A 55807-nucleotide genomic window follows, 5' to 3' on the forward strand; every position below is an offset into this window, starting at 1 on the left:
CCAACATCCTGTTCATCTGCGGCGGTGCGTTCTCGGGCCTCGAGAAGATCATCTCCGCGCGCGGCCGCTCGACCTCGATCGGCTTCGCGGCTCAGGTGCTCGCGCCGGAAGACCGCCGCACCGGCGAGATCTTCCGTCACGTCGAGCCGGAGGATCTGCTGAAGTACGGCCTGATCCCGGAGTTCGTCGGCCGTCTGCCTGTCGTCGCGACGCTGGAAGACCTCGACGAGGCCTCGCTGAAGAAGATCCTGACCGATCCGAAGAACGCGCTGGTGAAGCAGTACCAGCGGCTGTTCGAGATGGAGAACATCGAGCTGACCTTCGCCGACGAGGCGCTTGGCGCGGTCGCCCGCAAGGCGATCGAGCGCAAGACCGGCGCGCGCGGCCTGCGGTCGATCCTCGAAGCGATCCTGCTCGAGACCATGTTCGATCTGCCGGGCCTGGAAGGTGTGGAAGAAGTCGTGATTTCGCGCGAAGTCGCGGAAGGCACGGCCCGTCCGCTCTACATTTTCGCGGACCGACCCGATCACAAACGTAGCGCTCGTGGGGCGTAGGGCGATCGAACGTAGAGTGAGCGGCTCATGTCGCCAAATGAATGGTGTAGAGAGCTTGAGAGGAGACGGAACATGGAAGAGTTCTTTCGGTTCATCCAGCAGTCCGGGCGCGAGCGCAGTCGCTTGGTGCGGGAAGCTCAGGCAACTTGTGACAGCGTGGTCCTGCCATTGCCGGGGGAAAAGCCGAGCAACAAAGGGGCGACGGCTCACACCATCGGCCATGCCATTGCGGCTCGCGACCTTGGGGCTCTCTCGTGATCAAGATCATCGCCGTCCTCTGCAGCCTGTCCTCTCCGGAAAATTGTCACGAGCAGACCGTCACCACCTCAGATTTCGCGGATGTCTCGGTGCAGTCATGCTTGATGGGGGCGCCGCAGCTTGCGGATTGGATGAGGCAGCATCCAGCCGAGCGCCTCGCAGCGTGGCGCTGTGTCATCGGCAAGCTGGGCAGGGGAGCCTAGGGTGGCTCCCCGCGGGCGGTCCTTAGCCTCCCGAAGGACCGGCCGCTCCATTAAGGCCCGACTCGAATTGGCGGCGGCCGTCTTCATAGAAGGGATTTTTCGATGATCGAGCGCAAGCTGGACGGAGATCGTTCTCTATGAACTATGATCATTTCTTTTCAGCCGCGCTTGCCCGCCTTCATGAGGAGCGGCGCTACCGCGTGTTTGCCGATATCGAGCGCATAGCAGGTCGTTTCCCGCACGCAATCTGGCATTCGCCGGACGGCCCGCGCCCGGTCGCGATCTGGTGCTCGAACGACTACCTCGGCATGGGTCAGCACCCAAAGGTGATCGGCGCCATGGTCGAAACCGCGACCCGCATGGGCGCCGGCGCGGGCGGCACCCGCAACATCTCCGGCACCAATCACCCGCTGGTCGAGTTGGAGCGCGAGCTCGCCGACCTGCACGGCAAGGAGGCTGCCCTGGTCTTCACCTCAGGGTACGTGTCCAACGAGACCGGCATCGCGACCATCGCCAAGCTGCTTCCGAACTGCGTGATCTTCGCGGACGCCTTGAACCACAATTCGATGATCGAGGGCGTACGGCGCGCCGGCGTAGAAAAGAAGATCTGGTGCCACAACGACGTGAATCATCTCGAAGATCTGCTGGCGGCGGCGCCGCCCGATCGCCCGAAGCTGATCGTGTTCGAGGCGCTCTACTCGATGGACGGCGACGTTGCACCGGTCAACCGCATCTGCGATCTCGCCGAGCGCTACGGCGCCATGACGTATATCGACGAGGTCCATTCGGCCGGCATGTACGGGCCACGCGGTGCCGGCATCGCCGCGCGGGACGGGGCCTTGCACCGCATCGACGTAGTCGAGGGGACACTGGCGAAGGCATTCGGCTGCCTCGGCGGCTACATCGCGGCGAATGCCGATATCATTGATGCGGTGCGCTCGTACGCGCCCGGGTTCATTTTCACCACCGCGCTGCCGCCGGCGGTCTGCGCCGCGGCGACCGCGGCGATCCGGCACCTCAAGACCTCGAAATGGGAGCGCCACCGCCATCAGGACCGTGCCGCGCGGGTCAAGGCTGTGCTCAATGCCGCCGGCCTGCCGGTCATGCCGAATGACACGCACATTGTGCCAGTGATGGTGGGTGATCCGGAGATGTGCAAGGAAGCGAGCGATCTCCTCCTCGCCGTGCATGGCATCTACGTCCAGCCGATCAACTATCCGACCGTTCAGCGCGGCACCGAACGGCTGCGCATCACGCCGACGCCGTATCACGATGACGCTCTCATCAATGCGTTCGCTGAGGCGCTGGTCCACGTCTGGGAGCATCTCGGTCTACCTCTCCGTTACGGCGCGCTCGCGGCAGAGTGAACATCAGGAGCATCGGTCGGGCGCATTAACCAAGCTCTACCGGTGTTGGCGCGCTCGGCATGGCCAAGATTTCAAACGATGTAATCCGGCTCTCGCATGTGCACGAGCAAAGGAGAGTGCAAGTGCTTGATCATATTCTGCGATTCATGACACTTGGCACCGTCATCGTTGGCAGTATTGCCATCTACGCTGCGCTTTACACCAACAATAGGCGTTTGGGAGCCGAGATATTTCTCAAATATTCTGATCGAATCTCTGACGTGAGGCGCGACCTCCCAATAACTGCTTTCGATGGGCGGGACGGGCCCGGTAACTTGGAGATGACGCCGGAAGAACGTCGAGCAGCACATGAAATCATCTACTCGATCTTCGAACTCTATGAGCTCAAAGTGCATGGCTACCTTCCATCGGAGGTCTGGAAGATCAGAGAGCCAGATATCAAAAGAACACTTTCTCTCCCGATTTTTCGACAAGAATTGGAAGCATTGGAGAGCAGATTTGGAGGGCACCCACGCTTTGTGAGCTGGCTCGAACAGGTCAAGCGGATATAGCCCCGCTTGCGACCTGAAAAACATTCGCGGAGGAGTAACTTCGGGGGGCTCGCATGAAGTGTCAACGCGAGCCCGATCCGGCGGTCGACGATCCGGCCGTGAAGCAAGTTCACTTCAGGTCAGGAGCCCTCGAACTTGAATGAGACGTTGAGTTTGGCGCGATAGACTTCGACTTTTCCCTGGGCGTCCAGTTGCATATCGAGTTTGACGACCTCTGCAACGCGAAGATCTCGCAGGGATTTTGCGGCTTGCTCCACCGCGTTGGCGGCGGCCTTTTCCCAGGATGTATCGCTGGTCCCGATGAGCTCAATGACCTTGTAGACGCTGTCAGCCATGTTGTCCTCCCGTTCGGTATGAAGCAGGAAGCAGGTAGTTCCTGCCGACGTCGAACCTAGCATCACGACGTCGGTGCTGAAAGCACGCGGCATCGTCGCAGCGCAGGTGAGCTGGACCGTGTTGCATCGCGGCAGATCCGAGTAAGCGCCGTTTGAAGGTCGGCTAGGCTCGGGCAGATCTAAGCTTAGGTTTGCTGTTGTTCGCCAATGTAAAGTACGCGATCGACCTCTGTGCAATGGTTTGGTTCTCCTTTCGTGGACTATGCTCGGGGCGTCAATTGTCCGATCTACCGTGGGCGACCGAGGAGTCACAGCGATGAGAATCTTGGATGCATGCGCATTGTCGGGTCTTGCTCGGAGGACGGCCGACACGGCCTCCAATTTCGCCTGTGTCGTTCGCAATCTGATTCTAGACGTGCGCGACAGCTACCGGCCCGAGCTGCACTACATGCGGGGTCCTGGTCCGAAATGGCGTGCCAAGTATCAGCCTTGGCTGCAATTCGATTCTCAAGCCGTACCGCCGACTGGGCAGCACCAGCCATCGTTGCTGCATGCACGCCGCCGCGATGCGACCAGCCCCGCTCGATAGTCAACTGAGGTTACGGTATCATGCCCCTATCGAGGGCCGGATCCCTGGATTGTCCCCGCAGCTCCGATCCAACCTCTGCTCGCGCTCCTTGGGTGGAAATCCGAGGTTGGATGCTGCTCGTTGGCGCCGCTCTTTGCATCGCATTGGTGGCCATGTTGACCAGTTCGGCGCATGCCGGCGTTGCGGTCGAAGGACGCAAATTGCCGTTGAAGTTCAGCTGGGTCGCTTGCCAGCCGAATTGCCGAGGCTGGATCAGTGCCGTCGGCGTCGTGACTGCCGATAGCCCAAGAGACTTCGATGAATTCGCGCGTGGCAGGCGGCTCAACGGCGTCACCATCGCGCTGGATTCCAGCGGCGGTTCGGTCAACGATGCGATTGCGCTTGGTCGACGCTGGCGCAATCTCGGGGTGCTGACCACCGTCGGCACCGGCGTTCAGGCTAACCCAGCGCAGAACGATCCCATCAATATGGCGCCTGCAGCTTATTGCGAATCCATGTGTGTGTTCCTGCTTCTGTCGGGGAAGACGCGTTACGTGCCCAAGACCGCCCATGTTCGTGTGCATCAGATATGGATGGGGGACCGTGCCAATGACGCCAGGGCCGCGACCTATAGCGCAGATGATCTGACGATCGTCGAGCGCGATATTGGGCGTCTCGCCAAATACACGTTCGACATGGGGGGCACCGGCGATTTGTTGTCGCTGTCGCTGAATGTGCCACCCTGGGAAGATCTGCACGAGCTGTCACAGGACGAATTGCGACTGACCAATCTCGTCAACATAGAAATGATTGATCAACCGGGCAGCCCCAACCCTGCGGTGGTCGAGCTCCCGCGCAAGCCAGTCCAGGGCGGCAGCTTCGTGGCCAGTGCCACTGCGAACGGGACATCTCTGGAGCCCGCGAAATCGGTCTAGTCAGCTGAAGCCGTGGGGCGGATGGGCGACCTGGGGACCACAGTGGCGGTGCCCGGACAAGAGTAGCAGATCAGAGGGTACCGGCAGGGCTTGAACCGCGCTATGGGCTCCTTCACGACGTTATGATCTTATCGGACGCCTGGAACCACAATTCGATGATCGAGGGGCGAGCGCCGCGCCGCTGTCGACAAGAAGATCTGGCCCCACAACGACGTCGGTCATCTCGAAGAACTGCTCGCGGCGGAGGCGCCCGAGCGACCGAAGCTGATCCTGTTCGAGGCGCTCTATTCGATGGACGGCGACGTTGCGCCGGTAGACGAGATTTGCGACCTAGCGGAGCGTTACGGTGCCATGACCTATATCGACGAGGTCCACTCGGCGGGCATGTACGGCCCTCGCGGCGGGCATTGCGGCGCGTGAAGGGGCGTTGCATCGTATCGACGTGATCGAGGGCACGCTGGCGAAGTCCTTCGGGGGCTTCACGGCTATATCGCGGCGAAAGCTAACGTCATCGATGCAGTGCGCTCTTACGCGCCAGGATTCATCTTCACCACCGCGCTGCCACCGGCCGTCTGCGCCGCTGCCACCGCAGCCATCCGGCACCTGAAAACCTCGCAACGGGAGTGCGACCGCCACCAGGAACGCGCGGCGCGGGCGAAGGCCGTGCTCAACGCAGCAAAGTTGCCGCTCATGCCTAGCGAGACGCACATCGTGCCCGTGATGGTTGGCGATCCCGAGGAAGTGCAAGAAAGCCAGCGATCTCCTGCTAACCGAGCACGGTATCTATGTTCAGCCAATTAACTATCCGACCGTCCCTCGCGGCACGGAGCGGTTGCGGATCACGCCGACGCCCTATCACGACGATCAATTGATGGACGCGCTTGCTGAAGCGCTGGTCGAGGTTTGGGGACGTCTCGGTTTGCAGCTAGGGCAGCAAGCGCTTGCGGCTGAGTGACCCGGCGAGTTGCGGGCTCGCGGGGATGCGGTTCGATGGGGTGGCCGAGTGCTACCATGACAATTTGGAGGAAATCCCCATTGCACAGCCTCGGAGTATTGAGGTCCCACTTTCTTCGCTCTCTAGCTCCTAGAAGCAACAAATCTGCAACACGGCGTCGCTAACCCATTGACGTAATTACTTCGGAAATAGTTTCCTAAGCCGTAGGTCGGGTGTATGCGGCTTCGTCGCAAGGGCCGCTATGGACTCACGCAAGGAAGACGATAGATGCTCAAGGTGGTTTGGACAGTTACCGCATCCATAGGACGATAGCAGCCAGAGTGACGACGGCTCGGTTATTTCTGGCTGTCTTTTCGAGGCGTGTTGCGACCCTGCGGAACTGCTTAAGCTTACTGAAGCAGCATTCGACCAGATGTCGCTGGGCATAGAGATGCTTGTCGAGCGGATGCTTGAGTGCACGTGACGGGTTGTTGGGGATGACAGCGAGCGCCCCCTTGGCTGCAATGGCCTGGCGCAAGTGATCCGCATCGTAGGCCGTATCGGCCATGACGACCTCGGCCGGCAGTCCCTCGATCAATGTGGCGGCTTGCGGTGCGTCGCCCTTCTGGCCTGCGGTGAGCGTAAACCGCACGGGACATCCCAAACCTATGTATCTTGGTGCTCAAGCCGCCGCGCGAGCGCCCGATCGCTTGATCTTCAGACCCCCTTTTTTCGCCCCAGCGGCGTGCTGATGCGGCGAACCTGCAAGAAAGCCGGCCCCGCTCCTCAGGCGACAGACACGATAAATTCCGCGGAAGCCGGTCGGAGGAACGAAGGTAGCCGATCTCCTGACTTGAACCCCGACGTGCCGAAGCCTTAAGCAATGCTGCTTCCACGAAGGCTGAAATTAGAGCGCAATTTCAACGACATACGAGTTCGTGGTTTTGTTCTGAATGGCGCGCCACTTCGGTACAGAGCTGGGCACGCCAAAACCCGCCGTTTTTGCGCTTGATGTGGCGACGAGCGTGCGAAGCAATACGCTTTTCGATCCCATGATGCGCAGCTCTTTCTGATCGACTTGCTGCCCAACCTTTCGGAACGGCGTTCAAAACATGAATAACCGCTTCGTCGGGCGGCGCAGCGGCCAGCCAAAGATACTGGTCCCGGCTATAGGTCATCTCGCGAACAATATGAGCAACGGTTTGCGCCATGGCCCACTTTAACCAATGAAACGCGTAAGTTGTAGCCAGCGAAGCCATTTCGCGGCCGCCGCGTCGAATACCTGCCCCGAGCTGACGGTTAGAAGGCTCCTCCACCCTCCACCGGCTTGGGTATCGGTTCCGAATACAGCAAAAGGGTGTTCCGGGGAGACCCGACATTGCCTTTCCGGGACCGCCGAAAGGCTATTCTTGTCCACGGCTGCTTTTGGCATGCCCACGAGAATTGCTCGATCAGCCGCGTGCCAAAGACACGGTCCGAATTCTGGCAAGCTAAGTTTGCCGCTAACCGTGAACGGGACGCCCGCTTGGAAGGACTGGCGCGCGAAGCCGGTTGGAAGTGCCTAGTCGTCTGGGAATGCGAGTTGGCGGACGAAAAACGGCTGGCAACCGAATTGAGGTCCTACTTAGGGCCAACTCGGGCAGGGAGGTCTGCAAATTGCAAGCAAGGCTCCTCGAGGCCTGAAGGCAATACAAAATCCAAGTACAAAAGTCGTCTTAGGCGCAATGGCCGGCGGTTGTAGATATGAAAGAGGCCGCAGATTGCTGCGGCCTCTCTTTTTCGATCAGGACGTCACCAATGGCGGTGATGATGGCGCCAACCGTAGTGATGGCCTCGGTGCCAGCCATAGTGACGGCCGCGGCCCCAACCGTAGTGATGGCCCCACCCGTGTCCATGTCCATGGCCGCAGCCCGAAAGCTTGGGTTGATCGAGGCGCCGGTGGTTGCTCTGCGTGGCCTGACTGAAGTTCAACGGCGACAGTTGGTACTCGCCGACAATCGTATCGCATTGAATGCCAGCTGGGATGCCGAAATGCTTAGTCTCGAACTGGCGGACCTTTCGGGGATAGGGGCTGATCTATCGACGCTTGGCTTTACGACCAAGGAATTGGCAAGGGCATCGTATCGCTTTTGGCCCGGTTTGTGCGAGCGTACTTTGCCAAATCGGCTTTAGGTCTGATTTGCAGCCGACTTGGAGCGGCTCAAAGTAAAGTTGGTGTGCCAGTTCAAGCGATGCAGAGTTCGGAGTGGATGCTTAGGTATGAGGTTTGGCGCATTTGAAGTTGGGCGGCAGCCGCTTGAAAGTCTTAGAACGTTTGCACTTCGGACAGTCGCACTCTCTTGCGACGACAGCTTCTCCCAATCTGCCCAAAACTGCCTCGCGGTCGACATGCTCCCTCCATCCCCCTGAGATCGCCGAATCGGAGCAGAGTGCCAGGGCTGGTGCCTTCCGACTTGCGATCTAGTCGCCGGCCGTTAAATCGCGATCCTGGGCCAATGCCCTGCTTCTTCCATAACGTCTCATCTGCGAACCCATCCCATCGCCCACAGTGCTTTAGCCCGGATGGCCGGTTGCGATGTGCGGTGCGGGCGCCTCCAGCTGCACGAAAGGCGTAAATTTGGAATTGCAAAACCTCCGCGATTGGGGCACCAATTCAATCATTGCGAGGGTTTGACCAATGCTTCTTGGATCCCTGGCGCTTGCTACCAGAGAACAAGATCGTTCTAACGAACGTCGTTCGTTCTTGGACCAACTTTTCCAGACCAGCCGAAAGGCTTTTCCGGAGGTTGAGACATTGGTCTATGAGGCCAGTCCCTCCTTCAACGCACAGGCATTTTGTATTGGACGGCAGAAGTTTGTTGCTTTGTTTGGGGGGCTCGCGTTCAACAGGCGCCTGGGTAAGGACGGGCTGCTGTTTGCGACTCTCCACGAGATCGGTCACCATCTTGCTCCAGGACCACGGTTGACAGCCACGAGCAATCTAAGCTGTGATTGCGCAGCCGACCGTTGGGCAGTAGGCGAGGGTCAAGACGTCATTTTATCGTGCGGCCTCGCTCTAGATATCAAATGCGCATTAGAGCAAATCGAGACAGCTGTATCTGAACTGGGCGGAGCATTGTCCGTCGTAGCCGACTGCCTGTGCTCCGACTGGGCCCGTCGCAAGGCCGCACTAACTTTACCGCTTCCGGGTCCGCTGAACCAATGCGAAAGAATATCGAATTTGTTTGGTAAACTTGAAGGAGAAAAGGATGGGCTCTCTGATTCCGAGCGGCGGTGATGATAATGTAATCGCGAAGCTCGATGCCCGGTTCTGCGGCCAGCCGCTGCAGAACTTACGAAATTTCATCAGCGGCACCGATGCTCATTTCTTTCATGCTCCACGACACTTGCGGCGCATTTCGTATCGATTGAAAATCTGGCCCGATGGTTTGAAAGGACGCTGGTTCTATTTTTTAAAACATCTGCTTCCCAATACTGCGCAAGATGACCCACAGGGGCGGCCGTCGACGGTTGCAGTCGTTATTCGCGATGCTTTGCGAGATTTCGTGGCGGATGCGAATTGCACTCAAGTCAGTTTTCACGTCCAGCCTGATGTGCACGGGACCCTGCCAAACGGTATCGACTATCGGGCTGATATTGATCCCGGTCCGGCGGCGCGCCCCGCTCATGCCTATCCCGCCAGCATCACTCTCGTCTGTCGTCAGGAAATTCCGCAAGGTGTGAATGAGCCCGACCCGACGGCGAAGGACACGGGAGAAAGCGGTCCTGATCAGCCGAACATCTAGACGGCCGAACGACAAATCTGCTCCACTTCTGCCTCGTCTCTACGCCGACTTGATTAGGAGGCGGGAACTCCGGAGACGGATTTCGGAGGCGGTACAATTGCAGACAAGGTCGGATTGCAGACGTTCTGGCGAGCGAGCAGCCCTTCGCTCATTCACTTGCGACAATTGGTAAGAACGCGTGCTCGTGCGCAGTGGTAGAACTCTTTCGGACTTGAGGTTATATTTCAGGTATCGCGCCCGGCATCTAAGGGGCCATCTATGCAATGTTGGCGTTGCGGTTTTCAGAACAGAATAACGAACGAGTATTGTGAAGGTTGCGGTACAGCTCTCGGTAATGAGTGCAGGGCCTGTGGCTACCTCAACGGATCAACCAGTCGATATTGCGGACAATGCGGCACCGCATTGGCTCATTCCGTCTTAGGAGAAGCCAATCGGTCTTGGCAGCAGGTTCTCCGATCTCTCCATGCGAAAGGGGGAGAGCGCAAGCGTCTCACAGTTTTGTTCGCGGATATCCGTAACTCAACAGCGTTAATAGACAGTTTGGGTGATCCCGAGTTGGGCATGAAGCGCCTGCAACCCATCCTGGAGCTTATGAACAAGGCCGTGGCCCGCTACGACGGCGTCGTCAACAAATCACAAGGCGATGGGGTAATGGCGCTTTTTGGTGCTCCCCAGCCTCATGAAGATCACCCAATCAGAGGTTGTCTCGCGGCGCTCGCTATGCAGGACGGAATCAAACGCCGCGGTGATCCTGATCTGCAAATCCGCGTTGGCGTTCACACCGGAGAAGTTGTTGTTCAGGCGATAGAGCACGGGCTTTATCAAACATACGACGCGGCCGGCGCGAATGTTCATCTCGCGAACCGTTTGGAACAACTGGCCGGCCCCGGCGAGATCTTGATATCGAAGGATACATACGCTGCGGCCAAACAATTCATCGAGGTCGAATCGCTGGGAGTCCAATCTATCCGCGGCATCGCAACGCCGATCGAGATATACAAGATCGTCGGCCTGCAGCATGCACCGGCGAGCGGAGTCTTCCGCGAGGGAAGGCGATTGAGCTCGCTTATTGGTAGGGCTGATCAGCTTTCCATGCTCATGCTTGAGCTTGAGAATACCATCAGGAGCGAAGGCAACGTCATCGGCGTTGTCGGTGAGGCCGGTATTGGCAAGAGCAGGTTATGTTTTGAGTTTGCCGAAAACTGTCGCGCGAGAGGCATTCGGGTCTTTGAGGCGCGGGTATTGGATCATGGCAAGGAAACGCCATTTCAGCCCGTACTAGAACTTCTGCGTGATTACTTTGGCGTCCGGGTCAAGGAGACAGCAGAACCGTCTCGACAGCGCGTTCTTGAAAGGCTGACCGCTCTTTCGGCACCAGAGGCGTTCTCGGCCATTATGCTCGAGTTTTTGGGGCTCGCCGATCCGTCGCAAACAAAGTCGAAGCTTGATCCTAAGACGCGCAAAGCGCTTTTGCTGGATTTTGTGCGAGCGCTGCCGCGTTCAGGTCCGCAAGAGGCTGCAAACGTAGTCATCATCGAGGATTTGCATTGGATCGACGCGGCAAGTCTAGAGTTCGTCGAAGCCTTGGCAGATGCCGTCTACGGTACCACGACGCTTCTGGTAGTTAACTTCCGACCTGGTTTTGCTTCGGCATTGACCCAAAGATCGCACTATCGACAAGTCAACATGCTTCCATTGCCCAAGAATGAAGCGACGACTTTGGTGCTAGAGCACTTCGGGCCGGATCCCTCGCTTGCTCTGCTTGGCAGGAATATCATCGAGCGGGCGCAAGGTAATCCGTTTTTTCTCGAAGAGCTAATCAACACGCTTGTCGACCGTGGAGATTTTGAAGGTGAAAAAGGTGCGTACAGGCTGAAAGGAGGCATTGACTCGGTTCCGCTGCCGACGACGGTTCAAGCGGTTGTCGGGGCCCGGATCGACCGGCTTCCAGACGCAGCAAAACAGGTACTGGAGATGGCTTCCGTCGTCGGTCGCGAAGTCTCTATTTCGATCTTGGAGGACCTTGTTTCCGGATTGAGCGGTCACACGTTGTCCGATTCCATTCAGCAATTGAGGCAGGCCGAGGTGCTCTATGATGTCCCTCCATTCGAGCGTCGGCTTCTGTCATTTCGTCATCCTCTGATACAGGAAGTCGCCTATCGCTCGGTGCTACTAGAACGTCGGCGCAAGCTTCACGCCGACGTCGCTCATGCGATCGAACGCTTGTTCAAGGAGCAAGCGGACGAACGGGCGTCTCTTTTGGCTTATCACCTCGAACAGGCCGGAGAGAAGGTCAAGGCCGCGCAGCAGAATATGCGTGCCGCGTTTTGGGTCGGCACGCACGATCCGAGTCAAGCACTAAGAAGCTGGAAAAAAGTTAGAGAGCTCCTGTTGGATCAGTCGAGATCCCCGCAAATCGATTTCTTGAAGATGGCGGCTTCTGGTCAGATCGTTAACTTCGGCTGGCGCGAAGGGATGTCGGCGGCAGATGCCGTCGTTTTCTTCGAAGAGGCGAGGGATTTGGCAAGATCCTTAAAGGATATGAGATCCAATGCCTTGATCCACGCAGCCTACGGCCGAATCTTGGCCAGCGGCGGCTCCGCGGACGAATATGTGAAGATAATTCAAGAAGCCAAGACGGTGGCCGACGAAGCCAACGATCCGAGCGTTCAGATCACGCTTAAGGCTGTTCTCTGCCACGCTTTGTGGCTGTCCGGGAATTTGCCAGAGGCGCTTCAAATGAATTCGGAGGCGATGGACCGCGCCCATGAAATCATAAAATTCGATCGTCAAACCCTGGGCTTCGATATCGAGATTTGGCTCGCCGCTTTGCGTGGCAGAATATTGGTGGTGCTCAATCGATTAGATGAAGCCCGTCCATTTCTCGAACGAGTAGTTCATCTCGACAGCGCGCAGGTCGATCAAATTCACCATGTGATGCCGAGCATGGCTTACGTGGACGTTGCGTGGGTCCGGAAAGATGTCGTTTTGGCTCAGCAACATGCCGACCGAGCCTTCTCGATCGCTCTAAAAAGTGGCAACCCCTATCTGCGGGTCTATGCTCAAGCATGCCGGGGACTTGCTCACATCGTCGCTGGAAGGTTCACGCCTGCAATCAACGATCTGTCGGACGCATTGAACTTCGCGAGGTCGCGACAAGCAGGTCTAGAGAACGAGCCAAGAATTCTAGCAGATTTAGCAAATGCCTACAGATTGAGCGGCGAAAGTACGGCCGCTCTTTCTACGGCCGAACAGGCCATAGCGGTAGCCACGGAGCGCCACGCTCGCGTCGCGGAATGTTCTGCCCGGATTGTTCGGGCTAGTATATTGTTGCGATCGGAAAATGATGATCAGCAAGCGGACGGAAGGGCTGAGCTAGGGCGCGCAGCGGCGCTAATGCAGGAGACTGGCGCTATGCTCTTAGAGTCGTTTTTGAAGGACGTGACCGCAGGAACCGACAGCTCGCCGCAGGTCTCCGCGCAGGCCAGTTGATCATCTGACGAGGAGCTTTCCTTATTCAGGTTTGATGCTTTACGCGAGAGTAGCAGGTCAGCGGCCGACTTATTCCAAACAAATGATATGCGAAACCGAGCTCGTGTTCCGGTGTAGGGCCGCTATCATGCCGCGGCTGGCGTCCCCGGCGCGCGCGGGCACCTCGCGAACGAAGTGACCAACGGAGCGCACTTAATCATGTCAGCTTTTGGCCCCGTTGCGGACATCGGGCCGGCTTCGACCGATATTGTTTTTTGAGCCAAAGCCGACGTCTCAGGGGCCAGATTTTAGATTTCTGACCGTAACAGTCTCGCCGATCTCGAAGCTCATCAGGTCTTCGCCGACGACAAGCGGTCCGGCATAAGTCTCGCGGGTTGCCGCGATCAGGTCGTCAACGCTCGGTGCCGTCACGGAGTCACTGGCGAGCATGACCAGATGCGTGAATACGGCGAGTTTAGGCCGCGTCTTCGCGAACACGCGTCCAGCTTCCTGTGGCGAGGTATGATGATTGACGATGCGCTGGATGTCGGCTTGACCCCGAAGCCTCGGCGGCGCCATTGCGACCTCATGTACCAGCAAGTCAGCGCCCTCGCCGTAGCGGAGCACGTTTGCGTTGTAGCGAGTATCGCCGGAGATGACGGCCATGCGGCCGCGGTATTCGATACGATAGCCATATGCCGGCTTGATGGCGTCGCCATGATCGACCGTGAAGGCTAAGACGCGCAGATCGCCGGTCTGATAGACGACGCCATCCTCCGCAAACTCGTTCACCGTGATCGCGACATGCTCGCGTGCCAGCTTCTCATCCTCGACGCGGATCTCGATGTCGCGGGCGTAGGCCGCTTCGAGGTGATGCATCAGTTTGGCTGTGCCAACCGGGCCGATCACGTTGAATGGGCGCTGGCGGTTGCCGAAATATGAGCTCAGCCAGCCCGTCAGCCAGAGGTCAGGAATGCCGACTGTGTGATCGGAATGAAAATGCGTGAGCAACAGTGCATCGACCCGACCGATGGGAACGCCGAGCTGAAACAAGCGCATAGCGGCGCCGCGGCCGGCATCGATCAGGATCGTATGCTCGCCCGCCTCGATTAGCGTGCTCGGGCCAAAGCGATCGGGGCGGGGGATTGGCGTCCCCGTCCCGAGCAGCGTCACGCGAAAACCCGATGGCACTATTGCTGGACCTTCATGCCGGCTACGACATCGTGCCAGTGTGCGACCTGATCGCCGACCAGCCGGCCGAATTGCTCAGGCGTGCCGCCCACCGGCTCGGCACCGATCCTTGCCAGCGCCTCGCGCACCGAGGGCTTCTGCAGCGCCTTGTTGATCGCAGCATTGAGCCGCGCGACTGTTTCCTTCGGAGTGCCATGCCTGACGGCGAAGCCGGTCCAGTCCTCGACGACCAGCGAAGGGTAGCTGGCTTCGACAATAGTCGGCACATCAGGCAGGATCGGCACACGCTTCGGACCGGTAACCGCGAGCGCCCGCAGCTTCCCGGTCTTGATCAGATCAACCACCGGCAACATGGTGATGAACATGAAGGCGTTGGTGCCGTTGAGCAGGTCGCCGATCGCCTGCGGGAATTGCGCGTAGGGAACGTGCTGGGCGCGCGTGCCTGTCTGCAACTTGAATTGCTCGCCGATCAGATGCGCGGGCGTGCCGAACCCGCCCGAAGAGAACGTCAGCTTGTCGGGCTGGCTTTTCAGCAGCGTCACCAGCTCCGCCACTGTCTTCGCTGGCACCGACGGATTCACCACCAGCACGTTGTAGGAAACCGTCGCCTTGATGACCGGGTCGAAATCCCGGCCGAGATCGAACGAGATGTTCGGCACCAGCGACGGCGCCGCAACCGACGGCACCGACATCGCATAGAGGCTGTTGCCGTCCGCCGGCTGGGTGAGGACGTCGGTCGCTGCGATGGTGGTGACACCGCCCGGCCGGTTCTCGACAATCACCCGCCAGCCTTCCGATTCCGTCAATTCCTTCGATACGATGCGGCTGATGATGTCAGGCGGCGTGCTGGCCGAAAACGGCGCCACGAAGCGTACCGTGCCGGTCGGAAAGGATGTCTGCGCGGATGCTTGCAGGCTCGAGGCGAGCAGGGCCAGCGTCGCGAGCGACAATGAGGTGATGCGGTGAAACAGGTGGGATCTCATGGAAGTCTCCATCAAACGATGAAAATCTCGATTCCAAGTCGCAACCTGCAGGCACCCTACCTTTGAACGTGACGGCAGCTTTTTACCAGAAGAATCGACGTGCATTCCACACTGTGGAACGTTACATTCCACAATGTGGAACGAGACGAGCAGGCAATGGCGGGTCCGAAAGTCATCAAGAGCCTGGAGCGGGGCCTTCTCGTTTTGCAGGCTCTGCAAATGCAGCCCGACTCGTCGCTGCAAGAACTGCATGTCTTCACCAACATCTCCAAGCCGAGCCTGCTCCGTATCCTCCACACGCTGGCCCGGTCCGGCTTGGTCACGCGACGGCTTGCCGACGGCCGCTATCGCATCGGCGCGACGCTTTCGCATGCGCCTTCGCGTCGAGAACATCGCGACCGCATCGCGGAAGCCGCGGCTCCGATCCTGGAGCGACTGTGCGAGCGGGTTTCCTGGCCCTCCGACCTGATGGTGCCGGCGGGTGACCACATGGAAATTCGGGAGACAACGCGGGCGCGAAGCCCGATCTTGTTGCAGCAAGAGCGCATCGGGTTGCCGGTCAACTGGCTGCATTCGGCAGTCGGCCGCGCCTATCTCGCGTATTGTCCCGTCAAGGAGCGACAGCACATTGTCGATCTGTTGCGCAGCTCCAGCAAGCCTGAGGATCGGTTGGCGCGAGAGCCGGCGCGCTTGAGCAGCATCCTCGCCGAGGTTCGCGCGCGCGGCTATGGCACCCGCGACGCCACGCATACCGGAGGTTACTATGGTGGTCCCCCGCATGCGGATGGTCTGTTCTCGATCGCGGTTCCCCTGCGCGATGGGCAGCGGGTCCTCGGCGCGATCAACATGCTCTGGCTAAAGACCGCCTTTTCCATCGAGACCTTTGCGGCCCGGCATCTCGACGAGCTTCAGGAAGCGGCGAAGGAAATTGTCAGTTCAGTCCGAAGTCGGAGAAGACGCTGATGTCGGCTTGTGCTGCGGTGCACGAGTCCGGATGTGGCCCTTCGCGTCAGTTGGCGCGGTGCCGCCATATGTCCGTGACCGGTGGTGGACCGGAAGACCCGTGATCAGGTGCAGACCGGCGCGATTGACCCGCGGCGGACTTCGAACGCGAGGATGCTGTTCTGCCCTATCTCAACGTACGCTTCTAATGATTTGCGATGAAGGCAAGAACAGCCGCGTCATAAGCCTGAGGGTTCTCAGACGGGACCGTGTGAGATGCCCCCGGAATGAAGACCCGAGTTCGGTTCGGTAGACATCGTTCCAATTCGTCTACGATGCGATGGAAGAACTCCGGACTTCGCTCGCCGTTCGTCACCAGTGTGGGTGCCGCAATGCGACGCGCCATGTCGCAGGTGAACGCCGGGCGGCGGGTTGATTTCGCGTCCGCGACGTGTGGGGGCGCGTTGTCCCGCATCATCTTGCGCTCGTCATCTGATCGTCGGTCGTAGGTGCCCGGTCCGCCCACCGCGTCGGCGAAGAGGCGGAGCCCCGCGTCGATGTCGTCCTTCCTGAGCGCCTCCTGAGACGGGGCAAATCGAGCGCCCCATGCTTTGAGGGTGTCGGCGCCCGCAGGCGTCCCGGCGATCAGCGCTGAGGCGGGTGGTTCGTTGATCACCAGCGTTCGGACCATCTCGGGATGATTTGACGCGAAGAAAAGAGCGGCGTGCGCACCAGAGGAGTGAGCGACGATGTGGACTTGCTTCACGCCTAGCGCAGTCAGAAAGGCAGCCAAATCCTCACCATGCGCATCTGCCGCACCGTCAGGTAGCCCGTCATTGCTCGTTGAATTGGGGAAGTGGTTGCGCCTGCTGTAGGCAATGACGTGGTATTCCTTTGAGAATATCGGAAGATGCTGCTCCCACAGACGATAATCTTGAAACCCTCCGTGGACGACAACGATGACGTCACCTTGCCCGGCTTCGGCGTAAGCCAGTTTGTCACCGCCCACACTTGCCTGCTTCATGTCATCTCCGAAGGCGCTTGACGAGACCAAAAGCAAGAGCGCGAAACAATTGATGAAGGCGTAAATTCTGAGCCGCATGGTTAGAGGCTCCTCGAGTGAAAATTCTGCGCAAGGCTTGCTTAGAAGCCGTTGAGAGATAAGTCCCCATCAATTGGCGACCTTTCTTTTGTTTTAGTCAACTCTGATGTCACCTGTTGGCCCATCACGTCGATCCCGCGACTGATGGAAAGGGCCGCTATCTAAGGGTGACCGGACCACCCGTGAAATCGGGAAGACCCGCCCATGAAGCGTAGCGCAAGATCGCAGTCCGTCGCTGGTTATCCGGCCGGATCGCGTCGGCGGCCGCTACGTCATAGCGCTACAGCGAAACAATAGTGCCCATCTTCATCAGCCGTGGTGCGCCATTTGCATACAAAGCCACGAACATTTCCGTTCTCGGTCTGTTTGCCGGCAATGGCGGCCTGGAGGATGTCCTTGCTGCCGATGATCCGGATGGCTTGGCCGTCGACCTCGACCGCGTCAATAATCGAGTGGATATAGCATTTGCGGGTGTTGGTGTCGCCCGTGTCGAGCTTCGCGCTCATCAGTCGCGCGAAGGCGTCGATCCTCTACGCCTCGGACCGCGACGTCTTCCTCTTCCTCGTTGACGTTTTGAATCCGATCGAGGCGGGCCGCTTGCCCGATGGATCGCCCGATCTTTACCTCCGCGGCTTCTATGCCTGGAACAGCGAGGTGGGCGCGAAAACCTTCGGCATTGCGTCCTTCTATCTTCGCGGTCTGCCAAAACAGGAATCTGTGGAGCGTCGAGGATTTCGAGGAAATCACCATCCGCCACAGCAAATATGCCGCCTCTCGCTTCGCGCACGAGGCCGCACCCGCCTTGCTGAACTTCGCCAATTCCTCGCCGATGCCCTTCGTCAACGGCATCGAGGCCGCGCGCGAACGGATCGTCGCCCGCAACGACGAGGACAGCACACAGATTTCCTGCGCAAGGGCGGCTTCTCGAAAGCCGAGACCGGAAAGATCACCGACACGGTGCTGGCCGAGGAAGGCAAGCCGCCGGAATCGATCTTCGATTTCGTCCATGGCATCACCGCGCTCGCACGCGACAAGACGCATCCGGATGAGATCATCATCGCGCTGCGGAGAATTGCCTCCGTCACGGCGATCAGCGGGAACGTGGACACGGGCGAGTGGGCGGCTGAATTTGCCGAAACCGAGTTCGCGCGGCTCGCGGGACGGCTGTTCTACGTTCTGCACGACCTCAATACCCTGCAGATCGATCCTGTAGCCGAGGGCATCGATGTCATTGTTTCCGGCCCCTCTCACGTGCCGAAGATCAAGACGGTAGACGGCTTGCTCTACGTGAATCGCGGCAGTGCCGGGTACCGGCGCTTCAAGCTACCGACCGCGCTTGCGAGGCTCGCTCTGCACCCGATATCTGGGTGCATTGATGGGAAGCTAACCAGGCTTAGCTTCTCACTATCGCACGCTATGTTACGCCTCACATGCGCTGCGCGTACGGGTGACGCCGTCACGCGTGCGCTCAGTTCCGTGAACGCCCACGTTACATCCCCGGAAATGTAACGGAATATTCGAGAAACTAGATTTCTATCAGCAAACCGAAGTCGCTTGCGCGCTCAACCAGGCGGCGGCAGACGGTGACGTAGCTAGTCCGCTTGCCGCGGCGTTTCTCGCTAGGCGTGGGGGCCAGACGAGGGTCGTCGATGTCGCGCGTGGTTTTATACAGCGGACCGATGGTGATCCCGCATGGCATGCCTGCCGGTGCCGCAGCCGCCAGCTGCCTGAGCTTCTCAGGGGCTGCCGTGCCTGGGCATACGGTGATCAGGTAGGTATCGGCTCCACGGTCCTGAACGACCTCAGCCCATGGCAGCCAGCGTGGCGGCTCGACCCATCGGCGCATTGCGACAATATCATTGATGGCCGGTAGCTGCCGAGTCGTTATACCGGCCTGGTAGGCTGCCCATGCGACGCGCGTGGCGAAGGAGGCGGCGTAGGCGAGGTCTTTGACGTGAACCAGCGGCTGGTCCTGCATGTAGCGCAGGGCAGGAGCGTAGCGCTCATCGAGCAACCACGTAGTGTGTCTGGTGACGTTCGTTGGAGGCGATCGTCGTCTAGAACGGGATGTCATCAGCAGTGAGGGTGGTGGGCTTCCGCTCTCGAGGAGCGGGCATCGGTGGTGCCAGCGGCCTTGGGGGACGAGTGATCGGTTGGGCTCGTGCTGCTGCTGCCCCGGCGTCATCCGTCGACAGGCGCGGCCGGTCAGGCGGCGGCGGTGCTTGGATCCTCGGCTCAGGCGGCAGCGGACGTGGCAGACCCAACCGAAGCGTTGTCGGGTACGCTTGCGCTGGTATTGGCACTGCGGATCTGCGCGACAGGAACGACCCTGGAGGATACGCCGGTTTCGCGCAGGAGGGTGCTGGAGCCAGTGGCGGCTTGGACCTGCCCGTGACGGTGGCGACACCCGGAGGCTGACGAACCGGCTGTACCGCTTGTACTGGCTGAGCCGCACGCACGGGCCGTCCGAGAGGCGAAAATACGGCTGGAGGATACGGCGGTTTAGCGCAGGGGGGCGCTGGAGCCAGTGGCGGCTTGGACCTGCCCGTCACAGTGGCGACACCCGGGGGCTCACGTACCGACTGTACCGCCTGCACTGGCTGAGCCGCACGCTCGGGCCGTCCGAGAGGGTCAAAGTACGTCGGCTCGGGGCGCGGCAGTGGGCGCAGCGGAACAGTAATTTCCGGCGCGTCGTCGTGATCATCGTAGTACGTCTCAGCGATCGTTTCGCTTTCCTCATCGTCGGTCCGCACCACATGATCTATGACACAAGGCATGTCGACCGGCATCGCGCTCGCGGTGGTCGTTTGCTTTTGCTGATGTGGATTTTCTGCCGCTATTTGCGCTCGCGGCATCAGTCTTGGGAACCGGCGGATAACTCTCATGCTTCCTCCAAAAGTGCAGCGATAGCTGCGTCGACGTGCTGGCGTACGATGTCGCTACACGGTGGCTCTGAATCACGCATCCATGAATCCAGATCGAAGTCGACAGCGGCAGCGAGCTGGGCCTCTCGCCTGATGTAGCCCGCGGCATAGCCGGCATCGTCAGCGCGACGTCTCAGATCGTCCGCGTAGCTGCGTAGATGGTCGGTCAGCAACTGGTAGATCCTCCTGACCTGCTCAGGATGCATATTGCAATCGACCCGAGCCCGCAGCTCCCGCTTATCGCAGCCGAGCAGGGCGGCACCAGTGGTGCGCCACGCAGATCCGCTTGTATGTTGGCAGGTCGTCACGAGGTTCTGCCAATGCCTAGTGTTTGGCCACCGTCGCATCACGTGCACTCGAACTGATGGCGAACCCTGCATTTGCCGCAGATGCGGTGGCCGATGTGCAGGCTGAAAAATGGCCGCTTGCACGTCATGCAGGCGCGCAACCGGGCCTTCGGATCACGGACTGAGTAGCGCGAAACCGCCGTGACGATCGATGTCTCGGTTCGGCCCATGCGGTGGGCCACCTCGCCATTCGAGAGGCCCTCTTCGCGAACGAGACGGGCGAGGGTCAGGATGTGGTCTTCTGTCCAGACCTCTCCGCCGTTCGATGGTTTGACGACAGGAGGAGCGGTGTCGCGCGATTCCGGAGCCGCTTCGAAACTCGCGTGTTTCGGCATGAACGTCATCGCTGGCAGTCCTCGATACCCGTTGAGGTGGCTGTTTCCCGGCCCATGTACTGGACAAACGCCTTTTCGGCCTTGGCGATCTTGCGACCGCGGGTATGCGCTGCGATGCGCTCGCGGGCCATCAGCAGCATCAATCTGTCGTCGACGCCGGCGACAGGCCGCTTGCGCTCCAGATAACGGTAGAGCGTCGACCGGCCAATGCCGAGTGCGGCAGCGATGTGTAGGCACCAGCGGCCGCCGGGATAGAGCCGCTCGGCGACCCAGCGGATGCGGCCGGACTGGCTGGCAGGGATGCGTGACGAGAGTTCTGGCAACGGTGCGGATCCTAGTTTTTAGTACACAGAAAGATCGATGAAGTGTCGAAAACATAATGGCACACGATCTGTTTCAACTGTCAAGTGTGAATGCATGATCGCGTATCCTTGCTGAGATTTTTTTGAAATCGGTTTGCGACTTGCAGGTTGCCGGTGGATGCTGCGCGACATCCAACGGGAGAACGTCATGATCCATGCTCTCATCACCGCAATAACGACGGCGCTGCGCGCGTTTGTTCGCGCAGTCTGTGCAGTCGCAATGGCACCGCTCCGTCTCATCAATCGCGTGCTCTGCGGCGACGCGCCGCAGGAGATTCTCGCTCCGGTCCCGTACGAATACGGTGATGAGCAGTCAGAAACATTTGATCGACAAGCGCTCTATCGCGAGATCGCCAACCGCATAATTTCTTGGGCGGCGGAATCCATCGTGGCCGGCCGGCCAGTCTCGCTGACAATGGCTCCGGGAATTCCGATCGCTCTGCGAGATTGGCTGCCGGGACTGACGCGCGCTGAATGCGCTGCCATCATAGGGGCAGATGAAATCGCTGTAGCTGCGCATTTGCAGAAGCTTTTCACGTTGCCAGGTGTGCGTCCCGTGCAGCGTCTGCCGAGGCTGCAGGAGTGGCCTGAGGAGCCCGCACCGGCGTGTGATGCGGGCTCCCCCAGCCTTATTTATTCTGCAGATGGCGGATGGCCCGCGCGACAGCATGCTCGCGCTGAAGCCGCGCGATCGTCAGCTGTTGCGCCTGGTTGATCCGATGCTCGCGGGCTCGAAGCGCCTCAGACAGATTGAGCGCTGCACGAAGTTGGCGTTCGTTCCAGTCTGCGAACGCAGCCTGACGCTGTGCTCGGACGTTGGCGATCCCTGCGCCAATCGCGCCGGCTATCGTCAATGCGCCGCCGACGGCTCCTGCGGTGAATGCTCCTGCGTTGAAGTTTGTGTGACTGCCGCCGACCATGGTCCAGACCTTCCTCATATTTATAGGACACAAAATGTCCCACTACTTGTATAATAACCGACAATATGTTACTAAGCGTTCCAGTTAATTCTTCGAATTGCGTGTATTCGCAATTTTCGAATTGTTGAGGGTGAGCATTTTGCGTATTTGGATTCAGTCGGACCTACACGGCGACATCGCACATAACGGCTACGCGCCACCTATCGACGTCGAAGCAGATCTCGTTGTCGTCGCGGGCGACGCGATGGCGCCTGCGACGCTCGCGCTGCCGTGGTTGCGCCGGTCGTATGGGCCCGATCTGCCGATAATCTACGCGCCCGGGAACCACGATTTCTATTCTGATCATCGCAGGCCAGACACCCGGACAACGTGGCAGTCGCAGCGCGCGAACGCGCCGCGCGTCGCCGAAGACCACGGAATCACGTTCCTCGACGACAGCGCCGTCGAGATTGGAGGCGTTCGTTTCATAGGGGCGACGCTTTGGTCCGATTTCTCGGCGCGGGCGCCGCACGTCAGCTTCGAAGACGCTGTGCGCGAGGCTTCGAAGGGCATGAACGACTACCGCTTGATCAAGGTCGAGCCGGGCCGATCGAGAGACACTCTGCGTCCGCGCGACACGATCAACTCGCATAAGTGGTCACGTGCGTTTATCGAGCGCACGTTGCAAGAGCCGACGGACTGCGCGGAGACGGTCGTGATTACGCACCACGCGCCAAGTTACCGCTCCTTGACGCACCGTGGTCTCGCATTCTCAGACCTTGGCCAATGCTACGCCAGCAACCTCGAGTCGCTAATGCATGGGCCGCATGCTCCAGAGATCTGGATCCACGGTCATATCCACGCCAGCCGTGACTACCAGATCGGTAATACACGTGTAATTGCGAACCCTCGCGGATACCCGACGATGTCCCGTCCAAATGCGCCGCGCGAAAACCCCCATTTCGATCCGCGCCTCGTCGTTGAGGTGGGGCCGAGCCTGACGCCAGTCATGAGGATTTAGGATGGCCGTTTTCCTGATTGCCGATACGCACTTTGGCCACGCCGGAATCATTCGGATGTGCCGGCGCCCGTTTGCCGACGTTCGCGAGATGGACGCAACGATGATTGCGAACTGGAATGCGGTCGTGAGGCAGGCCGACGACGTGATCCACCTCGGCGATTTCGCGCATCGCTATGACGCGGCCAAGCTGCCTAAGTTGTTCGCGAGCCTGAACGGCCGCAAGCACCTCATCAAAGGTAATCACGACGACGCGGCCACGCTCGCACTGCCGTGGGAAAGCGTGCGCGACATCGCGTATGCGTCGATCGACTCGCAGAACGTGGTGCTGTGTCACTACGCGATGCGCACGTGGCCACGCATCCGCAAGGGAGCTTTGATGCTGTATGGCCACAGCCACGGAAGGTTGGCCGGCAACGTGCAGAGCTGCGACGTTGGCGTCGACGTGCTTGGGTTCGCTCCGGTCCGGCTCAAAACGATCAAGTCGTACCTCGCAACGCTGCCTCTGATGAATGATCCGGAAGCGCGCGAGGAGATCGACAACGACGATGGAGGGTTGAAGCTGTGAGTATGCAGAACCGCAACTGTGAGTCATCGGAATGAGACTGATCGCCGCCACGCATCTCGTGCCAGATCATCGCGGCTGCGAACCTAAATGTGCTCGTAGTGATCTCGGAGGCGCTGAAGGTCGCCGACGAGGTCCATCTGCATCCCGACGCGGCGGAAAATTTTAAGATGTGGTTGGTCGAGGACCAGAAACGGAAGAGGAGGCTAAATTGATCATCGACCTCGTTCGGCGGCTCGTAAACTACCTGCGCGGCCCAAATGACCGCGTCGCTATCGACCTCGACGCGGTGTACCGCGAAAGCGAACGCCGCGAGCAGGCCCGGGCTACATTCCGACGCGAGCTCGATCTTGAGCAGCGCCGGACGTCGATGCAGGTTGGATCATGGGCGACCGTTACGGTGTCTCAGCGCACGCGCGCCGATACACCGCCACGCATGCGCCGTGAGATTCTTGAATGGCTTGCCGGACTCACGGCGCAGGAGGTGTTCAACCTGTCGAAGGTCGGGCGCGAGCGCATCAGGGCGCACATCTACGCGGGCGTCCTCATCGCGGGGGTCCGTCGGGTGCAGCCTCTGCCGCCGTGCTCGTTAAATTTCCCTGCACCCGTGTCGCCGGTGCAGGATCTGCGCGAGCGAGACGGTAGCGGAGGCATTAGGCCGAAGAGGGGCTTCGGACGCTGATGCCCTCCTACTACGCCCGCACTCTGCGATTGCGCAAGGCCGCGCGCTGGCAGGCGACCCCGAAGATCGTGCGCCTGCTCGGGATTCCGACGAAGCCGAAACGCAAGCTGAAGACCGAGGAACACGACGCGCAGGTCGAATTGTTTCGCGACCACATCCGGCCGCGCCTGGTGGAAGGCGTGGTGGTTTTCGCCATCCCGAACGGCGGCCATCGGGCGAAGCGCGAGGCGATCAAGATCAAGGAAGAGGGCGGCGAGCCGGGTGTCCCGGACATCTTCGCGATCCATCTCGGCCAAGTCTACTTCCTCGAGATGAAGAAGGCCAAGGGAGGTCGGGTGTCTAGGGATCAACGCGCCATGATGGCGCGCCTTACGGCCGCCGGTGCGATCTGCGCTGTAGCGAAGGGGTTGGACGAGGCGGTCAGACAGCTGGAGGCGTGGGGCCTCCTGGAGTGCGCAGTGGCGACGGGGGCAGAGGAGATGGCTGCGTGACGAGTGCCCCGCAATCGCGTGTTGTGTCGGCCGTGGTTCTTGCGAACGGGTGCCTGCAGATCGTCGTCGAACCGCCTCCTTACGCCACGCACATGCAGATCGCTCGCGCGGAGCAAGCCCTGTCGCAGGCGATCGGATGCGCAGTCGACGTTGTTACGCCGACAATCCTGCAGAACCGCCTCAAGAGTGCTATCCGGGACACTGTCTTTCACGAGCTCGACGCCGCCGGCGAGAACGGCTACCCGCTCGACAGGTGGACGGCCGAAGCAATCGCAGAAGATCTCACGCGCTGCTCGCCGGCGCTGGACGGAGGGGATCCGAAGGAACTGCTGCCGTTAGTGCGGGAGTGGATGGCGAAGAAGCCGTGCCGATTTGCCTGATATATCCTTCAATTCTGCTTCCGCCCTCCATTTTGCAGAATATAGCCGGCAATCGCGTTAACCGTAGAGGCAAAGGTTTCTGTCGATGGGAAGGTAACTCTCGTTCGCGCGCTTGATTCACGACGACGTGAATCAAATTATGATTGCGAGTTTTCAAAGTTGTGATGATTATTATCACGACAGACGCGAAACCATCGCGTCGCAGCTAGACAGGGGAGTTCAGGTGCACAAACAGTTTTTCATGCTGCATGGCGGCCATCTGGTCGCGAAAGCCGATCGTATCGCCCGGCGATACGGCGGCCGCCACGTCAACACTATCGATGCCGGTCAGGCGCGCGGCTGGTTCGAGGTGCCCTCGACCGGCGGCCTGATCGATAACCAGCGCATCACAATAATCAGGAACGAGATCGAGCGGGCCGGCGGCGTCGAGTCCCTTCGGCGCAAGCGACCGCTGAAAGCTGCTTGATGGCGAAGCTATCGCCGCGCGCCGCCCGCGTCGTCGCCGCCGGTGAGGCGGCGTTCGGCCAGCGGTGGCAGTCGGCGCTGGCGCGCGCCGCGGGAGTCCCACAGTCTCTGCTGGCGATGATCGCCGGCGGTGACCGGGAGCCGACCGACGACGCGTACAAGCAGGTCGCACAAGGGCTCATGGAGGAAGCCGATCGCGTGCGCGCGACGGCCAAGGAAATCGAGAAGCTGGCGCGGCGCATGCTCCGTGAACTGGAGTAAATCAAGCTTTCACCAGCCCCTTGAAGCTGGGATGCCTCAACGATCCGTCATCGGTGACGTCCCGATATTCCACGTCGGCGATCAGTGAGGGCTCGACCCAGCGAGCCTTTGGCTTCCGGACGGGCTTAGTCAGCTTCTGCTTCGGCGTCGCGATTGCGTCCAGGCGCTTGCGTAAGTCGGCGGAGACAACCCGGGAAAACCCGGTGCCGACCTTCCCGACGTATCGAAGGTCCTTGCCCTCGCGCTTGCCCAGATAAAGCGCGGAGATGCCGCCCACGCCAGGGATGAACCCCACGATCGGAAACTCACCTCGGACGGATGTTTTGACCTTCTGCCAGCTGTCCGAGCGGTCGCCGGACCGGTAGGGCGCGTCGGCGCGCTTGGAGATGATGCCTTCCCAGTTCAGGCGTTTGGCGGCCCCGTCGGCCTCCAGATGTTCGCTGTAGAGCACTGGAGCCGCCAGGCCGGCGTTCTCGAACAGCCGCTTCAAAGCCCGTTTGCGCTCGAGCAGGGGCACACGGCGGAGGTCGTAGCCGTCCAGATATAGGAGGTCGAACGCGTAGAAGAGCAGGCGGTCCTGTCGGCCGGCGGCCAGGTCGGCCTGAAGCGCGCCGAAGTCGGTCCTCTCATCGACGACAACCACGAAGTCGCCGTCAATGATGGCCTGGTCGACGCGGAGGGCCGCCAGCGCATCCGCGATCGCTGCGAAGCGCTTTGTCCAGTCCAGGCCCTTGCGGGTGAATATTCTGGCCTTACTGCCGACGACATGGGCCCGCGAGCGGTACCCGTCCAGCTTGATCTCATGGATCCAACGGTCCCCGGTTGGGGGCTTGGGCTTCAGGGAGTCGAGTTGCGGAGCGATGAAGCCAGGCATGGTCTCAAGGCGCACCGCACCGTCGATCGCGGCGAGAGACCTGTCCTTGACTTGGGTACGCCTGGCCATTCGTCGGTGAAAATTTGATTGCGGCGGTGAAAATTCGATTTTCACAGGCCTATTGGGCAAATTCGACTGCGCCAAGCGGATATAGGACGCCGATAGAGACGGGTCGGTTAGCACGGCTCGATATCGGTGCGTGATGTGTGACCACCGCTACTGGGCCGCCGCGCGGTTTGCGCATCTCGGTTTCGAAAAAGCGGCGCGCTTAAATGTGCCGGTTCAACGCACGGTGAGGCTGAAACCGTTGCTGGGAGCGTTGGTCCCGCGGAACCGGCCGATCTGTATTTTACGCGGTCGCCGCCGCCCGCCCGGCGTCGGTGATGCGATACTCGATATCTCCGGATGGAAGTGGTTCGGTTTCCACGAGACCCAGCTCCACGAGCCGCGCCACGATTTCGTGGTCGAACGTCGGCGGGCTGACCCAGGATTCGCCGAGGAGCTTTCTCAGAAAATCGCGCTCCAGATCGGTCAGCTCCATCTCGCGCTCCTCTGCGATCTCTCCCGGACCGGTATCGCGGCCACCTCATCCGATGTCCGGGAGATCAGCGTTTAGCCGCGGGTTCTGCCAGGAACGGAGCCATCGTGGCTCCGTTGACTTTCGAAGACAACATCCAGGAGGTCAACCATGGCCATGGAAAATCGCGAGACGTTCAGCCTGATCGGCAGCGACAAGGTGGAGGGTATGAACGTGTACGGGGCCGACGGGGAAAAGGTCGGCTACATCGAGCGCGTCATGATCGACAAGGTCAGCGGCAAGGTGTCGTACGCGGTGCTCAGCTTCGGCGGCCTGCTCGGCATCGGCGACGATCACTATCCGCTGCCCTGGCAGGCGCTGAAATACGACACCAACCTCGGCGGCTACGTCACCGGCATCACCCAGGACCAGCTCCGTGGCGCCCCCAAATACGCCGACGAAAGCAGTTGGAATTGGAGCGACCCGGCGACCACGCGCTCCGTGAACGCCTACTATGGCGTGCCGGTGGCCTGAGGCGGGACGACACTCTGACGTCTGCCTGCTCGACGCACCGCCGCCCCGGTCGACGATCAGGCCTGATCGCCGAGGAGACTTGAAAGTGAGTGACGCCGTTCGTGTTCTGGTCGTGGAGGACGAAGCTCTCATCGCCAGCTTCGTGGAGGACGCGTTGTCCGACGTCGGTTTCGAGGCCTGCTCGGTCCCTTCGGGAGAAGCGGCCTTCTCCACGTTTTGCGATGGCCGTGAGGGATGTCGGGTGCTGCTGACGGACATCAACCTAGGCGACGCATCAGCGGCTGGGAGCTGGCGCGGCAAATCAGGGAAATCACGCCTGGCTTTCCCGTGGTCTACATGACGAGCGCCAGCGCGCCTGACTGGCAATCGCAGGGCGTCGACGGCAGCGTCCTGATTCAGAAGCCCTTTGCGCCGGCGCAGTTGGCTGCCGCCGTCTCGCAGCTACTCGATACCGGGGCCTCACCGGCTTGAACCGGAATCGTTGTGAGTTTCCGATCCTTCGATCGAGCCCGTAAGGAGCAGCGGGTCGCTTGCTCGCGCTATCCTTTAGCCACGCGTTTTGCGGCCGCGGCGCGAGCCGCCGCGACGGCCATCCAGTCCCGCAGCAGGCCTCTGTCCTCTCTCGAAAAGGAGGCTCGCCGCTTGAGATCCTCCAGCGTCTGGCCGGGATGGCATCGCTCGAAATCCTCGCGGATCAGCGTCTCGAGATAGGTCCGATCTCAGGCGCCGGCGGCATCGAGAAGTTGGTGCGAGTAGGTCTTCATGGTTGTCGTTTCGATGCCCGCGGTCGAGGCGGTCGATGCCCGCACAACGGCAAGAGCGATTTGTTGGTTCGCCGGCAGATATCGAGGAGAGGCGCCGAGGCGGGAACCTGTGCAAGTCCAGGCCGTTCGCAAGCTGGGGGCTGCCTTGAAGGAGCCGTCACGATGATCGAAACCGAGACCCTCTTGGAAAAGTGCCCCCGTTGTGGCGCTTGGCCCATGGCCGCGAACCTGCAGCGGACCTGCTCCGCACAGCCGGATATCCGGTTCAGGTGTTCAAGGTGCCACGGTGACGAGGCCGGCCGGCTGGGGCGCCCGTCCGTGCAGCGCGACCCGCAGCGGACTCTGGACGCGGCCTGATGAAGATCCGGTCGCATTCGGAAAGTCACCTCGTCCAGCTCGAAGACGGCTCACAATGGCAGGTATTTCCGGGCGATATCGATCTCACGCTCGCTTGGAAGCCCGAGACCGACCTGACGGTGGCCATGACGGACGATGACGTGGCCTCGCACACGCTGGTCGGCGGCGGCGTGAAGGTCCGCGTCATACCAGCGGGCGAAAGCTGGCCTGTGCGCGAGGTCAAGGACGCGTTGAAGCAAGGCTGATCGCGGGAACCCGGCCCCATTTGACCGCGGTCTCGCACCTCGCTCTTGAACCCACCGTAGACTCCCGGAATCCAAAATGCGGCGCGGAAGGCTTATGTATTCCGCAGCACCGGGGCTGGCGTTTTCATCACTATTCATATTTTTCCGGTGGGCCGCAGGCGGATCGTCTGCGGCCATTTCGCGTCCGGACGTCTAATTGCGAGAGGCGTTTGTCGGGGCACCGGCATCAGCCGCCCCTGGCGGCGCCTAACGTATCGGCCATCCTGGCGCCACGCGCGCCCAGCGGCTTCTCCGCTCCCGTCGTCGTGTCGCGCGCGATCTGATGCTCCATCTCGGCATCGAGCTCCGCACCGAGCAGGATGACGATGGCGGAGATCCAGAGCCAGTCATGAAGCCGATCGCGGCGCCGAGCGATCCGTACGTCTCGTTGAACTTGCTGAAACTGGCCGCATACCAGGAAAACAGCCCGGACGCGCCGAGCCACAGGATGGTCGCGATCGCGCTGCCCCACGTGATCCAGCGCCAGCGCGGCGCCTCGCGGCTCGGCCCGAAGCGATAGATCAGCGCGAGCGCCAGCGCGACCGCGACGAACATCGCGGGCCACCGGGCGATGCGAACGAGAAGATCGGCGGCGTTCGAGAGGCCGACGAAGTTCAGCACCACGGGCAAGACCACCACCGCGCCGAGCGCGATCAGAACGAAGGCGATGCCGGCGAGCGTGAAGGAGAGGGACAGCGCGTTCAGCTTCACGAACCCTCGCTTCTCCTTCTCGCCGTAGACGATGTTGAGTGCGTCGAACAGCGACTTCATTGCCGCGTTCGCGCTCCAGAGCGAGACCGCCAGGCCGATAGCGAAGGTGAGACCGAGTGTCTGATTGCCCTTGGAAGCGACCCGCGTGAGCTGCTCCCTCGCGACATCGACCGCGCCGCCGGGAAGGAACCCGGAAACCTGGTCGAGGTGCTTGGCGATGCCGGAAGGATCCGAGAAGAGCCCGTAGATCGCGACGAGGGCCGCAAGCGCCGGAAAGATCGCGAGCAGGCTGTAGTAGGTCATCCCGGCGGCGAGCGCGAGGACGCGGTGCTCGGAGATGTTGCCGTAGACCCGCAGCAGGATGTCCTTCCATCCCTTCGCCGGAATCTCGGAGGGCGCGGAAGCGAGCCGGCCGCGGTCCTTGCCTTCCGTCGCGACGGCGTCGGGGCAGGCGTTCCGATCGCCCTCCCGCTTCTCGCGAAATGCTTCGTCGCGCGTCGAGGCCACGTCGTCGGACGGGGCAAGGCGATCCCATATGAACGCTAAGGTGGGAAGTCCCAGCGCTGCCGCCAGACTCCATCCGCCGTTATCCGCAGGCGGGGCATCCGGCTCCGGGATCTTAGCCATCGAACTCCTCCGCGAAATTCAATCGCACCGCGGAGAATGAGTTCCTCTTTGCTTGCCTCCGCAAACGAGGGAGCTTGCTCAGGCGCTCTTGGCGCAAGGCCAAGCGACCACCTGTCCGGACATCACCAGCCGGTCGCGGCCGCTGTCCTTGGCGGCGTAGAGCGCGCGGTCGGCCGTCGCCACCAGGGAGCCGCAGTCCATCGCACCCTCGGAAGGCATGTTGGTCGCGCCGCCGAGGCTCACCGTGACGATCTTGGACGGCAGATTCAGCGCGTGCAGCATGCCGAGGTCGCGGAGCGCCCGGCGCACATTCTCGCCGACGAGCTCGCAGCCATCCGCGTCGGTGTTCGGCAGCAGGAGGGCGAATTCCTCGCCGCCGTAGCGTGCAGCAAGGTCGGCAGGACGGCGCAGCTGCGCAGAGAGGATCCGCGCCAGAGCGCGCAAGCAGGCGTCGCCGGCCTGATGGCCATACTGATCGTTGAACTTCTTGAAGTGATCGACGTCGACCAGCAGCAGCGAGAGGGGAGAGCCGTCGCGCTTCGCCCGCGCCCATTCCTCGGCGAGGCGCTCGTCGAAAAGCCGCCGATTGGCGATGCCGGTCAGGCCGTCGGACGTGGCGGGGCGGCGAGCTTGTCCTGCAGGTCCTTCTGCTCGGTCATGTCGCGCGAGATCGCCACGACGCCGTCGATGTCATGGGTTTCCGACGACCGGGTCACGCGCAGCGCCGTCTCCACCCAGATCTCCTTCTTCTGACGGTGATTGGCGCGATAGATGATGCGTGCCTCCTCGGCCTCTCCGGCCTTCAACGCGGCGACGACCTGCTCGACGTGCGGCCGGTCCTCCGGATTGACGCCGTCGAGAGCCGAGGTCCCGAGCAGCCTCTCCGGGTCCCAGCCGAGGATGCGGGCGCAAGACGGGGAGGCGTAGAGGATGCGCTCGTCCAGCCCGACGCGCATCACCACGTCGCTGCACTGTTCGGCGATCAGGCGAAAATCGCCTTCCTTGGCGACCAGGGCCGCCGCCATACGCTGTCCCTTGGAGAGATGACGCACCAGGAAGAAGCCGATCAGCGCCATCGACAGGGTCAGACCGGTGACGATGCCAAAGCGCGTGACGGCCTGCTGGCGCCATGGGACGAGGACATCGCTCTGCGCCTTGGTCGCCAGCACGACGATCGGATACCGGCTGCTCTTCTGGTAGAAGCTCAATCGCTCCTGCCCGTCCAAAGGTGATTTGAAGTAGTAGGCGCCGGCGTCCGGCCGCTGGCCCATGGTCCTGAACAGCGGCGAGCCTGACATGTCCCGTCCGACGTAGGCGCCGTCGTCGTCGCCACTCCTGGCCAGCATGATGCCGTTGGCATTCAGCAGCGAGACCGCGCCGTTGGGACTGATGTCAAAGCGCCGGTAGAACTGCATGAAATAGGCGACGTCGACGCTCGTCAGCACCACGCCGGCGAAGCTGCCGTCGGGATGATTGAAGCGGCGGGACGCGGTGATGATCCACTGTCCGCCGGACCGGCTCTTGACTGGCCGACCGATCAACGTGCCGCGATCTGCCGAGGCGCGATGGTGCTGGAAGTAGTCGCGATCGCTGTTGTTGAAGTTGGAGAAGTCGCCGTCTTCGGTGGTCGCGAGCCAGCGGCCGGTTTCAGAGTAGACGAAGATGCCGCGGATGCGCTGCCTGTTGTACTTGCGGGCTTGCAGGAAGCTCTGGATCTTGGCCACCGCGGCCGGGCTCGTTCCGCCGACCTCCATCCGGTCGGCCATTCCGCCCAATGCCCGCCGCCGCGTAAGTTGCATCGCCGATCTCCTGATGGCTGATCGCGAGAAGTAACGTCGATGGATTTGGCCCCGTTCCACCAGCCGGTCTCGGTGCCGTCAGCGTCGCGCACGGGCGGGACGGTCGGGCTCTGCGGGCAACGATGGCGCCGTCGACACGCAGCCTCCGTCGATTCGCTTGTGCTGGCGCGCCAAGCGGCACTAAGCTGGCGGCGGCAGGGGAAATCCAAAATGCCGGTGCTGCATCCGATCCGGAAGCCGTGCCCTCACTGCGGGCGGCCGATGAAGCTCGTCCGCGACGAGGCGGCCAAAGGCGGGGAGCGCTACGTTTGCTCCGATTGCGACCGGGATCCGCTGCTCGATCCCGCCGCCCGCAGGTGGATCGACAGTCCGCTGAAGCCGCCAGGCCAATCGTAGGCCATGGACGCAAATCGACCCCGGCAACTAACAACACCTGAATACGCTCTCACGCCGCTCGGGACAGATCCGACTCTAGGTCGCGGCGTCGATTTCGCGTTGACCTATCGCAAGTCCGGTCCTCCGCTTCACAGCGCGCTCAGGTCATCCGGCACGTCGCCGAACTTCCGGATCAGCTTGGCGTCGCCGAACTCGCCGCTCGACGGATCTCCCGTCCGGCTGAAGGCGAGCGCGCCGACATGGCCAGGCTTGCGGGAAAGGGCCTCGGCGCGCATGACGGCGGCGTTCGCACTGAGGCACTCGACTGCCTCGCCCGGCGCGATGCCGTCGTCGCTCGGCACGAGTGGCAGCGCGACGTAGTAGGTCACCTCTGACATCACTCGCTCTCCTTGCGTCCGCGCGCCGGCGAAAGCCTTCTCCGTGCGTAGCCGGCCGAGACCTTTGTCCGGACCTGGTCGAGCTGGGCCTCGAGGAAGTCGTTCGCCACCAGCAGGGCCTTCACCGCCTCGCGGGCGTCGCCGCCGCAGGCCGCGATGGCCTGGTCGGCGGCGGCATCGAGGTCGGCGGTCGGAGACGCTGCGGCTTCGGGGCTTGCGGACATGAGGGAATGTTCCCTTTTTGTTCATGGAGAGTCAAGGCACGGAGGGCCTCGACGGAGGATTCCGCTGACGCGACCTGGCCGATTGCGGGGAAATCCGTCGGAAGATGCGGCGGCCATGTCGGAACTGGGCCGCCCCGTTCGTCTTAAGTCCGAAGTCCCGTTGTTTTGGAGTATTGCGTACCATGGCTCCCCGCGCGAATTGGAAGGGCTTCCTGCGATTGTCGCTCGTCACCTGTCCGGTCGCGCTCTATCCGGCCACCTCCGAGTCCGAGAAGATCTCGTTCAACCAGCTCAACAGGCAGACCGGCCACCGCATCAAGTATCTGAAGGTGGACAGCGATACCGGCGAAGAGGTCCCCAACGAGGACATCGTGAAGGGGTACGCCCTCGACAAGGGCACCTTCATCGAGGTGAGCAAGGAAGAGCTCGAGAACGTCGCGCTGGAGAGTACGCGCACCATCGACATCGATGAGTTCGTCGACAAGACCGACATCGACCCACGCTACCTGATCCGCCCGTACTACATCAGGCCAGACGGCAAGGTCGGTCACGACGCCTTCGCCGTGATCCGCGAGACCATCCGGGAGATGGACAAGGTAGCGATCGGGCGCGTGGTGCTGACCAACCGCGAGCACATCATCGCGCTCGAGCCGATGGACAAGGGGCTCGTCGCCACGCTGCTCCGCTACCCGTACGAGGTGCGCGATCCCAAGGAATATTTCGACGAGATCCAGGACGTCAAAGTCACCAAGGATATGCTGGATCTCGCCAAGCACATCGTGAACCAAAAGTCCGGCACCTTCGAGCCGGAGAAGTTCGAGGACCACTACGAGACCGCGCTGATCGACCTCATCAACCAGAAGCGCGCCGGCAAGCCGATCACGCCGAAGGAGCGCCCCGCAGAGGGCAACGTCGTCGATCTGATGGAGGCGCTGCGGCGAAGCGTGGGCGGAGCTTCGGCCGCGCCCGCGGTACCGAAGAAACGGGTCAAGAAGGCGCGGAAGGCGGCGACCGGGCAAAAGGAGATGCTAATGCCGATCACCGGCAAGAAGCCGGCGAAGGAGGCGGCGGCAAAGAAGCCCGCGGCAAGAACGCACCGGAAATCTGCGTAGGCGCGCGCATGCCGCCTGAAGAGACTGATGGCAGATGGGTAGACAGGCGTTGGTCGTACTTTACGTGATGGCGATGGTGGCCGTCATCGTCGGTGTGGATTTCGCATTCTTCAGACGCAGACTGTGGGAACGGCTGATGGTGAATATCGGCATCGTCTTGGTGTTCGCAGCTTTCTACTTTGGATTCCTCAGGCGTTGGTGACTGCCATGAAGTACACTGCAGAAAATTCCGCCAGGTTGATCGACCGGAGCCCCTTCGCGATCGTCGGCGACATTATGCCGCCTCGAGATCCCAATGAAAACGGAGACGACGAGGACGAAGAGGAAGACGACGACGAAGACGAAGGCGCCGACGAACCGCCGGTCGTGCGCGAGCCGGACGAAGACTAGAGCATGATGCTTCAGGAGCTGGCCAACCAGAGCGCGGGATGGAACGACCGGCCCGTGGGGCGTCGATTCCCTGCCTCCGGCATCGTCCCATGCCAGCCGGAGGAATACTTACCCACCAGGTTGGCGGTCCTGATGCGCGCTATGGCGCAAGGGCCGTTCGTGTCCGCAGGAGGGTGCAATGAGCAATCGCATATCGGAGCGAAAGAGGCCGACGGCGGTCGAACCGAACGGGAAGCTCGAAAGGTCTTTAGAGACGCGGGCGCCAAGGTGGCAGTGTCGGAGTATGAACGCGCCCAGCAGGCATTCCATGCGAACCGGGAGCGCCTGAAGGCGGAGCGGCTGGCTCGCGAGGCGGCGGCGAAACACAAACCCAAGTCCTGATGATAGCGCCCCGGAGCCAGTGACGCACTCCGGGCGCTATATTGCCGCTCATCGCGCGCTATCGATGATTGAGCCTCCATCCGGAGTGAGGCTGTAGCCGGTAAGAAATGAGCATCCTTGCTCGCGACAAACAGGACCACTGGCGCGATGTCTTCTTCCGGCGATCCAAAGCGAGCGAGCGGATTGGTCGGCGCGGGCACGTTCACGTCATTGCCCCACGTCTCCGCCACCGGCAGGACGTTGTTCACGGTGATCTTGTCGGCGCCCATTCGCGCGCGGCGGTCCGGGTCAGGGCGCGCACCGCCTCTTTCGCCACGTTGTAGGGCCCATAGCCCACTAGGCCGACCACCCCGGCCATCGAGCCGAAGTTGATGATCCGGCCCTCTCCGCTGTATTTGAGGTAGGGGTAACAGGCCTGCATCGTTCGCAGATAGGTGGCGACCTGTTTTGCGCAGATCCTCTGCGACATCGGCGACGGTCCACTGGGTCTGGTCGATGTAGAACCAGACGGGAAACCACTTCCGCTGGGCGTGAGCCTGGAAGTGGATGTACTGCATCGGTTCGGCGACCTTTTCGTTCCGCAGGAAAGTGCGAACGACCGCGTCGGGCGTCACGTTCTCGCGGATGACTTTCGTTCGCTGCCTTTCGACCTCCGAAACCGGCTCGACGTCTCCGATCGCGACGGGTGCCGGCGCGGAGGTGCAGCGGCCGCTCGCCACCGTCGTCATCGGCGGCGTGATCTCGTCGACCATCCTTACACTGCTGGTCTTGCCGGCGCTTTACGTCCTGTTCCGGCGAGACGGCATCAAAGACCAAGATCAACTGACACTCGATCCGAAGGGAGCCCAGTCATGAAGTTCATCATGTTGTTCGCCGCCAGTCTGGTATTCGCGAGCCCCGTGCTGGCCGAGGACTACGAAAAAGGACCGAACGGTGGCCTCATGCTCGACGTTGCCGGCATCGAACTGCTGACGTCCGGTAACACCGTGACCATCAACGTCTGGGAGGCGTGCAAGCCTAATCCGATTCCGACGAAAGGTTATCGGATGGCGTGTGTCTGCCACGGAATCAGGCCCGGAGGTACCGGAGACTCGGGCGATTCACCGCCTTTTCGACATAGCCCGAGGAATTGCCCCTCCCGCAGAGCCGCCGTCGTTCGAGGAATTGAGCCGCCAGCGCGGCGAGCCGAGGCCGCCGGTGCCGAAGCACATGGTCGCACCTTACTACGTGACGCCGCACCGTCCGAAGAACAGAGGCGGCGGCCGCAAGAAGCCGTGACGCGCAAGTGCTTGATATGACTCGTTTTCACATTACGAGTCTAGAAACGTGACGATTCTAGATTCGAATCATCCCAATTCGAGTCTTGAGATCGGATCATTTCCGATCCTATCTCGTCTTGAGAGGTTAGCTTCCCACAACATCAACAGTCTGAGCGCTTAGCTTCCCATAAAATTACAAATGCGTCAGCGTCGAGTTTTCCCTATAATTCAAGGGGTTTTCGAATCCTCGCCCCGTTGACAGATGTTGCGCTGGCATCATTTTATGTATGCCGCACTGTCCCAAGGATTCAGATGCAATCACTCACGTCGACGCAATCGCGCGCCTCCGAGCGACCCGGCCGCCCCTGGCGAGACGGCAAGCCCGCGCGCGAGCGCACGACGGGCGAATTCTCTGATGCGTTCAAGCAGGCGAGCTCCGACAACGGCTATCTTCGGTCGGACAGGCGCGCCTATCGCGAGCGCCTGAAGGCCGAGAAGGAAGCCGACGGCCGCGCCCAGGCCGAACGCGACAAGCTCGAGGCCGCAAAGCAGGCCTGGAAGGACCGCGTCGCCACCCAGGATCAGAAGGATCTCGTGCGGAAGCACGAACGGGCGCTGGACTTCGTGAAGCGCCACCTGTCGCTGCAGCCCGCTCACGAGCGCATCCACCAAGGATTTGCATGGCCCGGCGGCTGGGTGATCGAGGGAGAGGTCTGGCGCGATCCGTTCGTCGAGACCGGCCTGCGGACGTGGGAAGAGCCATTCCTGCAGCGCGTGCTGGCGTCGATGGGCAAGGCGTCCAAGGATCTGTGCGTCGGCGACACCAAGGATGGCTGCGTCCGCAATTTCAGCAAGCTCCACGGATCCGACAAGCTGTACGGCTTCTTCGCCGTCAAGTGCCGCGACATGTTCCGGCTGGATTGCGACCGCACCTTCGCCAGCGAGGCCGAACTGCTGTCGTGGCTGGCGTTCCGCGTGATGGAGAGCGGCGCGCCGTGCATGCCGCACATCGTCGTCTGGATCCCGGACGACCGCTATCCGGGGCGGATCAGAAATCCCCACTTTTACTTCCTGTTGCCGGAAGGCCGCGCCGTCTGGCCGGAAGCGCCGGACAGCCATCATCGCCTGCTGCGCGCCGTGATCGAGGCCCTGAACGAGGCGTTCGAATGCGATCCCGGCGGCCTGGCCCATCCGTTCCACGGCAAGATCCCGCTCAGCCCGTTCACGGACTACGTTGTCCCCCAGGACACGTGCATGCCGGCGCTCGACGAATATGCCGACCACATGAAGCTGACGTGGCTCGCTCCGGAGATCGCGTTCCGGCAGCAGTCCGTCGACCGCATGGTGGCGGCTGGCTTCGACCGGTCGCAGTCTAACACCTGGTTCTCGGTGCCGTCCGTCATGTCGACCACCGTGGCGCGCGATCTCCACCGCAACGGCTTCAACGTCGCCGACGAGGACGCGTTCGAGGCGGCGATCTCCGACACGATCACGCCCGAGGTGATGAACCTCATCAAGCCGGCACCGGGCGACGTCGGCACCATCGAGGAGATGATCGCCCGCTGCGCCCGCTGGGCGGCGCGGACGTTCGATCCGGACAAGGGCGACGCGACCCCGGTGAACCGCGGCGCCATCGCCCATCTGATCGAGCCGACCGACACGCTCCGGGAGAAGCGGCAGAAGGGCCAGGCCTACGTCGCCGAGAAGCGCACCGCCGCCACGCAAGCCATGCTCAAGCCGGTCTACAAGGAGCGCCGCAAGCGCGACGCCGACCACAGCCGCACCGCCGTCGCCAAGGCCACCGGCAGGTCCTACAACAACATCAAGCGGCACGAGTTCGAAGTGGACGTCGCCGCCGTCGCGGAGCTGCTCACCGAGCTCGTTTGCAGTTTGGTGGCTGTTAAGGAGGTTCACCCTGGTCTCCGGCCCAATACCTGCCTCTTCGACCCTGCATCCGGTCGTCCTTGGGCTTCACTGTCAGGTCTTCCACCACCTCCGGACCCGGATTCCGGTCAAACCATCGATCCTTGTCTCCTTCCGGTGAGCTGAAGCAAGTCTTCAGTGCCTTTCGGCGTGCGCGCATTCCGGCCAACCGTGTCCTGAATTCCGGCGATCCCGGCCAACCCCCTTGATCCTTCCCCTTCATCTTCATGGGTCGCACGCGCAACGCTGCAGGCGCCGTCGGCGATCCGGCCACCCATCGCCACTTTCAGTCTGCCGTGAAACACCCGTCATCGTCACATCGAGGGGGCGACCGTGACGAGGGCAAGAATCATGTTGAGGCGCAGCACCGCCGACGAGATCGACGAAGTCAGGATGACCACGTTCCTGCGAAGCCCGGACCGTCCGAGCGCGAGGATGTTCCGTCAGCCGCAGGATCCGAAGACCGCGAAGGCTCGCCAGCGTCTGCGGACCGCCGCATGGCGCAAGGACAACGATGACAAGGGTCGTCCGACCACCGAGGTCATCGGGAAGGCGTTGCTGCTGGCCGTCGTCGAGTCCGCTGACTTCCAGGCCTTCATGGATGCGGAGCTGTCCATCGTGATGCTGGCGTGCAACTCTGCGCCGGCGCCGTGCGAATGCCATGGACCGTGCCGGCGAGGCCTCGTCGACCAGTCCGACGCCGGAGGTCGGACCTTCGTCGACGAGGGCAGCGTAGCCAGGCGGAACGTTGACGACCTGCAACGCGACCCGATCCGGCGCGAAGCGCCTCTTCGTGAACCGGATCTTGAGCTGGTCGAAGGCGTGTTTCTCGTCCGGAGAAAGATTGTCCGGAGCGGGGTTGCCCGTTGCGACCGCCTTGAAGATCTCGGGCGGCACGACGCGGGGCAGATTGAAATGGATGCCGAGCAGTTCCGGCGCGCCTAGCTTTGCCATTTCATTAGAAACCGGCGAGCCCCAATCGCCGCCTTGCGCCACGAATTTCCTGTACCCGAGCCGCTTCATCAGCACGACCCAAGCGAGGGCGATCCGTTGCGGATCCCAGCCGGCCGTCGTCGGCTTGCCGGAGAAACCGCAGCCGGGCATCGAAGGGATCAGCTATACCCGGGAGATGGATCCGCTGCTGACTTTACGGCGCAGCGGGCAGGACTTCGCACAGGATACGAAGGAAACATCGGACTTCACGCTCAACCTCTCGTTCAGAGAGCCGTCGCTGCCGCTCCGGCATCAACTGACAAGTTTTTTCCTTTCGGTAACCGGTGGTTATCGAGGAAGCGAGAAGCGATGCCTACTAAAGTCGAGCCGATTGCGCTTGCAGCGGAGTTCAACCCATGCGACGAATCTGATGCTTCCGTAGGCACGACTCGTGTCGCCTGGGAGCCAAGGATGATCGATGGGCACGCTTCCATCGCGGACGGCTCCGGAATGGGGCGCCGGAATCCGGCAACATGGACGGCATCACCGTTTCCGTGGGCCGGATCGGCAGAAAGTCCCGCAGAGGCGTGACGAGGGCTGAGGCAGGGTATGGGCACGTCCGAAGCGACCGGCGAGCGGGAGCCGCTTGCGCCGTTCTGGCGTCTTGCTGCGACGGGATTGATGATGACCGCCATCTTCCGTGGGGGCATCTGACGTGCCGAGTTATCTCGAATTTTTCGCGGGCGGTGGGATGGTGCGCGCCGGCCTTGGCGGCCGGTGGAAGTGCCAGTTTGCGAACGACTTCGATCCTCTCAAGGTCAAGGTCTACGCGGATAACTGGGGCGACGCGGAAATCCTGGAGGACGACATCCATAATGTCGCGCCGGAAGACCTCGGACGCCGCGCCGATCTCGCCTGGGCATCATTCCCGTGCCAGGATCTTTCCATGGCAGGGAACGGCTTGGGCATCGGACAGTCCGGGGGACCCACACGCACGCGCTCCGGGACTTTTTGGGCGTTCACCGACCTGATGAAGGGCCTCAAGGCGAGCGGTAGGCTTCCGCGCATAGTTGTGTTGGAGAACGTGGTCGGCCTCCTGACGCTAAACGGGGGCGAGGAGTTCAGCACGGTCATCGGGGCGCTCGACAGGCTAGGCATGCGCGCCGGCGCGGTCGTCGTCGACGCGAGGCATTTCGTTCCACAGTCGCGCCCGCGCGTGTTCATCGTCGCCGTCGCCAAGACGTCGGCAATCGCCGAAGAGCTCGTGCGCGCCGAGCCGCATCCCACGTGGCATCCCGATCCACTCGTGAAGGCCGTCGCCAAGCTGTCGGCGCAGTGCCGCGAGCAATGGATTTGGTTCAATCTCGGCGCTGCGCCCGAGCTCAAAAAGACGCTGAACAGGATCGTCAAGACCAATCCCGTCGGGGTCGAATGGCACACGCCCGCCGAGACCAAGCGTCTCGTCGGGATGATGTCCGAAGCGCACAGACAAAAGCTCGCCGAGGCCAAGAAATCGGGCAAGCGCATCGTCGGCACGCTCTCCCTGCGCATGCGGCCTTTGAACGGAAAGACGGTTCAGCGCACCGAAATCTGCTTCCGCGGATTGGCCGGATGTCTCCGGACGCCGAAGGGTGGGGGCTCGAGGCCTCGCATCATCGTGGTGAAGGGCGGGACCGTCCGGACGCGGCTTCTCGCCTCGTCCGAGGCGGCGTCTCTCATGGGATTGAAGGCGAGCTACGAGCTGCCTGACGTCTACGAATACGCATTCCGGGTCGTCGGCGACGGCGTCGCCGTGCCTGTCGTGTCGTTCCTGCGTGCGAAGCTGTTTAATCCGCTCCTTCGCTCAGTCAAGAAACAACGCGCCGCGGGAGCCGGCAAGTCGAAGAGGACAGGGCGTAGCGCCAATAAGGGCCGGCGCGGACAGTTGGAGCTTCGTGTGTGAGATGCGCACGGCTCCACTCACCAGCTTGGCCGATTGGGAAGAGGCGCTGACGCGGCGCTTCCTGACGGCGGCAGGCGAGGGCGTGGGTCCGATCAGGTCGTTCGAAATCAGTCCCGAGACTCTTGCGATGGCGGCAGGTTGGGACGCTTCCGCCGGTGCCCTGGCGGTGTCTTCGTTCAGGAAGGCCTTGCTTGGCGACTGGCACCTCTATGCGGCGTTGGAGGACGGAAGTTTCGACAGGCGGCTCGCTCCCGATTGCCCCGGCTGCTTCTCCTATCTCGCCCTTACGATCTTCGTCGATAGCCAGCGCGACGACGATGTCGCGTCCGAGTTCAGGCCAAAGCTCGCCGCCTTCCTTGGCGTCGATAGATCGTTCTCGAAGCTCACCGGCGTCGCCACCATGTGGCGTTCGCTGCGGGACTGGCTCGCTCGACAGGTGAGGGCTGGCAAGCCCTTCCGGAAGCTCGTTTTGCCTGCGGACGACGGCTGGGTGCAGATCGGCTACACGCTCCGCCTCTCCTTTCCGTCGCGCCGCGACCACACGTTTCTCGGGCACTTCTTCGATCAGAATCCAGGCATCGCATCCGATGAGAAGGCGATGCTCGCAAGCCTGCGCAACCTCGTCGACCGGACGAACGCGTCCAAGGGGCTGCACGAAGCCTTCGACGAGTTCTACGCTGCCTACAGCCAGGATCGACGGTCGCTCGCCGACCATCGGTTCTGGAAGCTCGTGCTGTCTGTCGCGGCTGCCCGGAACGTGCAGATGCCGTCGGACGTCTCCATGGAGGTCTATCCCGACGAAGACGGCCTGCCTCATTTTCGGGTCGATGTCGTCGATCGTTCCGATCGCGGCAGCGTGCATGCTACTCTGCAGTCCGCCGTCGCGGCCGTCGCCAAGCTCGGCGGCTCTAACCTGTCGAGGGTGGCCGAGGCGGGATACGTCGTGTTCAAGCGCATCGGCACGTCTCGTTGGGCGGCGGTGCCCCGCTTCTCCGAGTGCCGCGGTGAGGTCAGGATCGGGCTCTGCAGCAGGCTCACGGCCGCGGTCGGGACGAAGCTCGGAAGGCTGCGCGCCAGCGGCGACTGGACCCTGACGGTCGATCCGGTTTCGATCGCGCGCGCGGAGGACGCGCTCCGTCGTCTGCTGGCGAAGGAGGACCTGCCGCAGGTCATATCCGGCGTCACCGTGGCCGGTGGAATCCGGACTGATCACCATTGGCTCGGACGCCGATCGGTTCTTCCCACGATCACGACCGATCTCGGCTTGCCGATGATCGTCGCCGAGGGCGACGACGACGCGCCGGCTCTGGCCTGTAAGGAGATCGAACCGAGCCGTTACGCGATCACGTCGAAGCGGCCCGTCGCCGGCACCTTTGAGCTCAGAAGCTCGGCGAGCACCGCCGCGCGTCTTCATTTCGTGGCGGATGCCTTCGTCCATGACGGCCAACGCCCCAGCAATCACGACGACGCTCCGGAGTGGAGGGAATGCGTCCGGATGCTCGGAGAGACGGCCGAGCCTCCGACGTCTTGGGATCCCGTCCCGGAGAAGCTCGATGATCTCATCGAGTCTGTCTACGCGGGCGGGCGAAGAGGATGGGCCGAAGCCGATCTGATTCCGTTGCTGGAAAGGATAATCCCGGACGACATGAGCCCGTGGGATTTCCTGCGCAGCCTTCAGGAATCCACGGTGCTGACGCCGCTGCTGAGGTCGCGCCATCGCGGCCGCACTTGGATTCTGGGGACCGTCTCGTTGGTGCCCATGCGCTCGCGCAACAAGGATTTCGTGTTGGTCGACGGCTGCGTCCCGGCGCTGCAGCGCCGCGACTTCAAGCAGGCGGTCGCGGCTCTCGGCGGCAGCGCTTTCAGGCGGACAACGTCAGCCTGGGCCGCCCCTTTGATGGGGGCGACCGGAGTGACGGCGGAGAAGCTTCGCGAGCGGCTCGACTGGCCGATAAAGGCGCCGACAATGCCTGGCAGGAGGCCCGCCGCGTTCGACGACGATCCGCAACGGCGACTGGAAGCGTACCGAAAGGCGTACGTGTGGTCCTGGGATGCCGGCCGCTTCACATCCGAAGCCACCACGTCGCGCGTCGAGCTCGCGCGCTGGGTCCATCTGGGCGAACGCGACCACGACGTCTACGTGGTTTCCGAGACCGGCGGCGAGCGGATGTTCTTGTCGCGTTGCGTCGCCATTGCACACGCGCACATGCTGGCGAACAGGCCGATGTTCCGTCGGGAGGCCGATCGGCTTCTCCGCACGGGGCGTGACGCGTTCGTGCCTGACCAGATCGCATTTTGGCTCAGGTATGAGAACCTGGCCAATCCGCTGGTAGGCCCGGCCGGCGGCTATTCCTATCAGGCGAGCCAGGCACAAGTCACCGCCATCGCTAGGCTTCTGCCCGGGGCGATCGACGCGGGCGCGACGCTCTCGGCATCCTGGGAGGCCGTCGCCGCCGCAAGGCGCCGCGGGTTCGTAGAACGATTGGTCTTCACGGAAGGGCGCGTCTTGTCCAGCAGGACGCCGTTCGATCCGACGCAGCGGAGTCACGCATGAGCGCAAGCAACACATTCATCGTCGGGCAGTGCACTCGCGTGCGGGATTCCGTATTTATGAAGGCGCGCGCGCAGTCGGTGGACGGCACGATGCGCGACCTCACCCATACGGCGCCGTCCGAATTCCCCCCAGAGGGCGAGATCGAGCTCAAAGGCGCGCGGGCGTTCCTCAAACAGGACGATTGGGCGATCGCGAAGCCCGTGCTCGACGGGCCGCCGCGGCGCCAGCGCTGGGTGTCGCCGACGGCGAAGAAGCTTCTGCCGTTCGAGGATTTGAGCGGGCTGGCGGGACCGGAAGCGGCCCGCAGGCTTCTGGTGGAGACCGGCGTCCAGGACAGCTTCGTCGGCGAGAAAATCTACCGCAGCGGCGCCGACGAAATGATCATGGTGAAGATGGTCAAGTCGGAGGACGGCAGGACGCGAGCGACGTCGGCGGACATGACACGGCTGCCCGTGTATGGCTTCGACGCATCGAAGGTCCTCGCCATTCCGACCCCCGGCGGCTCCATCTCGCTGATGGAGAAGAACCATCAGTCGCCGGAGCTCAGGCTCGCGAACTGGGCGAGCGACGCGCAATACGTCGAACGGATCGTCCGGGACGCGCTGGCCGGCGACGACGAAGAAGGAAAGGCCAAAGCTGCGGTAGCCGCCACGCTTCTCGCGCACGCGGGAAGGCTGGAGGCCCTGCTGTCCGGTGCCGGCGAACCGGATCCGAATGTCGCGCAGGAGATCGCCAGATCCCGGCGCCTCGGCGAGGTCGTGACGTCCCGGCCAGCGCTGGTCGAGGGCTTCATGAAGGCGCTTCGGCGTGAGCCTGCGATCGCGTCCCGCATCGACGACGAAATCGCACGGCTCACCGCGAACGCGGTCGACGCAAAGCGCGCCGCGTTGACCGCAGAGCTTACGGCGTCTATGGAGGCCGAATTCGCGGCCATCAAACGAGAGCGCAGCGCGAAGCTCGAGGCCGAGCTCCGGGACTTCGAGAATTCCAGCCTGCAGGACCTTCAGACGAAGCTGGACGCCAAGCAGGACTCGGCGCTGTCGGCGATCGAGCTCCAGAGGTCAGGCCTGGAGAAGGCCGTCGAACAACTTCAGAGGTCGCGCGACGAACTGGACGAAGCCAGGCGCGCGAAGATCGAGCAGCTCGAGGCGCTCGATGCGGACATCACGCGTCTGTCCTTGGACGCGGTGGACCGCAAGGCCGACCTCGATCGCCTTCTCCGCATGGAGCAGGTTCTGCAAGACGCTGGCGACCGCTCCAAGGCGCCAGTTGCCCAGCCGCAGCAGCCCCTGATGCCGCTTGCTGGCCCTTCGCCGTCCGCGAGCCCGCTTTCGGCCGGCGCGATTTCCGGTTGGCTGAAGGAGTCGCAGATGCTGACCGACGCGGGACGGCGCGGCGTGGCGCGCCTCGCCGCTTTGGTCTTGAGCGGCGGCGTGCCGATCGTCGACGGCCCAGAGGCCGACGACGTGCTCGACATCCTGGCATCCATGCTGGCGGGAGGCGCCGCGACGACGTTCGACTGCGACCCGACTGTTATCAGCTACGACGACCTTTGGCGCCGCCCCGGCGGCGGAGAGCCGACGTCGCTCGGGCACGCGCTTTCCGACGCGCGGCAAGCCTCGACCGTTCGCCTCTGTGCGGTCCGCCGGGCCGAACTGGCGCCGTCGCAGTTCTGGATCGACACGCTGCGCCGCGCCGGCAGGCAACGAGAGTTCCCGAGAGGCTTCCTGCTGTGCGTGACGCGCGAGGGCGATGAGACCGCTTCCGAAGGACTCTCGATGTCGTTTCGCGCAGAAGGGTGGCTCGAGCGCACCGCCGGGGTTGCCGCGCTGGTGTCGGATGGCGACGAGAACTTCAGGCGGATCGTGGACCTATCGACCGTCGCGCCGGATCCGTCGGCTGCCATGACTCTCATTGGTTCCGCCGCGGTGTCGATCGCGGACGCCCGTTGGCTGGCCACCTTCGTGCCGACCGCCAAGGAAGTGCTCAAAGGCGAGGCGGCCGGGTTCGCCAAGGAAGTGCTGGAGTCCGTTTCCGGGGGCGCGAAGCCCAATCTCAAACTGATCGGCAATGGAGGGCCGTCGCGTGCTTGACCCGATCGGCGGCTTCGAACGCATCAAGGACTTCTTCATCTCGTACGTCGAGACGGCGTTCCGCATCTCGAACCAGGATGTCGCGGCAGGGCGCCGCGAGCTGCTCGAAGGGGACGGCGCGCTCGCCACGGCACCATTCATCGAACCCGTCCCGCGATATCGTCAATACGATGACCCGCTGGAGAAGGTGATCGACGATCCGCGCCTCTCCCATTTGTCGCGGCAGGGGCGTGAGGCGTTCGTGGAGCTGGCGTTGTCGGGCCTGTTCGACGGCAAGGACTCGAAAGGCGCCGTCAAGCGAGAGTCGAAGTACAACCCCTATATCCATCAGGTCGAGATGCTTTTCCGCGGCTCACGCCCCGGGCAGCCGGGGATCGTCACGTCCGGCACCGGTTCGGGAAAGACCGAGAGCTTCATGCTGCCGATCCTCGCGACCATCGCCAACGAGGCGGTCAAGTGGCCGGCTCCTGGGCCGGGCTTCCTGCAAGAGAGGTGGTGGGCGGGTGGCGACGCGTTCGTGCAGATGCGCCGCCACGAAAGCCAGCAGCGGCCCAAGGCGCTGCGCGCCATCATCCTGTACCCGATGAACGCTCTGGTCGACGACCAGATGGTGCGTCTGCGCCGGACGTTGGATTCCGACGAAGCCCGCGCCGTGATGGACGAGCGGTTCGCCGGGAACAGGATCTTCTTCGGACAGTACACGAGCGCTACGCCGGTCACCGGCTACGAGAAGCATCCGCGGAAGTTCCAGGACAAGGCGGAGAAGGCGAGGCGTGCGAGACGCGGCGAGCAGCTCCGCGAAGACATGCGCCGGTTCGAAAGCGACCAGGAGGCCGCCCGAGAACACGACCGGGAGGAACGCCGGAAGGCCGCGGCAGCGGGCAAGAAAGCGCCGGATGCGACGCGCTTCATCTTTCCGTCCGTGGACGGCGGCGAGATGGTGAGCCGCTGGGACATGCACCGCGCTCCGCCAGACATTCTCGTCACCAACGCCTCCATGTTGGGGACGATGCTGTCGCGCGAGGTCGAGGACAAGGTTTTCGAGGCTACGCGGGAGTGGCTGGCGAACGACCCGGACGCATATCTGTTCTTCGTCGTCGACGAGCTCCATCTCGTCCGCGGGTCCGCCGGCACGGAAGTGTCGTTCCTCATCAAGTCGCTGCTGCAGCGCTTGGGCCTCGACGATCCGAAGAAGCTCCACAAGCTCCGCATCCTGGCCTCCAGCGCGTCGCTGCCGCTGGACGGCGACAACAGGGAGCGCAGCCTGCAATATCTCCACGACCTGTTCGCGCCGTACGGCACGAGCGTAGGTCCGGCCGACACCGGCAAGCAGGACATCGGCTTCTGGCTGGACTGCGTGGTGCCCGGAAAGCCGCACCTCGATCAGGTCAAGCTGACGACGCTGCCGACCGCGCCTTTCGAGATGCTCGTGGACGCCTCGGATCCGGAGGGCGTGCGGCTCGTCCGGGACGTCATGCCGACGAAGGAAGTGAAGGCCGCGTTGGCGTCCGTCGCGGCAGCCATCGGCCTGGACTCCGCAGACGCAGATTTCGTGCCTAAGCTTTCAGTGCGCGCCGCCGAGATGCTGACAAGCGCATGCATCGTCGACGGAAATTTGCGGGCGACGGCCGTCGACAAACTTGCGGAAAAGCTGTTCGGCTCCAACACCGCCATGAAGGCGCTTCGCGGGCTTCTGCTCGCCCGCGCGCTTCCGGAAAGCGACGGCCATGAAGCCGAGACGCCGGTTAGGCTGCCTTCTTTCCGCTTCCATGGCTTCATCCGGAACGTCGAGGGTCTGTTCGGATCGATCGATCTCGGAAACGCCGGCGCCCGCATCGCGGACCTCACGATGGAGCGCGGCGTCTCCCACGGCAAGCCGGCCCAAGGCGAGGTGCGGGGACGTCGACTTTTCGAACTTCTCTACTGCGAAGCCTGCGGCGAGCTCTTGCTGGGCGGACAGCGCGGATCCTCCTCCGGGAGCACCAAGGTCACCGAGCTCCTGCCTTCTGCAGCGAACCTGGAGGCCATCCCGGAGAAGACCGGGTCTGAATACTACGACAAGATGACTTGGGAGCAGTTCGCGGTGTTCTGGCCCAAGACAGCGGAGCCCCGGACTTCGGAGCGCGGCTACGATCGCTGGGACCGAGCGTCGTTGGATCCGACATCCGGAGCCGTCACCGAGCGCGACGACGTTCCGGCCGGCCATGTCGGCGGCTACGTCTATTTTCAGACCGACGACGCAATGGAGAACGCCAAGGGAAAGCAGGTCCGGCTCAGGATGGCGCAGCCGTTCTGCTGCCCGAAGTGCGGCACGGACTATTCCCTCAGAAAGCGCACCGGGCGGGCCAATTCTCCGATCCGCGCGTTCAGGACAGGCGTCGGCAAGGCGTCGCAGATGGTCGCGACCGAGCTCTTCGAGCTGCTGCACGCGATCGGCGCTCAGGCGAAGAGCATCGTCTTCTCCGACAGCCGGCAGGACGCCGCCAACCAGTCGCTGGAGATCGAGCGGCTGCATCTTCGGGACCTTCGCCGAGAGATACTGGTTACGGCCGCGCGGGAGTGTCTCGCGGAGGCGCAGGCGAAGTACGTCAGCGATGACGAAAGGCAGCGGCTTCTCGGCGAGCTCAAGGGCGACATGAAGGCCATGATGGCGCGAATGGCCGAGTGGACCAAGATGGACGACGAGCTCAAGGACATCGACCTCGGCTCCAGGAAGATCCGTCTCGACTATCTCCTGCAGTACGGCAGCCGGGGCGACGCGCTTTCACGCATCACGGCCGAGTTCGTCGGGCTCGGCATCCATCCGTTCGACGAGGTCGGGCGGGAAGAGTTCGGCGATAAGCCGTGGTGGAACGCTTTCGCCCGCTCCGGAGGCGTCAGTCGTTTTTCTCCGGGTCTTGCGGCGGATCAGCGGCTCGATCTCGAGAAGAAGATCATGGAGAACCAGTACGAGCTGGTCGAGGACGTGATCTTCGCCAACACGTTCTTCGCATTGGAGGAGACGGGGCTTGCCTATCCGTCGCTGTCGCGCGAGTCGACGGACGAGTCCCGGAAGCTCGATGCCTGGCTGCGGGTGTTCGCGAGCGCGACCAGGGTCCGGGAGGGCAAATTTTTCGACCGCCACGACTTCTTAACCTGGGACAAGCCGAGCGTCGTGCCGCAGAGGAACAGGGTCCGGCGGTTCGCCAACAAGGTGTTCGGCGCGTCGGTGGACGCGGGTTTGAAGCAGGTTCTCGACGATCTCGCGTCGATTGGGCACAAGGGTGGGGTCATCGAGATCGGCAAGCTCCATCTGCGCGTGGCGGAGGCCGGCGATCCGTTCTGGCGATGCGAATCCTGCGAACGCGTCCACCTGCACAGGGGTGAGCAGATCTGCACGCGCTGTTATCTTCCGTTGCCGGACACGCAGACCGGAACCGTCGAGAGCTTGTGGGAGTCGAATTTTCTCGGCCGGCGCATCGTCCGCGGCAGCGGCCAAGGCATCAAGCGCTTCCGCCTGAAATGCGAGGAGCTGAGCGGACAGACCGAGGATTTCTCCGATCGCCTGCGTCGCTTCAAGGACATCTTCGTCGGGCAGACCAACGAGGTCGGGCGGCTCGCCGAAGAGATCGACATGCTGTCGGTGACCACCACGATGGAGGTGGGCATCGACATCGGGTCGCTGCAGACGGTCTACCAGGCGAACATGCCGCCGCAGCGGTTCAACTATCAGCAGCGCGTCGGCCGCGCAGGCCGCCGCGGCCAGGCGTTCTCCTTCGTCACGACCTTCTGCCGCGGTCGCAGCCACGACGCCTTCTACTTCCGACATCCGGAGTCGATCACCGGCGACGCGCCGCCGCCTCCGTTCCTTGCGGTGGACCACGACCCCATCCCGCACAGGCTCCTTCGAAAGGTCTGGCTGCGTGCCGCCTTCGCCGTGGTGAGGGACGACTGCATAACCCGCGGCGAGCCTTTCCCGGGCGACGATCTCGTGCCGCCCGACGTCCACGGCGAATACGTTCCGACCGGGCCCTTCTACGAGGCCGGCTCCTTGTGGCCGGACAGGCTGCTGCAGGGCTTGCGCCAGACGCAGGAGATCCGGGACCGGTTCGTGAACTCCGCGGTGCTCGATGCGGCTCAACGGAAGAGGCTTCTCGCCGAGGCGACGCCGGAGAAGCTCATCGCCGAGATCATGTCAAAGAGGGAGGCGGCCCCGCGCGACAGCGCGGGCCTGGCGCAATTCCTGGCCGAGCAGGGCCTGTTGCCCATGTACGGAATGCCGACGCGCGTGCGCGAGCTTTACCTGAAGATGCGCACCAAAGGGGCTGGCTCCGAGGAAGAGCTGTCGTGGCTGTCGATGGACCGCGATCTCGACATGGCTATCTTCGAGTTCGCACCCGGCAGCATGCTCGTCAAGGACAAGCAGAAGCACAAGGTGGTCGGCTTCACCGGCAATCTCATCGATCCCGAAAGGCGGGGAAACAAGATCGTCGTCCATCCTCCGATGACAAGTTGGATCAGCGAGTACGGGTACGTGGGATCGTGCCTTGCGTGCGGCGCCGCCACGCATGAGCGCGAGGCTCCAGCCGGCGCCGTCCGGTGCGACGACTGCCACGGCGATCTGCTTCCGGCCGACTTCCGTCACTACATCTCTCCGACGGCGTTCAGGACCGACTTCAGGCCGGAGGCCGGCGACCTCGACGAGATCGGCATCATGTCCACCAGGACCGTCGCGACGGTCGCCCGCGAGGGCAAGCCGCAGGACGTCGGCAGCATCCGGGTCCATGCCGGCGCCGGCACGACCATCATGCAGTTGAACGACGGCCGCCCGAACGAGCTGGGCGAGCAGGAGCTCTTTACCGTCGACCTCATGACCGACCAGGAGGTGGTTCAATTCCGGAAGAGCTTGCAATTGCCGATGCAGGCGATCGACCAGGAAGTCTCCATCGACCGCAAGAACATGCGTTTCCTGAAAACCGACGACGGCGTGGGGCAGTTCGGGCTCTTCGCGAGGAAGGCCACCGACGCCGTCTTCGTCGAGGCGAGGAAGTTCAACCAGCGGCTGAACATCGACCTCGTCGCGAAGGCCGGCGAGCGAACGCACATCGCCGCGAGGGCGGCGGCGATCAGCGCGACGCATCTTCTAGTGCAGAAGGCCGCGCTCGAGCTCGATGTCGCGCCCGACGAGTTTGAAGCCCTTGAGCCGCGGCTGCGGCACGGCCGGCCGCTGCTGCAGATCGCCGATACTCTGATCAACGGGTCCGGACTTTGCCGCCGGCTTTGCCAGGCCGACGCCGGGGGACGTCCGGACATCGCGCGCATGATCGAGGAGATACTGACCGCAAAGAACGAGTGGCCGCTCGTCGACTTCATGGACGCCGATCACGAGGCGCAGTGCAACACGTCCTGCTACATGTGCATCCAGCAATACCAGAACCGCCGGTATCATCCGCTCCTGGACTGGCGGCTCGGCTTGGCCTACCTGCGCGCCATGATTGACCCCGGCTTCCAGTGCGGTCTCGATGGGAATTTTGATACCGATCCCGAGCTCAAGGGCTGGCTGCCGAAGGCGCATGCGCTGGCGGAATCGGTCGCCTCGATGCGGCCCCGGTTCTGGCGTGCGGAGCGGGCGGGGCCGATGGGGTTGCCATGCCTCGTCGAAGCGGACGGACAGGGACGGGTCAACAGGCGCCTGATCGTGATCCATCCGCTCTGGCGCGCGGATCCGACCCTCCTGACCAAGCTGGGCGTCGCGTCCCCGGGCGTCCGGACGCTCGACACGTTCGATCTCGAACGCCGGCCGCTGCGCGCGCTCGAGATGGCCGGCGAGAGGCCACCGGCGCCGCCCTTCACCGCGAACGCCGCCGCGGGTTAGCCCCGGCCAGATCGAAAAGTCGTTGAAGGATGCGGTCCAGCTTTGCCGCATCCTTCACCTGACATTCCCAGATGATGGCGCTTCGCCATCCGGAGCGCTTCAGAAGCCGGCGGGCCGCCTTGTCCCGCCGCGCGTTTCGTTGGAGCTTCTCGGTCCAGTAGTCCGCGTTCGTTTTCGGCAGGCGCGCGCGCTCGCAATGATGCAGGTGCCAAAAGCATCCGTGAACGAAAAGGACGGTCTTCCATCGCGGAAAAACCAGGTCGGGCGTGCCGGCAAGGTTGGCGTCGTGGATCCGAAAGCGCAGCCCGAGCGCATGCGCGGCCTTGCGCACGGCGATCTCCGGCTTCGTGTTCCTCGAGCGGATCTGCGCCATCGTCCACGACCGAAGCGACGGATAGCTATCCTTCGGACGCCCCGTCGCGGCCCCAGCCAATTTGCGGGCCTTCAGGTGATGCCGCCTAGGACGTGCTCGGACAGGTGCTCTGCGATCGATTGCCATTGGCCGTCCTCATAGCCGTCGGTGAAGGCGCTTTCGAGGCCGCGGGAAGGGCGGCTCCGAGCAGATCGGCCGGCTTCCCGACGAGGCTGGTCAGCCTGCCGGCCAGGCTGGGGTGCTCAAGACGCGCGACGGTTTGGCGCAGGCTTCGCGATCCTCGAAGGCGATCTCGGCGGCTTCTAGCGGGCCCAGGCTGGCTTGATGGCCCTCCACCATGGAGTGATGAACGACACGGACAGCGGGGGTTCCCCCGTGCCAACCGTCCGAACCTCCGAGGGACCTTGGAAGGATCGCGACCGCTTATGCCATATTTCCGTGCCGACACCTTGTCCGGCCGTAGCGACTCACCCTAACCACGCGCTGGCAACCGCAGGACCTCGAACGAACAATGCCCGGCCGACACATCGAACTACCGAAGACCGGTTATGCCATCGAAATCGACGGAATACTGAAGTCGCAGTTCAGCACCAAGAAAGGCGCGGAGGATGGCGCCATCGAGCTCAAGCGTCGCTTTCCCAAAGGTCCGAATCCGCATCTACGATGCTGAGGCCCAGACGAGGTTCGATCCGCCGGCGTGACGAGCCGTTGTACGAAAGCATGGAGCAGGGTGCCCCTGCCAATCTCCTGCCTGCTCGCATCTGCTGAAGCTCGCCGCGCTGCATTAACCCGCCCAGACCGCTCGCCGTGCCGAACGCCTCGGCCCACTTACGCCGATCGTCCCGACCTCGGACAATGACCATAAGGCCGAAGCAACCGCAGATAATCGGCCCGTCAAACCTGAGAAATTCCACGCTCTGGAGACCGATTTAGACAACCGGTGCGGGGCCTTAGGGAAGAAGCAAATCAAGTTGGACAAGAAGCAAAGTGTTTTGGATTTTGCATAACACCGCCATGAAGGCGCTTCGCGGGCTTTCGCATAAGGTTCATTACGCGAACCGTGTCTCTCGCGACGAGTTCGCCCTGCCGTGTTCCGCAGGCGCAGCGCTAGGGGTGCAGACTCGAATCCAGCGCGAATGACTCAGATCCAACCAAGATCGACAAGCGCGACCAATTCCTTGACCGCGGCATTCGCACAACCAGCCTTATGCGAAGTCGAGCTCGCGTCAAAGCGCCTAAAGTGACCCGTCGTCTGGGATCGGTCGCCGTCACGCGAGAGTGTGGAATGGCGAGTGCCAAAATCGAGTCCAGCCAGTGCCAAATTCCAGCGTGGAGCACAGTCGGTGCAGCAGAAGCGGTGGTTGTTCTCGGTGAATAGCCAAGATTATCTTGCGAGGTAAATGTCGCCTCGGATTTCACTTATCAAGCAAATTGCGGTATTTTTGTACCTCTATTCGATCCCGTCCTGCCTGCTCCCGGTCAGATCGCGTCTGCGAGAACACCGCTGGCTGGGTCGGGAAGACGCGCAAAATTTGCGCAGGTTGCTATCCTCGGCTGGCTTGTGCTCAGCAGCCCAGGAATTCAAAAATTCGATTTATCAGTATTGATGTAGGCCGCAATCTGAGTGCGAGCCATAACTTCCGCACTACCAGTTTGTGGTTTTCCAAATCACGCTTCGTTCCATTGTTTTCGATTGTGCGTGGCGCGGAGGTTTTCCAAAAAACGTTAGCATCTCCTACGAGTGCAAAGAATTTTAAGTCCCTTGCGTCTACCAGTTCCGCCACGTCCGCGTTGCGCCAGGCGCGCCGACTTCTAGCGCGTTTGGGCGCAGAGTGGAATTGCGATTATCCGGTGCTAACAAGTGCGCTTTCAAAGGCTTAAGCTGCGGCCTGCAATTCCATTTGCGTCGGCGGCCGAGCGTTGGGATAAGCAGCGCGCCGCCGCGATTGGGCCTCAATCCGGACACCGGCGGCTGCTTTAGGCAATCTCAACACAGTCGGATTAAGTAAGCTGAATGTCTGTTCGTTTCCCACGCCGCCCGAATCTGCTGCGCGCGGCAGCCGTTGTTGTGCTGCTCACGTCCGGCGCGGGCGTTTCCGGCTGCGCACAGATCGGCGACAGCGTGCCGTCGGCGTTCGCTGATCCCGCCAAATACGACCTCTATGATTGCAAGCAGCTCGAGACCGAGCGCAAGGGCCTCGCGAGCCGCGCAGAGGCTCAGGAAAAGCTGATGGCCAAGGCGGAGACCGGCGTCGGCGGGACCGTGGTCTCGGAGGTGGTCTATCGCAACGAGCTGGTCTCGATCCACGCCCAGCAGCGGCTTGCGGAGCAGGCCTGGCGCAGCAACAAGTGCCATGAAAGCCCGCCAGACGCTCCGGCGGCCGCACCCGTGGCGCCCACGCCGGCGGCGAGTGGCCCGCGTGCACCGCGAGGCCTCATCCACTAAGTCGGCGCCTTGGCGCAAAGCGGATTGCGGTTCGCGCAGGTACGGCGCGCTCAGCCGGACAGCTCAGGCGCGCCAGTCGTAGATCCAGTCCTGCCGCGCCAGCATGCGCTGCGGACCGATGGCGCGGATCGCAAGGTCGCGCGCCACCGCCAACGGTCCGCTCAAATGATAGATGCGGCCCTGCTGCCGCGCCATACGCTGCACCTTCAGCGCGCGCGCGCGTCGCATCCGGGCGTAGCGCTTCAGCGCGGCGGGAATATTTGCGGTGTTCTCCCCGGTGCTGTCGCTCAACGCTTTTGCGAGCACGGCCGCGTCCTCGATCGCCATACCGGCGCCTTGCGCGGCAAACGGCAACATCGCATGCGCGGCGTCGCCGAGCAGCGTCACCGCGCCTTCGCTCCAGCGGCCGATGTCGGGCAGGGTGAACAATGCCCATTTGCGCCAGCCATCGACCGCGCCGATCAGCATCCGGGCCGTCGCGGGCCAGCGCGCGGTGGCGAACGCAGCCTTGATCTCGTTGATCTCGCCGGGCGCGCTCCAGCCCGGCCGGTTCCAGGTGCCTGATACGATCGCGACCACATTGATCTGGCGTCCGGCCGAGATCGGATAGGCCACGAGATGGGCGTCCGGCCCCATCCACAGTTGCACGCGCGGTGCGGTGTATTCACGCGGCAGGGCGTTTGCGTCGAGCGTGCCACGCCAGGCGATCAGGCCGGAGAATTGCGGCTGTACATCTGGAAACAAATGTCCACGCACCGACGACCAGATGCCGTCGGCGCCGATCAGCGCAACGGCCAATTCCTCCTGGCGTGAATTGCCGCGGCGCTGCACGACCGTCAGGCCCTTGGCGTGCTTGGTCACATCCTCGAACTGGCAGCCGAGCCGCAGGTCGATATCGGGATGGTCGTTGACGGCGGCCTGCAACGCGGCCTGCAGATCGGCGCGGTGGATCACCCAATAGGGAGCGCCGGCGCGGAACTCGGCGGCCTGGCCGAGCGGCATGCGTGCGATCTCGCCACCGGCGCGCGCGCTCAGGATGTTGACGGATTCCGGCGTGACCGCGCGCCGCGCAAGCGGTTCCTTGAGCCCGAGCTCGACCAGGATGCGGCTGGCGTTGGGAGAGAGCTGGATGCCGGCGCCGGCTTCCTCGAGCCGCTCGGCCTTCTCCAGCACCA

54 protein-coding genes and 8 pseudogenes (1 of these 62 cut by a window edge) are annotated in these 55807 nt (G+C 62.3%); 40 read left to right on the forward strand and 22 right to left on the reverse strand.

Annotation, left to right across the window (positions count from 1 at the left end; translation table 11 throughout):
* From H8A95_RS09035 to H8A95_RS09055, 5 genes and pseudogenes are all read left to right on the forward strand, one after another.
* A pseudogene (locus H8A95_RS09035) lies at positions 1-554 on the forward strand (AAA family ATPase); the annotation flags it as partial.
* Between the two features lie 72 nt (positions 555-626).
* On the forward strand, positions 627-812 hold the full coding sequence (locus H8A95_RS09040; RefSeq protein ID WP_229182850.1) for a hypothetical protein: 186 nt from the start codon (positions 627-629) through the stop codon (positions 810-812).
* On the forward strand, positions 809-1015 hold the full coding sequence (locus tag H8A95_RS09045; protein ID WP_229182851.1) for a hypothetical protein: 207 nt from the start codon (positions 809-811) through the stop codon (positions 1013-1015). The genes H8A95_RS09040 and H8A95_RS09045 overlap by 4 nt, the downstream gene beginning before the upstream one ends.
* Before the next feature lie 137 nt (positions 1016-1152).
* Positions 1153-2382, forward strand: coding sequence for a 5-aminolevulinate synthase (gene hemA, locus H8A95_RS09050; protein ID WP_229182852.1), 1230 nt, complete (start codon positions 1153-1155; stop codon positions 2380-2382).
* 59 nt (positions 2383-2441) lie between these two features.
* Positions 2442-2933: a hypothetical protein gene (locus tag H8A95_RS09055; protein WP_229182853.1), complete on the forward strand. Its 492-nt coding sequence runs from the start codon at positions 2442-2444 to the stop codon at positions 2931-2933.
* Between the two features lie 119 nt (positions 2934-3052).
* Here H8A95_RS09055 and H8A95_RS09060 read toward each other — a convergent pair whose 3' ends face one another.
* A complete protein-coding gene (locus H8A95_RS09060; RefSeq protein WP_229182854.1) occupies positions 3053-3268 on the reverse strand; it encodes a dodecin family protein in 216 nt (71 codons plus the stop codon).
* A gap of 699 nt (positions 3269-3967) precedes the next feature.
* On the opposite strand from H8A95_RS09060, the gene H8A95_RS09065 reads away from it, so the two are divergent.
* The 3 genes and pseudogenes from H8A95_RS09065 to H8A95_RS44390 all read left to right on the forward strand — a co-directional run bounded on the left by H8A95_RS09065 (position 3968) and on the right by H8A95_RS44390 (position 5726).
* Positions 3968-4771 carry a COG3904 family protein gene (locus tag H8A95_RS09065; protein WP_420839357.1) on the forward strand — a complete coding sequence of 268 codons (804 nt, stop codon included), beginning with the start codon at positions 3968-3970 and terminating at the stop codon, positions 4769-4771.
* Positions 4772-5002: 231 nt separating this feature from the next.
* A pseudogene (locus H8A95_RS09070) lies at positions 5003-5572 on the forward strand (aminotransferase class I/II-fold pyridoxal phosphate-dependent enzyme).
* Positions 5496-5726, forward strand: a complete 231-nt coding sequence (locus H8A95_RS44390; protein ID WP_420839358.1) for an aminotransferase class I/II-fold pyridoxal phosphate-dependent enzyme — start codon at positions 5496-5498, stop codon at positions 5724-5726. The pseudogene H8A95_RS09070 and the gene H8A95_RS44390 overlap by 77 nt, the downstream one beginning before the upstream one ends.
* 289 nt (positions 5727-6015) lie before the next feature.
* Here the strand turns inward: H8A95_RS44390 and H8A95_RS09075 are convergent.
* Together H8A95_RS09075 and H8A95_RS09080 are read right to left on the reverse strand one after the other, a co-directional pair.
* Positions 6016-6459: pseudogene (locus H8A95_RS09075) on the reverse strand (IS5 family transposase); the annotation flags it as partial.
* Between the two features lie 166 nt (positions 6460-6625).
* Complete coding sequence (locus tag H8A95_RS09080) at positions 6626-6964, reverse strand: hypothetical protein (RefSeq protein ID WP_229182901.1); 339 nt, start codon at positions 6962-6964, stop codon at positions 6626-6628.
* A gap of 98 nt (positions 6965-7062) precedes the next feature.
* Between H8A95_RS09080 and H8A95_RS44395 the strand changes: the two genes are divergently transcribed.
* The 4 genes from H8A95_RS44395 to H8A95_RS09100 all read left to right on the forward strand — a co-directional run bounded on the left by H8A95_RS44395 (position 7063) and on the right by H8A95_RS09100 (position 12982).
* Positions 7063-7446 carry a very short patch repair endonuclease gene (locus H8A95_RS44395; protein ID WP_420839362.1) on the forward strand — a complete coding sequence of 128 codons (384 nt, stop codon included), beginning with the start codon at positions 7063-7065 and terminating at the stop codon, positions 7444-7446.
* Between the two features lie 56 nt (positions 7447-7502).
* A complete protein-coding gene (locus H8A95_RS09090) occupies positions 7503-7877 on the forward strand; it encodes a ParB N-terminal domain-containing protein (RefSeq protein WP_229182855.1) in 375 nt (124 codons plus the stop codon).
* 1076 nt (positions 7878-8953) lie between these two features.
* Positions 8954-9490 carry a hypothetical protein gene (locus H8A95_RS09095; RefSeq protein ID WP_229182856.1) on the forward strand — a complete coding sequence of 179 codons (537 nt, stop codon included), beginning with the start codon at positions 8954-8956 and terminating at the stop codon, positions 9488-9490.
* Positions 9491-9748: 258 nt separating this feature from the next.
* Complete coding sequence (locus H8A95_RS09100) at positions 9749-12982, forward strand: AAA family ATPase (protein ID WP_338027807.1); 3234 nt, start codon at positions 9749-9751, stop codon at positions 12980-12982.
* A gap of 273 nt (positions 12983-13255) precedes the next feature.
* Here the strand turns inward: H8A95_RS09100 and H8A95_RS09105 are convergent, their stop codons facing one another.
* A complete protein-coding gene (locus H8A95_RS09105; RefSeq protein ID WP_229182858.1) occupies positions 13256-14134 on the reverse strand; it encodes an MBL fold metallo-hydrolase in 879 nt (292 codons plus the stop codon).
* Between the two features lie 17 nt (positions 14135-14151).
* Positions 14152-15135, reverse strand: a complete 984-nt coding sequence (locus H8A95_RS09110; RefSeq protein ID WP_229182859.1) for a Bug family tripartite tricarboxylate transporter substrate binding protein — start codon at positions 15133-15135, stop codon at positions 14152-14154.
* Between the two features lie 156 nt (positions 15136-15291).
* Between H8A95_RS09110 and H8A95_RS09115 the strand changes: the two genes are divergently transcribed.
* The gene (locus H8A95_RS09115) at positions 15292-16098 is read left to right on the forward strand and encodes an IclR family transcriptional regulator domain-containing protein (RefSeq protein ID WP_229182860.1); all 807 of its coding nucleotides are present in this window, start codon (positions 15292-15294) and stop codon (positions 16096-16098) included.
* Between the two features lie 184 nt (positions 16099-16282).
* On the opposite strand, the gene H8A95_RS09120 is transcribed toward H8A95_RS09115, so the two are convergent.
* Both H8A95_RS09120 and H8A95_RS09125 read right to left on the reverse strand, forming a co-directional pair.
* Positions 16283-17179 (reverse strand): alpha/beta fold hydrolase, encoded by an 897-nt coding sequence (locus tag H8A95_RS09120; protein WP_229182861.1) that lies wholly within the window; start codon positions 17177-17179, stop codon positions 16283-16285.
* 272 nt (positions 17180-17451) lie between these two features.
* On the reverse strand, positions 17452-17685 hold the full coding sequence (locus H8A95_RS09125; protein ID WP_229182862.1) for a hypothetical protein: 234 nt from the start codon (positions 17683-17685) through the stop codon (positions 17452-17454).
* Positions 17686-17707: 22 nt separating this feature from the next.
* Here H8A95_RS09125 and H8A95_RS09130 point away from each other — a divergent pair.
* Together H8A95_RS09130 and H8A95_RS09135 are read left to right on the forward strand one after the other, a co-directional pair.
* Positions 17708-18226: pseudogene (locus H8A95_RS09130) on the forward strand (DUF932 domain-containing protein); the annotation flags it as partial.
* Between the two features lie 15 nt (positions 18227-18241).
* Entirely contained in the window at positions 18242-18688 is a 447-nt protein-coding gene (locus tag H8A95_RS09135) for a metallophosphoesterase family protein (protein WP_233286983.1), read from the forward strand.
* A 16-nt stretch (positions 18689-18704) separates the two neighbouring features.
* On the opposite strand, the gene H8A95_RS09140 is transcribed toward H8A95_RS09135, so the two are convergent.
* The 5 genes from H8A95_RS09140 to H8A95_RS09160 all read right to left on the reverse strand — a co-directional run bounded on the left by H8A95_RS09140 (position 18705) and on the right by H8A95_RS09160 (position 22067).
* A complete protein-coding gene (locus tag H8A95_RS09140) occupies positions 18705-19193 on the reverse strand; it encodes a hypothetical protein (RefSeq protein WP_229182863.1) in 489 nt (162 codons plus the stop codon).
* An 867-nt stretch (positions 19194-20060) separates the two neighbouring features.
* Positions 20061-20276, reverse strand: coding sequence for a hypothetical protein (locus tag H8A95_RS09145; RefSeq protein ID WP_229182864.1), 216 nt, complete (start codon positions 20274-20276; stop codon positions 20061-20063).
* Between the two features lie 173 nt (positions 20277-20449).
* On the reverse strand, positions 20450-20794 hold the full coding sequence (locus H8A95_RS09150) for a hypothetical protein (RefSeq protein ID WP_229182865.1): 345 nt from the start codon (positions 20792-20794) through the stop codon (positions 20450-20452).
* Positions 20791-21108: a hypothetical protein gene (locus H8A95_RS09155; protein ID WP_229182866.1), complete on the reverse strand. Its 318-nt coding sequence runs from the start codon at positions 21106-21108 to the stop codon at positions 20791-20793. Before H8A95_RS09155 ends, H8A95_RS09150 begins: the two co-directional genes overlap by 4 nt.
* A gap of 668 nt (positions 21109-21776) precedes the next feature.
* The gene (locus tag H8A95_RS09160) at positions 21777-22067 is read right to left on the reverse strand and encodes a hypothetical protein (RefSeq protein ID WP_229182867.1); all 291 of its coding nucleotides are present in this window, start codon (positions 22065-22067) and stop codon (positions 21777-21779) included.
* A gap of 130 nt (positions 22068-22197) precedes the next feature.
* Here H8A95_RS09160 and H8A95_RS09165 point away from each other — a divergent pair, with 130 nt between their 5' ends.
* From H8A95_RS09165 to H8A95_RS09195, 7 genes are all read left to right on the forward strand, one after another.
* Entirely contained in the window at positions 22198-23067 is an 870-nt protein-coding gene (locus H8A95_RS09165) for a metallophosphoesterase (protein ID WP_229182868.1), read from the forward strand.
* A 1-nt stretch (position 23068) separates the two neighbouring features.
* Positions 23069-23632: a metallophosphoesterase family protein gene (locus H8A95_RS09170; RefSeq protein WP_229182869.1), complete on the forward strand. Its 564-nt coding sequence runs from the start codon at positions 23069-23071 to the stop codon at positions 23630-23632.
* A 208-nt stretch (positions 23633-23840) separates the two neighbouring features.
* Positions 23841-24311 (forward strand): hypothetical protein, encoded by a 471-nt coding sequence (locus tag H8A95_RS09175; protein WP_229182870.1) that lies wholly within the window; start codon positions 23841-23843, stop codon positions 24309-24311.
* 29 nt (positions 24312-24340) lie between these two features.
* The gene (locus tag H8A95_RS09180; RefSeq protein WP_229182871.1) at positions 24341-24802 is read left to right on the forward strand and encodes a VRR-NUC domain-containing protein; all 462 of its coding nucleotides are present in this window, start codon (positions 24341-24343) and stop codon (positions 24800-24802) included.
* Positions 24799-25182 carry a hypothetical protein gene (locus H8A95_RS09185; protein WP_229182872.1) on the forward strand — a complete coding sequence of 128 codons (384 nt, stop codon included), beginning with the start codon at positions 24799-24801 and terminating at the stop codon, positions 25180-25182. Before H8A95_RS09180 ends, H8A95_RS09185 begins: the two co-directional genes overlap by 4 nt.
* Positions 25183-25294: 112 nt before the next feature.
* Positions 25295-25648, forward strand: coding sequence for a hypothetical protein (locus H8A95_RS09190; RefSeq protein ID WP_229182873.1), 354 nt, complete (start codon positions 25295-25297; stop codon positions 25646-25648).
* Positions 25648-25908 (forward strand): helix-turn-helix domain-containing protein, encoded by a 261-nt coding sequence (locus tag H8A95_RS09195; RefSeq protein WP_229182874.1) that lies wholly within the window; start codon positions 25648-25650, stop codon positions 25906-25908. The genes H8A95_RS09190 and H8A95_RS09195 overlap by 1 nt, the downstream gene beginning before the upstream one ends.
* A 1-nt stretch (position 25909) precedes the next feature.
* Here the strand turns inward: H8A95_RS09195 and ligD are convergent, their stop codons facing one another.
* Both ligD and H8A95_RS09205 read right to left on the reverse strand, forming a co-directional pair.
* Positions 25910-26896, reverse strand: a complete 987-nt coding sequence (gene ligD, locus H8A95_RS09200) for a non-homologous end-joining DNA ligase (RefSeq protein ID WP_338027808.1) — start codon at positions 26894-26896, stop codon at positions 25910-25912.
* Positions 26897-27131: 235 nt separating this feature from the next.
* Positions 27132-27323, reverse strand: a complete 192-nt coding sequence (locus H8A95_RS09205) for a hypothetical protein (RefSeq protein ID WP_028150789.1) — start codon at positions 27321-27323, stop codon at positions 27132-27134.
* Positions 27324-27470: 147 nt separating this feature from the next.
* On the opposite strand from H8A95_RS09205, the gene H8A95_RS09210 reads away from it, so the two are divergent.
* From H8A95_RS09210 to H8A95_RS09220, 3 genes and pseudogenes are all read left to right on the forward strand, one after another.
* Entirely contained in the window at positions 27471-27833 is a 363-nt protein-coding gene (locus H8A95_RS09210; RefSeq protein WP_229182875.1) for a PRC-barrel domain-containing protein, read from the forward strand.
* Positions 27834-27918: 85 nt separating this feature from the next.
* A pseudogene (locus H8A95_RS09215) lies at positions 27919-28304 on the forward strand (response regulator).
* Positions 28305-28953: 649 nt separating this feature from the next.
* Positions 28954-29199: a hypothetical protein gene (locus H8A95_RS09220; protein WP_229182876.1), complete on the forward strand. Its 246-nt coding sequence runs from the start codon at positions 28954-28956 to the stop codon at positions 29197-29199.
* A 226-nt stretch (positions 29200-29425) separates the two neighbouring features.
* Here the strand turns inward: H8A95_RS09220 and H8A95_RS09225 are convergent.
* The 3 genes and pseudogenes from H8A95_RS09225 to H8A95_RS09230 form a co-directional block, all read right to left on the reverse strand.
* Positions 29426-30576 (reverse strand): annotated as a pseudogene (locus H8A95_RS09225) (YihY/virulence factor BrkB family protein).
* 78 nt (positions 30577-30654) lie between these two features.
* On the reverse strand, positions 30655-31179 hold the full coding sequence (locus H8A95_RS44680) for a diguanylate cyclase domain-containing protein (RefSeq protein WP_338027811.1): 525 nt from the start codon (positions 31177-31179) through the stop codon (positions 30655-30657).
* The gene (locus H8A95_RS09230; protein WP_338027809.1) at positions 31176-32375 is read right to left on the reverse strand and encodes a PAS domain S-box protein; all 1200 of its coding nucleotides are present in this window, start codon (positions 32373-32375) and stop codon (positions 31176-31178) included. The genes H8A95_RS44680 and H8A95_RS09230 overlap by 4 nt, the downstream gene beginning before the upstream one ends.
* A 210-nt stretch (positions 32376-32585) precedes the next feature.
* Here H8A95_RS09230 and H8A95_RS09235 point away from each other — a divergent pair, with 210 nt between their 5' ends.
* On the forward strand, positions 32586-32771 hold the full coding sequence (locus H8A95_RS09235; RefSeq protein WP_229182877.1) for a Lar family restriction alleviation protein: 186 nt from the start codon (positions 32586-32588) through the stop codon (positions 32769-32771).
* 128 nt (positions 32772-32899) lie between these two features.
* On the opposite strand, the gene H8A95_RS09240 is transcribed toward H8A95_RS09235, so the two are convergent.
* On the reverse strand, positions 32900-33148 hold the full coding sequence (locus tag H8A95_RS09240) for a hypothetical protein (RefSeq protein WP_229182878.1): 249 nt from the start codon (positions 33146-33148) through the stop codon (positions 32900-32902).
* On the reverse strand, positions 33148-33372 hold the full coding sequence (locus H8A95_RS09245) for a hypothetical protein (RefSeq protein WP_229182879.1): 225 nt from the start codon (positions 33370-33372) through the stop codon (positions 33148-33150). The genes H8A95_RS09240 and H8A95_RS09245 overlap by 1 nt, the downstream gene beginning before the upstream one ends.
* Before the next feature lie 182 nt (positions 33373-33554).
* Between H8A95_RS09245 and ku the strand changes: the two genes are divergently transcribed.
* From ku to H8A95_RS44400, 4 genes are read left to right on the forward strand one after another with little or no spacing between them, the layout of a single operon-like run.
* Positions 33555-34484, forward strand: coding sequence for a non-homologous end joining protein Ku (ku, locus tag H8A95_RS09250; protein ID WP_229182880.1), 930 nt, complete (start codon positions 33555-33557; stop codon positions 34482-34484).
* Between the two features lie 34 nt (positions 34485-34518).
* Entirely contained in the window at positions 34519-34686 is a 168-nt protein-coding gene (locus H8A95_RS09255) for a hypothetical protein (RefSeq protein WP_229182881.1), read from the forward strand.
* A 5-nt stretch (positions 34687-34691) separates the two neighbouring features.
* Positions 34692-34874: a hypothetical protein gene (locus tag H8A95_RS09260; protein WP_229182882.1), complete on the forward strand. Its 183-nt coding sequence runs from the start codon at positions 34692-34694 to the stop codon at positions 34872-34874.
* Between the two features lie 3 nt (positions 34875-34877).
* Positions 34878-35255, forward strand: a complete 378-nt coding sequence (locus tag H8A95_RS44400; protein WP_233286986.1) for a hypothetical protein — start codon at positions 34878-34880, stop codon at positions 35253-35255.
* Positions 35256-35303: 48 nt separating this feature from the next.
* On the opposite strand, the pseudogene H8A95_RS09270 reads toward H8A95_RS44400, so the two are convergent.
* Positions 35304-35688 (reverse strand): annotated as a pseudogene (locus H8A95_RS09270) (SDR family NAD(P)-dependent oxidoreductase); the annotation flags it as partial.
* 242 nt (positions 35689-35930) lie between these two features.
* Between H8A95_RS09270 and H8A95_RS09275 the strand changes: the two are divergent.
* The 9 genes and pseudogenes from H8A95_RS09275 to H8A95_RS09310 all read left to right on the forward strand — a co-directional run.
* A pseudogene (locus tag H8A95_RS09275) lies at positions 35931-36110 on the forward strand (efflux RND transporter permease subunit); the annotation flags it as partial.
* Entirely contained in the window at positions 36107-36553 is a 447-nt protein-coding gene (locus H8A95_RS09280; protein ID WP_229182883.1) for a hypothetical protein, read from the forward strand. The pseudogene H8A95_RS09275 and the gene H8A95_RS09280, both read left to right, overlap by 4 nt.
* 273 nt (positions 36554-36826) lie before the next feature.
* The gene (locus H8A95_RS09285; RefSeq protein ID WP_229182884.1) at positions 36827-38563 is read left to right on the forward strand and encodes a hypothetical protein; all 1737 of its coding nucleotides are present in this window, start codon (positions 36827-36829) and stop codon (positions 38561-38563) included.
* A 225-nt stretch (positions 38564-38788) separates the two neighbouring features.
* A complete protein-coding gene (locus H8A95_RS44405) occupies positions 38789-39382 on the forward strand; it encodes a hypothetical protein (RefSeq protein ID WP_420839360.1) in 594 nt (197 codons plus the stop codon).
* On the forward strand, positions 39357-39812 hold the full coding sequence (locus tag H8A95_RS44410; RefSeq protein ID WP_420839361.1) for a hypothetical protein: 456 nt from the start codon (positions 39357-39359) through the stop codon (positions 39810-39812). Before H8A95_RS44405 ends, H8A95_RS44410 begins: the two co-directional genes overlap by 26 nt.
* A 273-nt stretch (positions 39813-40085) precedes the next feature.
* Entirely contained in the window at positions 40086-41312 is a 1227-nt protein-coding gene (locus H8A95_RS09295; protein WP_338027810.1) for a DNA cytosine methyltransferase, read from the forward strand.
* Position 41313: 1 nt separating this feature from the next.
* Positions 41314-43866 (forward strand): hypothetical protein, encoded by a 2553-nt coding sequence (locus H8A95_RS09300; RefSeq protein ID WP_229182886.1) that lies wholly within the window; start codon positions 41314-41316, stop codon positions 43864-43866.
* A complete protein-coding gene (locus H8A95_RS09305; RefSeq protein WP_229182887.1) occupies positions 43863-45959 on the forward strand; it encodes a hypothetical protein in 2097 nt (698 codons plus the stop codon). Before H8A95_RS09300 ends, H8A95_RS09305 begins: the two co-directional genes overlap by 4 nt.
* 187 nt (positions 45960-46146) lie before the next feature.
* Entirely contained in the window at positions 46147-51813 is a 5667-nt protein-coding gene (locus tag H8A95_RS09310) for a DEAD/DEAH box helicase (RefSeq protein WP_229182888.1), read from the forward strand.
* Here the strand turns inward: H8A95_RS09310 and H8A95_RS09315 are convergent.
* Positions 51788-52246, reverse strand: a complete 459-nt coding sequence (locus tag H8A95_RS09315; protein ID WP_274617395.1) for a very short patch repair endonuclease — start codon at positions 52244-52246, stop codon at positions 51788-51790. The two genes, H8A95_RS09310 and H8A95_RS09315, sit on opposite strands and share 26 nt — an antisense overlap.
* 1954 nt (positions 52247-54200) lie before the next feature.
* Between H8A95_RS09315 and H8A95_RS09320 the strand changes: the two genes are divergently transcribed.
* Positions 54201-54632 carry a twin-arginine translocation pathway signal gene (locus H8A95_RS09320; protein WP_229182890.1) on the forward strand — a complete coding sequence of 144 codons (432 nt, stop codon included), beginning with the start codon at positions 54201-54203 and terminating at the stop codon, positions 54630-54632.
* 63 nt (positions 54633-54695) lie between these two features.
* On the opposite strand, the gene H8A95_RS09325 is transcribed toward H8A95_RS09320, so the two are convergent.
* Positions 54696-55807 carry the 3' portion of an FAD-dependent monooxygenase gene (locus tag H8A95_RS09325; RefSeq protein WP_229182891.1) on the reverse strand. It continues 91 nt past the right edge of the window, so the window shows 1112 of its 1203 coding nt (coding positions 92-1203); its start codon lies off the right edge, out of view; its stop codon occupies positions 54696-54698.

Origin of the sequence: Bradyrhizobium oropedii, from assembly GCF_020889685.1 — a bacterium.
In the GTDB taxonomy this organism is placed as follows: domain Bacteria; phylum Pseudomonadota; class Alphaproteobacteria; order Rhizobiales; family Xanthobacteraceae; genus Bradyrhizobium; species Bradyrhizobium oropedii.

What these genes read in the sequence shown, in the direction of transcription:
- H8A95_RS09040 (WP_229182850.1), top strand. Translation starts at nt 627, where the DNA reads ATGGAAGAGTTCTTTCGGTTCATCCAGCAGTCCGGGCGCGAGCGCAGT.
- hemA (WP_229182852.1), top strand. Translation starts at nt 1,153, where the DNA reads ATGAACTATGATCATTTCTTTTCAGCCGCGCTTGCCCGCCTTCATGAG.
- H8A95_RS09055 (WP_229182853.1), top strand. Translation starts at nt 2,442, where the DNA reads ATGGCCAAGATTTCAAACGATGTAATCCGGCTCTCGCATGTGCACGAG.
- H8A95_RS09060 (WP_229182854.1), bottom strand. Translation starts at nt 3,268, where the DNA reads ATGGCTGACAGCGTCTACAAGGTCATTGAGCTCATCGGGACCAGCGAT.
- H8A95_RS09065 (WP_420839357.1), top strand. Translation starts at nt 3,968, where the DNA reads ATGCTGCTCGTTGGCGCCGCTCTTTGCATCGCATTGGTGGCCATGTTG.
- H8A95_RS09080 (WP_229182901.1), bottom strand. Translation starts at nt 6,964, where the DNA reads ATGGCTTCGCTGGCTACAACTTACGCGTTTCATTGGTTAAAGTGGGCC.
- H8A95_RS09090 (WP_229182855.1), top strand. Translation starts at nt 7,503, where the DNA reads ATGGCGGTGATGATGGCGCCAACCGTAGTGATGGCCTCGGTGCCAGCC.
- H8A95_RS09095 (WP_229182856.1), top strand. Translation starts at nt 8,954, where the DNA reads ATGGGCTCTCTGATTCCGAGCGGCGGTGATGATAATGTAATCGCGAAG.
- H8A95_RS09100 (WP_338027807.1), top strand. Translation starts at nt 9,749, where the DNA reads ATGCAATGTTGGCGTTGCGGTTTTCAGAACAGAATAACGAACGAGTAT.
- H8A95_RS09110 (WP_229182859.1), bottom strand. Translation starts at nt 15,135, where the DNA reads ATGAGATCCCACCTGTTTCACCGCATCACCTCATTGTCGCTCGCGACG.
- H8A95_RS09115 (WP_229182860.1), top strand. Translation starts at nt 15,292, where the DNA reads ATGGCGGGTCCGAAAGTCATCAAGAGCCTGGAGCGGGGCCTTCTCGTT.
- H8A95_RS09120 (WP_229182861.1), bottom strand. Translation starts at nt 17,179, where the DNA reads ATGCGGCTCAGAATTTACGCCTTCATCAATTGTTTCGCGCTCTTGCTT.
- H8A95_RS09125 (WP_229182862.1), bottom strand. Translation starts at nt 17,685, where the DNA reads ATGAGCGCGAAGCTCGACACGGGCGACACCAACACCCGCAAATGCTAT.
- H8A95_RS09150 (WP_229182865.1), bottom strand. Translation starts at nt 20,794, where the DNA reads ATGACGTTCATGCCGAAACACGCGAGTTTCGAAGCGGCTCCGGAATCG.
- H8A95_RS09160 (WP_229182867.1), bottom strand. Translation starts at nt 22,067, where the DNA reads ATGGTCGGCGGCAGTCACACAAACTTCAACGCAGGAGCATTCACCGCA.
- H8A95_RS09170 (WP_229182869.1), top strand. Translation starts at nt 23,069, where the DNA reads ATGGCCGTTTTCCTGATTGCCGATACGCACTTTGGCCACGCCGGAATC.
- H8A95_RS09195 (WP_229182874.1), top strand. Translation starts at nt 25,648, where the DNA reads ATGGCGAAGCTATCGCCGCGCGCCGCCCGCGTCGTCGCCGCCGGTGAG.
- H8A95_RS09205 (WP_028150789.1), bottom strand. Translation starts at nt 27,323, where the DNA reads ATGGAGCTGACCGATCTGGAGCGCGATTTTCTGAGAAAGCTCCTCGGC.
- H8A95_RS09210 (WP_229182875.1), top strand. Translation starts at nt 27,471, where the DNA reads ATGGCCATGGAAAATCGCGAGACGTTCAGCCTGATCGGCAGCGACAAG.
- H8A95_RS09220 (WP_229182876.1), top strand. Translation starts at nt 28,954, where the DNA reads ATGAAGATCCGGTCGCATTCGGAAAGTCACCTCGTCCAGCTCGAAGAC.
- H8A95_RS09230 (WP_338027809.1), bottom strand. Translation starts at nt 32,375, where the DNA reads ATGCAACTTACGCGGCGGCGGGCATTGGGCGGAATGGCCGACCGGATG.
- H8A95_RS09235 (WP_229182877.1), top strand. Translation starts at nt 32,586, where the DNA reads ATGCCGGTGCTGCATCCGATCCGGAAGCCGTGCCCTCACTGCGGGCGG.
- H8A95_RS09240 (WP_229182878.1), bottom strand. Translation starts at nt 33,148, where the DNA reads ATGTCAGAGGTGACCTACTACGTCGCGCTGCCACTCGTGCCGAGCGAC.
- H8A95_RS09245 (WP_229182879.1), bottom strand. Translation starts at nt 33,372, where the DNA reads ATGTCCGCAAGCCCCGAAGCCGCAGCGTCTCCGACCGCCGACCTCGAT.
- ku (WP_229182880.1), top strand. Translation starts at nt 33,555, where the DNA reads ATGGCTCCCCGCGCGAATTGGAAGGGCTTCCTGCGATTGTCGCTCGTC.
- H8A95_RS09255 (WP_229182881.1), top strand. Translation starts at nt 34,519, where the DNA reads ATGGGTAGACAGGCGTTGGTCGTACTTTACGTGATGGCGATGGTGGCC.
- H8A95_RS09260 (WP_229182882.1), top strand. Translation starts at nt 34,692, where the DNA reads ATGAAGTACACTGCAGAAAATTCCGCCAGGTTGATCGACCGGAGCCCC.
- H8A95_RS44400 (WP_233286986.1), top strand. Translation starts at nt 34,878, where the DNA reads ATGATGCTTCAGGAGCTGGCCAACCAGAGCGCGGGATGGAACGACCGG.
- H8A95_RS09280 (WP_229182883.1), top strand. Translation starts at nt 36,107, where the DNA reads ATGAAGTTCATCATGTTGTTCGCCGCCAGTCTGGTATTCGCGAGCCCC.
- H8A95_RS09285 (WP_229182884.1), top strand. Translation starts at nt 36,827, where the DNA reads ATGCAATCACTCACGTCGACGCAATCGCGCGCCTCCGAGCGACCCGGC.
- H8A95_RS44405 (WP_420839360.1), top strand. Translation starts at nt 38,789, where the DNA reads ATGTTGAGGCGCAGCACCGCCGACGAGATCGACGAAGTCAGGATGACC.
- H8A95_RS44410 (WP_420839361.1), top strand. Translation starts at nt 39,357, where the DNA reads ATGCCGAGCAGTTCCGGCGCGCCTAGCTTTGCCATTTCATTAGAAACC.
- H8A95_RS09300 (WP_229182886.1), top strand. Translation starts at nt 41,314, where the DNA reads ATGCGCACGGCTCCACTCACCAGCTTGGCCGATTGGGAAGAGGCGCTG.
- H8A95_RS09305 (WP_229182887.1), top strand. Translation starts at nt 43,863, where the DNA reads ATGAGCGCAAGCAACACATTCATCGTCGGGCAGTGCACTCGCGTGCGG.
- H8A95_RS09320 (WP_229182890.1), top strand. Translation starts at nt 54,201, where the DNA reads ATGTCTGTTCGTTTCCCACGCCGCCCGAATCTGCTGCGCGCGGCAGCC.